A 56237-nucleotide genomic window follows, 5' to 3' on the forward strand; every position below is an offset into this window, starting at 1 on the left:
CCGACTGGCTGCGCCTGCAGCGGGATCTTTCGGTGCTGCCGCGCCGCGATAGCCTCCTGGTCGAGACCTTTCCACGCGGCTCAACCAATTTCATGGTCTGCTATCCCTTCGAGGGGCGGCTCGCGCACCAGACCCTGGGCATGTTGCTCACCCGCCGGCTCGAACGCATGCGGGCAAGGCCGCTGGGTTTTGTCGCCTCCGAATATGCCCTGGCCGTCTGGGGGCTGGGCGATCTTTCAGGGTTGATCCGCACCGGCCGGCTCTCGCTCGACGAACTCTTCGACGAGGACATGCTGGGCGACGATCTTGAATCCTGGCTCGATGAGTCGGCGCTGATGAAGCGCACATTCCGCAATTGCGCCATCATTGCCGGCCTCATCGAACGCCGCCATCCGGGCAAGGAAAAGTCCGGAAGGCAGATCACCATGAGCAGCGACATCATCTATGACGTGCTCTACCAGCACGAGCCCGATCATATCCTCATCGAGGCGACCCGCCGCGATGCCGCTCGCGGCCTCCTCGATATCGAGCGCCTCGGGCACATGCTCTCCCGCATCCGCCACCACATCGTCCACAAGCCGCTGCCGCAGGTCTCCCCGCTCGCCGTGCCCATCCTCCTTGATATCGGCAAGGAGCCGGTTTTTGGCGAGGCGCGGGAATCAGCTATGGCTGATGCGGCAGAGGAATTGCTCCGCGAAGCAACGGGAGGGTGATCACACGCTCCCTTTCGGTTTGGGTACGAAAAACTATATGAACAGCGTCGCCGTCCAGGCCGATCCCATTCCGGACACCGTCTTGCTTCGTTTCGCCGGTCACAATTTCGAGCCTTTGCCCTCGGGCGCGCTGTTCTGGCGCGCGCGCGAAACTCTGCTCGTCGCCGACCTGCATCTGGAAAAGATGGCGAGCTTTGCCCGTCGCGGACAGATGCTGCCGCCCTATGATACGGCGATGACGCTGACGCGGCTCGAAACCGACCTCAGGCGCACCGGCGCCAAGCGCCTCATCGCGCTGGGCGACAGTTTTCACCGTCCGGACTCGGCCGGCCTGCTGACACCGGCCGATCGCATGCGGCTCGATTCCATGACCGATGCGGTTGAATGCATCTGGCTATCAGGCAATCACGATCCGGTGCCCCATGCCATCGGTGGCACCTGCCTGCCGGAGCTGGAACTCGAAGGCCTGTTTCTGACCCACGAGCCCAAGAAGGGCCAGACCGGCCTTGTCGCGGGGCATCTGCATCCGGCCGCGCGGATCGCCATGGATGGCCGCACGACGCGAAAACCCTGCTTCGTGCACGACAGCCGGCTCCTGATTCTGCCGGCCTATGGCAGTTCGACCGGCGCGCTCAACATCCTGTCGCAGGCGTTTTTCGGCCTGTTTCACTGGCCGGCGCTGGAAGTGACCATGCTCGGAAGCGACCGTGCCTATCCCGTTCCGGTGAAGAGGTTGGTCGGGGGCTGAAGCTACTTATTCCTCTCCCCAATGGGGAGGAGAAAAGTACCTACCGTCTGAACATCACGCCGCCCAGCCAGCCGGTGAACAGCGCCAGGACGACGCAGGCCAAGCCATAGAGCAGCGGCGACTGCGTCGAAGCGAGAGCTAGGAAGCGCTCGAAGCCTATCTTGCGCACCGCGAAGCCGTCGGACTTGCGGGCGATGATTTCGCCATCCCTGAACAGATAAGTCTGGGCGATATAGGGGCCGGGGGGCGCATTGCTGGGCAGGATCAACTGCGCGGAATAGAACGTGTCCGAGTGAAAATTCACCCCGGTTTCCTGCACGCCGAACAGCCCTTCCTGCGACATCAGGCGGATCAGTTCGCGCCCGAAGGTCAGGGTCTGCCACCAGCCGGCCGGATTGGGCGAGATGGCATGGGATTCGGGCAGAATGAAATTGGTGGTCAGCGTGTTGACGTCGGTAATGTCATCGAGCCGTGCGCTGGAGAGGACGTGGAAATAGCTCGGAAAGCCCTGGAACTCGACCTGTTCGGTATTGAGCCAGATGCCGAAATTACGCGTCTTCTTGCGCGCCACGCGATCCTGCGTCGGGCCCATGACCACGATGACGGCGTGATAGGGGCCCTCCACATAGCGTTGCTCCGCGCCGGCATCCGGAGCGATCGTGCCGTAAAAGGTCATCCGCTCACCGTCGAAGCTCGAAGTGATCTGCACGGTGTCGGTCGAGATGCCGGAAATCAGCCGCTCGGCCGCCGCCGGGATCAGGCTGAAGAGCAGAATAACAAAAGCGACGACAATGCGGTTCATGGCGCTTACCCGCTCACCGCCATGGAGAAGACGTCGTTCGGGGTCAGCACGAGGGACAGACCGAAGCGGATGGCCACGGCCAGCACCAGCAGCGCCAAGAGGCCCCGCAACTGTTCGCCGCGCAGATGCTTGCCCGCCGCCGCGCCGAACTGGGCGCCGGCCACGCCACCCACCATCAGGCAGAAGGCGAGGAGAATGTCGACGCTCTGGCTCTGCACGGCATGGAGCACGGTCGTTGCAGCCATCATCGCCACCACCTGCGCCAGCGAGGTGCCGATGACCACCGACCCGGGCACGCGCAGCAGGTAGACCAGCGCGGGCACCATGATGAAGCCGCCGCCAATGCCGAGCAGCGAGCCGACAAAGCCGATGAAGAGACCGATGATCAGCACCGGCAACACGCTGATATAGAGCCGGCTCTTCTTGAAGCGCACGCGCAGCGGCAGGCCATGGATCCAGCTATGCTGGTTGGGCAGGCGCTCGCGCACCACGATGCCCTGCCGCCGCTTGAGTAGCGCCCGCACCGATTCCTGCAGCATCAGGATGCCGACCGAACCGAGCAGCACCAAAAAGCCCAGCGAGATGACGAGGTCGAGCTGTCCCACATCGCGCAGGAGGTCGAAAGCGGCCACGCCGCCAAAAGCCCCCAGCACGCCCGAAAGCACGAGATACATGGCCAGGTGCAGGTCGACGCCGCCGCGCCGGTAATGGCTGAGCGCGCCGGAAGTGGATGCGGCCACCACCTGACCGGTGACCGAGGCGACGGCCACGGCGGTCGGCACACCTGAAAAGATCAGCAGCGGGGTCAAAAGGAAGCCGCCGCCGACGCCGAACAGGCCCGACAAAAAGCCGACGGCCCCTCCGATCCCCACGAGAAAGAAGAGGTTCACGGAAAGCTCGGCGATCGGCAGATAGATCTGCAAGATCTTCAGGTCCCGTAAGAAACGTTGCAGGGGCCATCCTAAGGGATGGTCCGTCAACAATAGGTAAGGCACGCAAGTGCGGCAAAAGAATATGGCCCGGGCTTACGTCCGGGCCATGACGATGTCAAAGGTTGATGCCGAATGCCGGCCGGGGCCGGACCGACAAGAGTCGGCCGGGATCAGACCGGCTGGCTGCCCAAGACGGCGAGCAGGCGCGGATTGATCACACCCATCTCGCTCATGCCGGTGGCCCGCTCGAAGGCCTTGATGGCCTCCTGCGTCTTGGGTCCGGCGACGCCGTCGGGGGTCCCCACGTCGAAGCCGAGCTTGGTCAGGGCCTGCTGCACGCGCTTGATCACGTCGCCGCTGGCAATAGCCGCGCCGGGGTCGAAAGCGGGCGACCAGGTACCGATCGGCGCGAAGTTCGCCGCTAGGTCCACGGGCTGCAGCCTCCAGGCCGCCAGTTCGTCCTCAAGCCGGCTCACGGCTTCCGCCGACAGCGACTTGGCAATGTCGTCGCGTGCCTTGGCCGCGTCCTGGTCGCCATTGGCGGCCGCCAGCGAGAACCACTTGAAGGACTGCTCGAAATCCTGCTCGACCCCGAGCCCCCGGGCATAGAGCATGCCGAGGTTGAACTGGCTGTCGGTCATGCCGTGGGCGGCAGCGCGGGCAAACCATTCGGCGGCGAGGTCGAACTGCTGCTCGCCCATTTCCCCGCCGGCATAGAGCGCCGCGAGATTGTGCATGGCCATGCGGTTGCCGCTCTCGGCAGCGCGCTGATACCAGAGCCGGGCCTGTTCGAGGTCCTTTTCCACGCCCGAGCCCATTTCATAGAGGTTGCCCAGGCGATACTGCGCCGGCACGAAACCCTGCGAGGCGGAGCGCTCATACCAGCGGGCGGCTTCCACCAGGTCTTTCTCGATGGCCTGGCCTTCGGTGTAGATCGCCGCAACTTCGAACTGCGCCTGCACATTGCCGGCGGCTGCCGCTTCGCGCAGCTCCAGCGCGCCGACGGCCTCGGGCGGCAGGTCGAACGTCTCGGCGATAGCATCGGCACCGGGAACCGGCGCTGCGATCGAACCCGTCGTTTCCGGCGCGGCCTGCGCGTCGGTGGACGATGCGAGCGCAATTCGGCCGCCGGCCGTCTGCAAGGTGGGCGGCATGGGCGTTGCGGTCGCAAGCGTGGTCGACTGGCCAAAGCTCATCGGCTCGCCCGGGTTGATCGACCCCGTCGAGGTCACATCGACCATGTCGATGACGCGCGGCGGCACCACCGACGACTGGTCATCGGATGGCGGCGGATTGGTCGTCTCGGCGGGCACCGACGCCGAGGCGGCGGGCGGCGTGGCCGGGGTCATGCGTTGCATAACGAGGTTGAGCGCCAGCATGGAAACGGCCAGGAGGGTGGCGGCCAGCAGGAGCGGACGGCGATTGCGGGTGAGGAAACTCGGACGGGCGTCGTCGCTGCCTGGCAGGCGCGGCGCCACGGGTTCCGGCGCCACCGCAGGGGTGGGCTTTTCCGCCTTGCGCGGCCGGCGTTCGGCCTTAAGAGGGGCAGCCGGCTTGGAAGCAGGGGCGGCCTTGGACGGCTTTGCCTCGGGCGCTTCGGCTTCTGCGTCCTTCTTCGGGCGCACCCGGGAAAGCGCCCGCGCGATGATGGATGAATTGTCGGCGGCCTGGCTTTCTTCCTGCTTGGCCCGCTGCGCACGCCTTGCGGCAGCAACGAAAGTGCTGGTGCTCGAATGGGTCGGCGCCACTTCGGCCGGCGTCTCGGCGGCGCGGGGCGCAGGAGCAAACGGATCGCTGCCGCTATCGGCAAAGCTCGACAGCGGGCGCGGCGGGCGCTCGGCCTGGCCCGGATCGAAAACCGGCGCGGCAGGCTTTTCGACCGCTGGGCGGGCCGGCTGAACCGGTGCTGCCTTGCCATTGAGGGCCGTGCGCACCGGCGCCTTTTCGGGGAAGCCGGGATCGACCAGCGGCGCTTCATCGGCGGGATTGGCGGGCATGGCGTCGCGCTGCCCGTCGCTGAGGCCGGCCAGGATGGCGTCGAGGCGATTGCCTGCCGGTTCCTCGCCGCGCAGCGCCTGGGCAAACTGCCCGGCTGCGGCATCGGCGTTGCTGGCGGCGAGCCGGGCAGCAGCAGGGGCCGGCATCGGGGCGGGAGCCGCCTTGCCGGAAAGTGCAGCTTCAAGCCGGGTCAGGCGCTCGGCCGTATCCTTGCCCGCAGTGTTGAACAGCGCTGCCATGCGCTTTTCGAGCACGGCCATGTTTTCGTCGCTGAGCCCGTTTGCAGCAGGTGTCCGGATGGCTTCCGAGGTGCGGGTCGCGACGAGTTCGGCCAGTTGCTCATAGTCGGGCGTCTTGCCGGCCGACTTGATGAGCCCGGTCAGCCGATCCTCGATGCTCTTCAGACTTTCCGGTCCGAACATGGCCACGGGCGCCGGGGCCTTGCGGCTGAAGGCTTCGCTGGCACGTTCGGCCACGAGGTCGGCCAGCGTGTCGAAATCGGGCCGTTCTTCGGCGGCGTGATAAAGTCGCGCCAGGCCGTCGAGCTGGGCGCCGGCATCGTCCATGCGGGCCATCAGCAGCTTGAGCTGATCTTCCACGGCGCGGGTATCGACCGGCACGATGCGCTCGCTCAGCGCCTCGATCTGGTCTTCGAGCCGCGAGAAACGCGGCTCCATGCCGGCCATGACGGCATTGCGCAAGGCGCCCATTTCCGCCTTCAGCGCACCGAGCTCGGCATTGCCGCCATTGGCCGAATCCAGCCTGGCGACAAGGGCCTCCACCTGCTGGGCCAGTTCGCCCTGGTCACCGGAGCGGTTCTCGACGGCGCGGGTGAAGGCCGCCATTTCACTGGTCAGGCGCTCGAAATCACCGGCAGATAGGGCAACCGTGCGCTCGATAGCGTCGATGCGGTCATAGACATTGCGCACGCTGGCTTCGATGGTCTGCACCGCCGGCGCAATCACCGTGGCCGCGTCGGTTTTGCTCTCGGCATTGCGGCGCTGGTCGCGCGCGATCTCGCGCTCCATCTGCTGGGCCTGCAATTCTGCCAGCTTGCCCACCGTGGTCGACACGTCGTCGAGCCGGGCATTGAGTATGGAAAGGTCGTTGCGCGGCGCGTCTTCGATCATCGCGCCGAGGGCCGCGATCTGCGCTTCGAGACGCTTGACCTGTCCGGTTTCGCCCACTGCGCCCGCGAGCAGTTCCACAACCTGGGTGAGCTGCTCGACCTGGCTGGCGACTTCGCGCACATGGCCGGCATTGGAGCGCTGCGACTTGAGCTCGCCTTCGAGCCGTTCGAGGCGCTGGCTCATCCCGCCCACCAGAGCCCCGAGCTCCCGGATCTCCGGCATGTCGGTGGCGCGGCGCATGGGCTGTGGCATCTGTGCGCCCTGGCGGCTGCGGATTTCGGCAATCGCCGAGCTCAGCTCGTCGGTGACTTCGATCTCGGCTGCCGATGTGTCGCGTTCGGTGAACCGGTCGACGGCCCGCTTGACCGTCCGCAGCGCCTCGCGGCGACGATTGGCCGGCTCGGGCGCGCCGACCTGGTCGCGCAGGTGTCGCACGCGCTGGGCGAGCCCGTTCATGGCGGGTGCGGCCGGTTCGGCCTCGGCATAATGGCTTTCGACCTTGTCGAGCAGTGCGACCAGTTCGCCGCGCAGGGCCTGCCACTCACCGGCGCCGGGGTCGTGGGCCGGTTCTGCGTAGTTCGAGTGGCTGTAGGCGCGGGGCATGACAGGTCCTTCGTCGAAAGAGACGGACCCCTCGCGATTCAACACGAAGGTATGACGGCCACTCTTGGGAAAACATGGTAAAGAACCCGTTAAGCATTGTCGCAATATGCACGGGCAAGCGCCGGAATTCCGTGCAATTTCAACTCCGGCAAGGCCCTCTGTGACAGGTTTGATTCATGACGCGCCGTCGTATCATCATCGTTGACGATCACCCCCTGTTCCGGGCGGCCCTGAGGCAAACCCTGGCCGGCGGCGATGCCACGGTGAGCGTCGAGGAGGCGGGCGACCTGACCAGCCTCAGCGCCGCGCTCGATAGCGACCGTGATTGCGACCTCGTGCTGCTCGATCTCAACATGCCCGGCGTGCGCGGCTTTTCGGGCCTCCTGCTGCTGCGCGCTCAGTATCCCGACATTCCGGTCATGATCATTTCCGCCGTCGAGGACGGTACCGTGGTGCGCCGCGCATTCGAGCTGGGCGCCGCCGGTTACCTGCACAAATCCGTCGGACCGACGGAAATCCGCCGCGCCATCGAGACCGTGCTGTCCGGCGAGGTTTTCGTGCCACAAGGCACCACCCTGGGCGGGGATGACGATCACACGGCTTTGATGAAGCGGCTGGCGACCCTGACCCCGCAGCAGGTCCGCGTGCTGATGATGCTGAGCGACGGGCTGATGAACAAGCAGATCGCCTATGAGCTCAGCATTTCCGAAGCGACCGTCAAGGCGCATGTCTCGGCTATCCTGCAAAAGCTCGATGTCGACAGCCGCACCCAGGCGGTGATCGCCGCCGCGCGCATCGAGGAAGGGCAGTTCGAGGCCCTGTTTTCCACCGGCGGCGACAAGGTCTGATCCATGAAACCCGAAATCTCCATCATCACCGTCGGTGTCGACGATCTCGAACGCGCTTTTGCCTTTTACCGGGAGCTGTTCGACATCAGCGACGACCAGATCGGCGCCGGCGAAGATCACGTCGCCTTCTTCTTCGACGACAAGTTTTCCTTCGTTCTGTTCCCGCGCGAGCAGATCGCCCAGACCGCCGGCAAGCCGGAAAGCCTCGAAGGCACGCCCGGCTTCGTTCTCAGCCATCGCGCCGAAAGCCCCGAGGCGGTGGACGAAATCCTCGAACGTGTGCTGGTGGCCGGTGGCTCCGTCATCACCCCCGGCACCGAAAGCGAATGGGGCTATTCGGCCTATTTCGAGGATTCGGAAGGCAATGTCTGGGAACTGATGGCGCAGCCCAAGCAGAACTGACGTCCCCCACACGCTCCGCCCACTCGGGGCCGTGCTCGGGCTTGACCCGAGGACCAACTGCAACCGAGCAGTCGCCGCCAGTGGCCCTCGGCGACCCTAGAACCCACCACCCGTCTTGAAGCCGCCATGCTTGCGGGTACCGGACGAGCCGGTGCGCGGGCGCGAAAAGCCGCCTCCGCCGGATGATCCACCACCCCAGCCGCCGCCGAAACCGCCGCTCGACGGCTTGCTCTTGCGTCCGGACGAACCGATGCTGCTATCCGGCCAGTTGAAGCCGCCGCCACTCGGGCCCCATGGGCTGTTGGGGCTGTTCTGCCGTGTCGGCTTGTAGCCGGCGCCCCATTCGCTGCCGGGCGCCCAGTTCTGGCTCTTGCGCCACTGGTCCCAATAGCTCGCCGCCGAAATGCCGCCGCGCAGGAAATCGTTCAGCAGGTCGCCGACCAGACGGTCTTCACGAAAGCTCGAACCGGGATCGTCAAAGCGCTGCTTCTTGAATTCCCACTGAATGTCTTCGAGTTCACGCCGCCGCTCGGCCAGGGTCTTCAGCCGCTCCTGTTGCTCGCGGCTTTCTTCCTGTTCCTCGCGCATCCGCGCTCGCGCATCGTCGATCTGGGCGACGATGGTGTCGTCCTGGCCGGTGCGGGTCTGCCGGGCTTCCGCAAGCAAGGTCTGGATGTCCTCGCGCCCCAGGGCCGCCGCCAGGTCCGCGGCCGCCCCTTCAAAGGCCGGATCGCGCCCCTCGGCCAGGGCGCGCAACGAGGCCGCTGCGCCATCGCGCTGGTCTTCGATGGCGGTGATCTCGGCATCGAGCTTTTCGATTTCCGCTTGCGCCCGGGCGATAGCCTGGCGCAGCGGCTTGCCGCCGGCAGCGTCCACGGCGTCGGTTTCCATCGCCAGCAGCCGCTGCTCGGCCGCAGTCACATTGGCTTCCTGCAGCTCGGCATGCTCGCGCAGGCGCAGCGGGATTTCGTTGAGCATGGCATAGTTGGGCCGCGCCTTGGCAAAGCCCACGAGATTGGCCACCAGCCCATCGAGATAGCGCGTCAGATTGCCGGCCTTGTAGGCCGACGTGCCGTAGCCGGCATCCCAGAGATAGATGAACAGCGGGTCTTCGCGATAGGGCTTGTCCTTGTCGTCGCGGTCGGCTTCGGCCTGTTCGGTCTTGCGCCGCGATTGCTCGGCGATGCGGTCGAGTTCCTCGGTCTCGGCGCGCTGGGCGACAAAGGCCGGGTCCGTGGCCAGCCGCGCCGATTGCGTTTTGGTCAGGGCCTCGAGCTCTGCTTGCTGCTCGGCCAGCACTTTGAGTGCCGCGGCGCGTTGGTCCGCCAGTTCGGCGCGTTGCGTGTCTAGGGTGGCGATGGCCTCTTCGGCCTTGCTGACATCGCGGGCATGCGCCTTGAGCGTGTCGCGGGCCTTGGCCTCGGCGCCCGAAATGCGGCCGTCCAGTTCCTGCTGCAGGGCAGGGTCCAGCCGGAGGCGCGCCAGTTGCCGGAACAGTTCGGCCTCGTTCTCCCGCGTCTTGCTCAGCCGCTCGGCCGCACGGGCGACGCGCTTGGACACTTCGTCTTCTTCGCGGCGGATGTCGCGCATCGCGTCTTCAAGGCTGGCCAGGGCCTGTGGGCCACGTATGCTCATGGGCTTACCACTGGGTCACGGCGCCGCCCATGACGGGCACGGCGTATTGCACATCGAGAAAGCCGCTCGACTTGCGGCCCACGAGGTTGGACTGGATGATGCCATCGTCCTGCTTGTCGGCGGCGACGGAGTTATAGATGTCCTCCGAAACACGCACGCCCCACATCGAGACTGTTTCGGTCTGCCCGGTTTCCTCGTTGAGGATGGGCAGGGATACCGGCTCGCCATCGGGGTTCAGCGCTTCCACGACAATGTAATAATTGGTGGCGTCGGTATTGACCTCGGGGAAGGTCCAGAAGCCCGATTGCACGTCCTCGCGATTGACCACGCGCAGCGAATATTCCTGGCGCAGCGTGTCGCGCAGCGTGGTCAGCCGGGCGATGCTGTCCTCGGCGCCTTCGCGATTGCCCTCCGCGGCAAAGGCCTTGCCGCGGCTGGCCAGCGCTTCGGCCTGGGTGACCGCGACCTGCACCTTGGTCTCGTCGTAGATGGTCTGGAACAGCGCATCCATCTGCGCCGGCAGCGTCTCGGTCAATTCGATCCGGGCCTGCTCGACCTGCCCGCGCTGGATCGGCTGCCAGACACCGAAATAGCCCACGCCGACGACGGCCAGAGCCAGGAGCACGGCCGCCACCGGACGGCCCCAGACCTTGCGGCCGACATAGAGACGCGCCAGCGTCGTCCCCAGCCCGGGGGCAGGGGGCTCGTAGGTGAAGCGGCTTTCGGCCAGGGCCGCGACGCCTTCCTTGAGGATATGGTCGGGGACCTCGATGCCCTGCTGGTGATAGACGGAGCGCAGCTTTTCGATGAGCTGCTTCTCGCGCGCTGCTCCATCGAGCTCGCGCGTCACCAGGTCCTGCCGGTGACGGAGCGTGTCGACCACGTCCATCGCCAGCATGACTTCGTCGAGGGGGGCAGCGGCCTTGGCCGTCGCGTCACTCATGAAGGCCTTCAATCCCTTGCCCTAGTGATGTCAGGACCGGGTTTCGAGCAACAGGGCATTGCCCTCGGCCGCCAGGGTCGCCAGGCGCCGCTTGCCATCTTCCACCGCGTCACGGATTTCGGCCGAGTTCTTGGTCGAGGCCACGCGCATCTCATTGATGATGGTGCGGCTCTTTTCCTGGAAGTTGACGACCGAGTCGACGAGCTTCTTGACGGCATCGGCGCGCACGGTGGGGCCATAGCCGGCCCGGACAGCCTCTTCCTGCACCTTGTCGCCGATCTCGCTGAGGGTCTCGAGCGACTTCGACATGCCTTCCTTCATGGCGTTCAGCGTTTCGGTCGACTCGTGCAGGCCGAACATGCCGGTGAAAGAGGCGGAAAGGGCGGTGAGCACGGTCTCGTTGGTCGAGAAGAACGAGATGGACTGCTGGTAGACCCGCTCCTTGGCATTGGTGGTCTGCATCAGGCGCGCCATCACCACTTCCGAGGTGTTGTAGGAAATGGTCAGGTTGTCCGAGAGGTCCTTGGCGATCTGGTAGCGCTTTTCCTCGTTCTGCATTTCGCGCAGGCGCTCGTCGCGCGCCATTTCGAGACGGGCGCGATCGGCCGGCACGGTGCCGGAGAAGGCGGCCAGTTCGTCGGCGGCCTTCTGGAGGATGTTCTTCTTTTCATTGAGGCGCTGCTCGGCCGTCGCCAGCACTTCGAGCGCCATGACTTCGGACTGCTTCAGCGCGCCGCGGAAATCGCGATAGGCCTCGAGAATGGTATGCTCGCGGTCGATCTGGTCCTTGGTGTCGGCGGTGACCGAGAGGTAGGTGTCGCGGATCTTGTTGAAGCGGGTGGCGATGTCGCCGCGGCTCACCTTCATCCACACATTCGAGATGCGCTCGAACGTGTCGATCTTATTGTCCTGGAGCTGGTCGACCATGCCCTTGGCGTCGTCACGGATGGAGTCGAAGCCCTTGGTGATGTCCTCGTAGCGTTCGCCGATCTTCATGGCAGCGACCTGCTCGCGCACCACTTCGTTGAAGGCGCTTGCCTGGCTCAGGGTGCGGCCGATGAGAATGACACGGGTTTCGTCGAGTTCGGTGATTTGCTGCAGGAGCCCGGTGATCGGCGCCTCGCCCTGGTTTTCCGGCCAGATGCCGAGATCGCGGATGGCGTTGACCGCCTTGTCCAGATACTGCAACGGCTTTTCGGTCAGCACCGAAACGGTGGATGCGGGGGTCGCAGTGGTGGTCACTTGGTCGGTCATGCTGGGCTCCCTCATATACTGGGCCGATCTGGCGACGTGGCCGTCTGGCCCTAGATTGCGTCTGCGGCCCGGCCTGACAATTGCAACTGCACGCCCGGGCAACTATTTAGTCCATATTGGTGCGAAAAAGCCGCACGTAAAGAGTGGGACCTCCGCCATGTTTGCTCGCCCCTGCGGCACTGCCGACGATCCGTCCCAAGCGGGGCTTCGGGCCTGATGGAATTTGGTGGACGCTACCGTATTGGCGCCGATCGCATGGCGGTCTGGACGGCCCTCAACGATCCCGAAATGCTCAAGGCCGCCATACCCGGCTGCACCCATATTGCCTGGTCGGGCGAGAACACGCTTGATCTCGCCATAACGGTCAATCTCGGGGTGATGAAACCCGTCTTCAAAGGCGAGCTGCTGCTGTCCAATGTCGATGTGGCGCAGAGTTATACCCTTTCCGGCAAGGGCAAGGGCGGGCTACTGGGCCTTGCCGAGGGCAGCGCCGACATCACCCTTGCCGATGATGGCGAGGGTACCTTGCTGGCCTTCACGGCCAAGGGTGGCGCATCGGGCCAGATCATGAAGCTGGGCAAGGCCCTGGTCGGCAATTCCGCGCAGCGCATCATCGATGGCTTTTTCGAGCGCTTCGCAGGCGCCATGGGCGTGGAGATCACCCCGCTCGGTCCGGCCTGATCCACTGCATCTTCAGCTTTGCTTAACCACGCTGCCAAGGCGCGCAATCGCGCCATGATTCCGCCGCGTGCGATCCGCTACACAAGGGTCAGTTCAACGCAATTTGCATCAAATCCGATCATGACCTCCCAGTCCCGCGACAGCTTCGCCCTTTATCTCATCGCCGCCCTGGCAGTGATGGTGACCCTCTATGCCGATCTCGATCTGGGCGCGATGTTCGAGGCGCTGCTCGCCCGGTTCTGATGTCCGTATGGCGGGCCTCGGGTTGTCCCAAGCGAATTTTGACCAATCGGAAAAATTACGCGCCTGCCCTCTTGCGGCAGAGGCCATTGCACGATTTTATTCCCCGTTAGCGCACGCAGGATGACCAACGGGCTCTGGCCCGCTGCTGGTGCGAGACAGGGAGACGTAAACCAATGAAAATTTCGACCATTACCAAGGCTTTCGCCGGTGGTGTCGCACTGAGCGCCGTGCTGGCTGGTGCAGCCTTTGCTGACGGCGCCCTCGTTTATGATGGCGGCGGCAAGTTCGACAAGTCGTTCAACGAAGCCGCCTATACCGGCGCCGAGCGCTTCAAGGCCGAAGGCGGCGCCTACCAGGATCTGGAAATCTCGGGCGACGCCATGCGCGAGCAGGCCGTGCGCCAGTTCGCCTCGCGCGGCAACAACCCGATCGTGCTGCCGGGCTTCTCGTGGGAAACCGCGCTGCGCGCCGTGGCTCCGGAATTCCCCGATACCAAGTTCACCATCATCGACTCCGTGGTCGACCTGCCCAACGTGCAGTCGGTCGTCTTCAAGGAACACGAAGGCTCCTACCTCGTGGGCGTGCTGGCTGCCATGCAGTCGGAATCGGGCAAGATCGGCGTCGTCCCCGCCTTCAACTTTGACCTGCTCGAAGCCTTTGCCTGCGGCTATGCCCAGGGCGCCAAGTCGGTCAATCCGGATATCGAAGTCATCGAGACCTATGTCGGCACCGGCTTTGAAGCCTTCAACGACCCGGTCAAGGCCACCGAAGTTGCCCGTTCGCAGCTCGACCAGGGCGTGGACGTGATCTTCCAGGTCGCCGGTGGCGCTGGCGCCGGTGTGCTCCAGGCTGCTGCCGACGCCGGCAAGTTCTCCATCGGCGTGGACAGCAACCAGAACCACCTGCATCCCGGCTCGGTCCTGACCTCGATGCTCAAGCGCGTCGACGTCGCCACCTACAACGCCATGAAGGGCGTCGAGGACGGCACCTGGGCGCCTGGCGTGATCACCCTGGGCCTCGCCGAAGAAGGCGTTGGCGCAGCGTTCGACGAGAACAATGCCGATCTGATCACCCCGGAAATGCAGGCAGCGGTTGACAAGGCCACCGCCGACATCATCTCGGGTGCTGTCACCGTGCACGACTTCCGCACCGACAAGACCTGCGAAGCCCTCTGAGGCGTCACCAAAAGGGGTTGGACTGATGACAGGTCTTAACCCGACAAACGAGCAGCGGTCCTCCGGGACCGCTGCCTCTGCGCTCGCTATCGAGCTTGTCGGCATCAACAAGCATTTCGGCCCCGTTCACGCCAATCGTGACATCCACCTCGCGGTTCGGCGCGGCACGGTGCATGGCATCGTGGGGGAAAACGGCGCCGGCAAATCGACCTTGATGTCGATCCTTTACGGCTTCTACACTGCCGATAGCGGCGAAATCCGCGTCAACGGCGTGCCGCAGAAGATCACCGACAGCCGCCATGCCCTGGCGCTGGGCATCGGCATGGTGCACCAGCACTTCATGCTGGTCGACAATTTCACCGTGCTCGAAAACGTCGTGCTGGGCGCCGAGGACTCGGCGCTCCTGCGCCCGACGCTCAACCGCGCGCGCGATCATTTAAAGCAACTTGCCCGCGACTACGGCCTCGAAGTCGATCCCGATGCCATCATCGAGAACCTTTCGGTCGGCCAGCAGCAGCGCGTGGAAATTTTGAAGGCCCTCTATCGCGGCGCCGAGACCCTCATTCTCGACGAGCCCACCGGCGTGCTGACGCCAGCCGAGGCCGATCACCTGTTCCGCATCCTCGGCAAGCTGCGCGAGGAGGGCAAGACCATCATCCTCATCACGCACAAGCTGCGCGAGATCATGGCCATCACCGACGAAGTCTCGGTCATGCGCCAGGGGGCCATGGTCAAGACGCTGCAGACCAAGGATACCTCGCCCGGCGAACTCGCCGAGCTGATGGTGGGCCGCCGTGTGCTGCTGCGCGTCGAAAAGGGCCCGGCCAATCCCGGCAAGGTGCTGCTCGACGTCAAGAACCTCATCGTCACCGACGATTTCAAGGTGCCGCGCGTCAAGAATATCAGCTTCCAAGTCCGCGCCGGCGAGATCGTCGGCATTGCCGGCGTGGCTGGCAACGGCCAGTCGGAACTGCTCGAATCCATTGCCGGCATGCGCGACCAACTCGGCGGCACCATTTCGGTCAACGACAAGGTGCTCTCGCTCGAGGGTGACGACGGCGCCGCTCGCGCCCGCGCGGCCGGGCTTGCGCATGTGCCCGAGGACCGCTTGCGCATGGGCCTCGTCACCAATTTCATGGCCTGGGAAAACGCCATCCTGGGCTACCAGGGCAGCTATGGCGAAGGGCTCGGCCTCGATATCGGCAAGGCGCGCTCGACCGCCGAGGACTATCTCAAGAAGTTCGACGTCCGTCCGGCCAATCTCGATCTCAAGTCGTCCAATTTTTCCGGCGGCAACCAGCAGAAGATCGTCCTGGCGCGCGAAATGGAGCGCGATCCGGACGTGCTGATCGTCGGCCAGCCGACCCGCGGCGTCGATATCGGCGCCATCGAATTCATCCATAACCAAATCATCAAGATGCGCGATGCCGGCAAGGCCATCCTCCTCGTCTCGGTGGAGCTGGACGAAATCCGCTCGCTTTCAGACCGCATCCTCGTGCTGTTCGACGGGCACCTGGTGGGCGAGGCCGATCCGGCCACCGCCGACGAGACCGAACTCGGACTCCTGATGACCGGCTCGCACAGCGACCAAGTGATCACCGAGCCGGGCACCTTGCCCGCGCATGAGACGCCGATGCAGCAGACGCTGGTCGAGATGAGCCCCAAAGACAATTCCGGCAGGGATACCAACTGATGACCCCATTGCCACGCTGGGCCGACGTCGTCCTGCTGCCCCTGCTCAATGTCGTATTGGCCTTCCTCGTGGGTGGCCTCATCGTTCTCGCCGTCGGCCAGAACCCGCTGCAGGCCGTGGGCATCATGCTCTATGGCGCCTTCGGCTATGGGTCTGGCTTCGGCTATACGCTCTACTACACGACCGACTTCATCTTTGCCGGCCTGGCCGTGTCGCTCGCCTATCACGCCGGCCTCTTCAATATTGGCCCCGAGGGCCAGGCCTATGTCGCCGGCCTCGGCGTCATCCTCATTGGCCTCGCGCTCAACGGCATGCATTGGGCGCTGGTGTTTCCGCTGATGATCGTCGCCGGCGCGCTGTTCGGCGGGGCCTGGGCCTTTGTTCCGGGTTACCTGCAGGCCAAGCGCGGCAGCCACATCGTCATCACCACTATTCTGTTCAACTTCATTGCCACCGCCATGATGGGCTTCCTCATCAGCCGGGTTCTGAAGCCCGAGGGTGTCAATTCCGACGAAAGCGCCCCGCTCGAGGCCATTACCCGCGTGCCGCAACTGCGGACCTTCATCGAGCTCTTCAAGAACTCGCCGGTCAATCTCACCTTCTTCCTCGCCATCGCGGCCTTGTTCTTCGTCTACTGGCTGATCTGGCGCACCAAGTTCGGCTATGCCGTGCGCGCCCTCGGCCACAATCCGGTCGCCGCCAACTATGCCGGCATTTCCAACCAGAAGCTGATCATGATCGTCATGGCCATGTCCGGCATGCTGGCCGCCATGGTCGCGGTCAACAATGTCGGCGGCGTCCAGGGTCGCCTGATCCTCAACTTCGTCAACGGCGCCGGCTTCGTCGGCATCGCCGTGGCCTTCATGGGCAAGGGCCATCCGGTGGGCGTGGGCCTTTCGGCTCTGCTCTTCGGCATCCTCTACCAGGGCGGGCAGGAACTGGCCTTCCAGATGCCGGGCATCACCCGCGAAATGATCGTCACCATCCAGGCTCTGGTCATCCTCTTTACCGGAGCCATGGGCGACATGCTGCGCGCGCCGCTGTCGAGGCTGCTCACCCGACCTGATGCGACGACGGGAGCCAAGTGATGGAAAGCTATCTCGTCGACATCACCCTCATCCTCGACTCCACCGTACGCCTCGCCGTGCCGCTGATCCTCGCCTGCATGGCCGGGCTCTATTCGGAACGCGCCGGCATTGTCGATATCGGTCTCGAGGGCAAGCTTCTGGCCGGCGCCTTCGCCGCCGCCGCCATGTCGGCCGTCACCGGGTCCGCCTGGCTGGGCCTCCTCGCGGGCATTGCCGCCGCCATGATGTTTTCGGGCATTCATGGCCTGGCCTCGATCACCTTAAAGGGCAACCAGACCATTTCCGGCGTGGCCCTCAACTTCCTCGCTGCCGGCCTCACCACCTTCCTTGGCCAGTCCTGGTTCAAGCGCGGTGGCTATACGCCCCAGCTTTCCGGCGACCAGCGCTTCAATCCGATCACGCTGCCCTTTGCCAACGAGCTGCGCGAAGTACCGATCCTGGGGCAGATCTATTACGAGCTGATCTCGGGCCATAACATCATCACCTATTTCGCCTTCATCGTCGTGCCGGTGACCGCCTGGGTGCTGTTCCGTACCCGCTTCGGCCTCCGCCTCCGCGCCGTGGGCGAAAACCCCAAAGCCATCGACACTGCCGGCATTTCGGTGACGCGACTGCGCTTCCAGGCGCTGGTCATCACCGCCGTGCTGGTCGGCATTGGTGGCGCCTATCTCTCGATCGCCCAGTCGGCAGGCTTCAACAACAACATGTCGGCCGGGCGCGGCTATATCGCGCTGGCGGCGCTGATCTTTGCCAAGTGGCGGCCGGGTCCGGCGCTCCTGGTCTGCCTTATGTTCGGCTTCCTCGACGCAGTGCAGTTCCGCATTCAGGGCCAAAGTTTCCCGATCATCGGCGAAGTCCCGGTCCAGGCCATCCAGGCGCTGCCCTATGTGCTGACGGTGATCCTGCTCGCCGGCTTCATTGGCCGCGCCGTTGCCCCGAAGGCGGCAGGTATACCCTATACCAAGGAGCGCTAGGGCGCTGTTCTGCCCACCTTCCCCCTTGAGGAGAGGGTAGCGGCGCTAGGCCCTACGGGCCGTAGCAAAGCTGGGGAGGGGGTCGTTTGGGGTATCTCCTGGCGACCCCCACCCTCATTCCCTCCCCTCAAGGGGGAGGGATGCAAAGGAACCAAGACATGGTGCAAACAACCAACAATACCGACCAGGCCCTCTTCGAGGCCGCCGAAGCCATTCGCGCGCGGGCCTATGCCCCCTATTCGAAATTCCAGGTCGGCGCCGCCATTCTCGCCGATGACGGCAAGATCTATGCCGGCTGCAATGTCGAGAACGCCGCTTACCCGGTGGGCAATTGCGCCGAGCCCAGCGCCATCGCCGCCATGATCGCAGGCGGGGGCAAACGCATTCGCCGCATCTATGTCACCGGTCCCGGCGCCATGCCCGTCACCCCCTGCGGCGGCTGCCGCCAGCGCATCCGCGAATTCGCCGATCTCGACGTGGAAGTGATTTCCCACGGCGTCGACGGCCAACCCCTGGTGCAAACCCTGGGGCAATTGCTGCCGCATTCGTTTGGGCCGGAATTCTTGGGCAAATGAGCAAGCCCGCCAAAACCATCCGCAAGATTGCCGGCAGCGAGCCTATCGCGGCGGCGCTCGTGCTGGGCTCGGGCCTCTCCGCCATCGGCGAGTTGATGGAGGACAAGGTCCTCATTCCCTATGGGGAGCTCAAGGGCTTTCCCGGCGCCGGTGTCTCCGGCCATGGGCGCGATCTCATCATCGGCCAGATGGGCGGCAAGCGTATCGCCGTCTTGACCGGCCGCGAGCACTATTACGAACACGGCAATGCCCCCGCCATGCGCCCGGCGCTTGAGGCGATGGCCGAGCTCGGTGCCGAAACCCTGCTGCTGACCAACTCGGCCGGCTCCGTGGACACCCGCTTCCAGCCCGGCGACCTGATGCTGATATCAGATCACATCAACTATGCCGGCATGAACCCGCTGATCGGTGAACCGACCGACCGCCGCTTTGTGAACATGGTCAATTGCTACGACCTCGACCTCCGCGCCAAGGCGACGCGGCTGGCCGGGCAGTTCGACTATCAACTCGGGGAAGGGGTCTACCTCTGGTATTCCGGCCCGAGTTTCGAGACGGTCGCGGAAATCCAGATGGCCATGCGCCTGGGCGCCAATGCCGTGGGCATGTCGACGGCACCCGAGGTAATCCTCGGGCGTTTCCTCGACATGAAAGTCTGGGCCTGTTCGTCCATCACCAATATGGGCGCGGGTCTGTCGAGCGAAAATATCAGCCATGAGCATACCAAGCACATGGCCGTTCAGGGTGCGGAGAAGCTGAAAAAGCTCATTCCTGCGCTGGTGGAGGAGCTATGAGTCTCAAGGTCGTCGACAACACCACAGCCGAGCCGACGCATAAGCGCAATCCGGGCTATCCGCTCGATCTCGACTGGGTCGAGCGTGTGCGCATGAACCGCTCTGCGCTGGAACGCCGCGCCGGCTCGATCGGCGCGCGCCGCACGGTCAAGAAGGACTATCAATTGGCCTGGCTCCTGAAGGCGATCACCATGATCGACCTGACGACGCTCAATGCCGACGATACCGATGGCCGTGTCGAGCGCCTCTGCGCCAAGGCCCGCAACCCGATCCGCCGCGACATTCTCGACCAGTTCGGCATGGGCAATCGCCGCATCCTGCCCGGCGCCGTCTGTGTCTACCACACCTTTGTTGGCACTGCGGTGCGGGCACTCGAAGGCACCGGCATTCCGGTCGCTGCGGTCTCCACCGCCTTCCCCCACGGCCTTGCGCCGGTCGAAACCAAGATCGCCGAGATCGAGGCTTCGGTGAAGGACGGTGCGAAAGAGATCGACATCGTCATCGAGCGCGGCATGGTGCTGCGCGGCGACTGGCAGGCGCTCTACGACCAGGTCAAGGCTTTCCGCAAAGCCTGTGGCGACGCCCATATCAAGACCATCCTGGGCACCGGCGAACTCGCCACCCAGACCAATATCGCCAAGGCCTCGCTCGTCTGCATGCTGGCCGGCGCCGATTTCATCAAGACCTCAACCGGCAAGGAAAAGGTCAATGCCAATCTCGTGACGTCGCTGACCATGATCCGCATGATCCGCTGGTTCGCCGAGGAGACCGGCATCGAGATTGGCTACAAACCGGCCGGCGGCATCGCCACATCAGGCGACGCGCTCAAATACATGGCGTTGATGAAGGAAGAACTGGGCAACCAGTGGCTGCAACCGCACCTCTTCCGCTTCGGCGCGTCGAGCCTGCTGACCGATATCGAACGGCAGCTCGAACACGGCCTCACCGGCCATTACGCCGCCGATTACAGGCAACCGATGGTCTAGCGAGGGCTCCCCCTCATCCGGCGCTAGCGCGCCACCTTCTCCCCGATGGGGAGAAGAACAGTCGGCTCCACTCCAATGACGAGCACGGAGCCATTCCTCTCCCCATCGGGGAGAGGTGCCCGAAGGGCGGTGAGGGGGATGCTCGCCGCGACAACAGAATTCAGGCGCTCGCGAGGAGGCCACACATGAACAAGATCGCGCAAATCTTCGATAGCCTCGAATACGGTCCGGCCCCCGAGGCGCCCGATCAGGCCAATGCCTGGCTCGACAGCCACGGCCGGAAATTCGGCCATTTCATCGATGGCGCCTGGACCGAGCCCGGCAAGACCTTTGCCAGCGACAATCCCGCCAACGGACAAAAGCTCGCCGACATTACCGACGGCACCGCCGCCGATGTCGATGCCGCCGTGGCCGCCGCCCGCGCGGCCTTCCCGGCCTGGTCCGCCCTCCCGGGCTACCAGCGCGGCAAGTATCTCTATGCCATTGCCCGGGCCGTCCAGAAGCATGCGCGGCTCTTCGCCGTGCTCGAAAGCATGGACAATGGCAAGCCGATCCGCGAAAGCCGCGACGCCGACATTCCGCTGGTGGCGCGTCATTTCTACCACCATGCCGGCTGGGCCACGCATCTTTCCACCCAGTTTCCCGACCACGTCCCCTATGGCGTCTGCGGCCAGATCATTCCGTGGAATTTCCCACTGCTGATGCTGGCCTGGAAGATTGCCCCGGCTCTGGCTGCGGGCAATACGGTGGTGCTCAAGCCCGCCGAGTTTACCTCGCTGACGGCGCTGCTCTTCGCCGAGATCTGCGAGCGCATCGGCCTGCCCAAGGGCGTGGTCAACATCGTCACCGGCGAGGGCGACACCGGCGCCGCCATCGTCAACCACTCCGATGTCGACAAGATCGCCTTCACCGGCTCGACTGAAGTGGGCAAGATTATCCGAGCCGCTACCGCAGGCTCCGGCAAGGGCCTCAGCCTAGAGCTCGGCGGCAAGTCGCCCTATATCGTCTTCGAGGATGCGGACCTCGACTCTGCCGTCGAAGGCCTCGTCGAAGCCATCTGGTTCAACCAGGGCCAGGTCTGCTGCGCCGGCTCGCGCCTCCTCGTGCAGGAATCGATCGAAGAGCGCTTCCTGGCGAAGGTCCGTACCCGCATGGCCAAGCTGCGCGTCGGCGATCCGCTCGACAAGTCCGTCGATATCGGCGCGCTGGTCGCCCCGGTACAGGTCGAGCGCATCCGCGACCTGATGAAGCGCGGCGTCGCCGAAGGCGCTCATGTCTATGAGCCCGATGGCACGCTGCCGGCCAATGGCTGTTTCCTCAAGCCCGCTCTGGTCACCAATGTCTCGCCGGCTAATACGCTGGTCTCGGAGGAAATTTTCGGGCCGGTTCTGGTCGCCATGAGCTTCCGCACGCCCGAAGAAGCGGTGGCCCTGGCCAACAATTCCAAATATGGCCTCGCCGCCACGCTCTGGAGCGAGAACATCAATCTCGCCCTCGATATCGCACCAAAGCTCAAGGCCGGCGTAGTCTGGATCAACGGCACCAACAACTTTGACGCCGCCGTCGGTTTCGGTGGCTACAAGGAGAGCGGCTTCGGTCGCGAGGGCGGCCGCGAAGGCATGAGCGTCTACCTCAAGCCAAGCTGGGAAAAGACGCTGAAGGCGGCTGCCCCCAGGGCAGCCCCTGCGATGGCGGGGGCATCGAGTAACCCGCTCGACAGCGACAGCCTCGACCAGACTGCAAAAATGTATATCGGCGGCAAGCAGGCTCGCCCCGATAGTGGCTACAACCGCCCGGTGCTCGCGGCCCATGGCGCGTCGGTCGGCGAAGTCGGCGAGGGCAATCGCAAGGACATCCGCAATGCCGTCGAAGCCGCCCGCTCAGCGCTCGGCTGGGGCACGACTGCGGCCCATTCCCGCGCGCAGATCCTCTATTTCCTCGCCGAAAACCTCGATTATCGCCGCGACGAATTCGCCGCCCGCATCGCGGCGCAGACCGGCGAAGATGGCGCGGCCGAAGTGCAGGCGTCCATCGAGCGGCTCTTCGCCTTTGCCGGCTGGGCCGACAAATACGATGGCGCCATCCACAATCCGCCGCAGCGCATGGTGGCAGCCGCCATGGTTGAGCCACTGGGTGTGCTTGGCATTGTCGCGCCGCAGTCGCGACCGCTGCTGGGCTCCGTGGCGCTGCTCGCCCCGGCCATCGCCATGGGCAATACCGTGGTTTTGGTTCCCTCGGATCGCAGCCCGCTTTCCCTGACCGATTTCTACCAGGTGCTCGAAACCTCGGACATGCCCTCGGGCGTGGTCAACATCGTCACCGGCGACAGCGTTAGCTTGGCCAAGACCCTGGCCGAGCACGATGGCGTCGATGGCATGTGGTTCATGGGCTCGGCCGAAGGCTCCGCCATGGTAGAAAAAGTCTCTGTGGGCAACTTGAAGCAGACCTGGACCTCGCGCGGTCTCGACTACGACCTCGCCGATCCGCGCTTCGCCGGGACCTATTTCCTGGGCAAGGCAACGCAGGTGAAAAACGTCTGGATCCCCTACGGGGCTTAGCCTCTCGACACCCCCAGATGTCATCCCGGCGTAGGCCGGGATCCATCCTGAGACGTCTACGCATCTCATGATGGACCCCGGCCTACGCCGGGGTGACAGCGTGGAGGTGGAAGGGTCTGGAAACAAGAAGAGACGAAGCATGGTCTTCCTCCCGCAAGAAGTCATCCTGAAGAAGCGCAATGGCGAGGCGCTCGCTCGGGAAGATATTGCCCGCTTCATCGCCGGCTTTGCCAATGGCTCGGTGTCTCACGCCCAGGCCGCTGCCTTTGCCATGGCGGTGTATTTCCAGGACATGTCGATGGACGAGCGCGTGGCGCTGACCCTGGCCATGCGGGACAGTGGCACCGTGCTCGACTGGTCCGATCTTGATGGCCCGGTGGCCGACAAGCATTCCACAGGCGGCGTGGGCGACAATGTCAGCCTCATGCTGGCGCCGATCCTTGCGGCGCTGGGCGTCTACGTGCCGATGATTTCCGGCCGTGGCCTTGGCCATACCGGCGGCACGCTCGACAAGTTCGATTCCATTCCCGGCTACCAGACCCAGCCGGACAACGCCCTCTTCCGCAAGGTGGTGCGGGAAGCCGGCTGCGCCATTATCGGCCAGACATCCGACCTCGCCCCGGCCGACAAGACGCTTTACGCCATCCGTGATGTCACCGGCACGGTGGAATCCATCGCGCTGATCACCGCTTCCATTCTTTCGAAAAAGCTCGCGGCCGGGCTCGGCGCGTTGATCCTCGACGTGAAGACCGGCACCGGCGCCTTCATGCCGACTCTCGAACAGTCGCGGGCATTGGCCGAAAGCCTTGTCACCGTCGCCAATGGCGCGGGCCTCAAGACTGGCGCGCTGATCACCGACATGAACGAGCCGCTGGCCTCTGCTGCCGGCAACGGCCTCGAAGTGCGCAATGCCGTCGATTTTCTCACCGGCGCGCATCAGGACGCACGCCTCCGTGAGGTGACGCTCGCTCTCTGCGCCGAAATCGTGCTCATGACGGGCAGAGCCGCAACCCTGGATGAAGCGCGGGGCCGGGTGGATGACGCCCTCGACAGTGGCCGCGCCACCGAGCACTTTTCCAGGATGGTCACGGCGCTTGGCGGACCGGCCGATTTCGTCGACAACATGAATGCTCACCTCGCGCCTGCGCCCGTCATTCGCGATGTGTATGCCGAGGGGCAGGGGACTATTTCGGCCATCGATACCCGCGGCGTGGGCATGGCTGTTGTCGCCTTGGGCGGCGGTCGCGCCACGCCCAGCGATGTCATTGACCACCGCGTCGGCTTCGACCGGCTCGCCCCGCTGGGCGCGACAGCCGATGCGCAGACGCCCATCGCCCGTATCCACGCCGCCGATGAAGCGAGTGCCGAGGATGCCGAAAGGCGGCTCCGCGCCGCCTACGGGCTGGGCGGGACTGCGCCGAGCAATCCGCTGATTGCCGGACGCATTGAACCGACCTGACATTCCTCAACCGGGTCATTCCCGCGGAAGTGGGAACCCCTGTTTATGGGATCCGATCGAAAACGGAGGTCCCTGCTTTCGCGGGGATGACACCGGGACAAGAATAGAAACGGCGTAAGGCCGTCTGAATATGAGGAAGAAAGCCATGCCCCGCGCCATAGTCTGCCTGCTCGACAGCGTCGGTATCGGCGGCGCGCCTGACGCCGCAACCTATGGCGATGTCGGCTCCAACACGGTCGGGCACATTGCCGAATGGGCCGCCGCCGGCAAGGCGGATCGCCAGGGCCTGCGGGCCGGTCCGCTCCATGTGCCCAACATGGATGCCATGGGCCTCGGCGCGGCGGTGCAACTCTCGACTGGCATCCTGCCGCCAAATCTCTCGGCGACGTCAAAGGGCGGGCGCTTCGGAATTGGCCGCGAGATCTCGAAGGGCAAGGACACGCCGTCGGGCCATTGGGAAATCGCCGGCGTTCCGGTGCCCTTCGATTGGGGCTATTTTCCACAGCAACAGCCGGCGTTTCCCCCGGACCTGATTGCCGAATTCCTCCGCCGCACCGGCCTGCCGGGCATCCTCGGCGACAAGCATGCCTCGGGCACCGACATCATCGCCGAACTCGGCGAAGAGCATATCCGGTCAGGCAAGCCCATTTGCTACACTTCCGTCGACTCGGTGTTCCAGATCGCCGCGCACGAGACCCATTTCGGCCTCGATAGGCTCTACGAAATCTGCCGCATCGCCTTTGAACTGACCGAGCCGCTCAAGATCGGCCGGGTGATCGCCCGGCCCTTTGTCGGCGAGACGCACGAGACCTTCAAGCGCACCGGCAACCGTCGCGATTTCGCGATCTCTCCGCCCGAACCGACCCTGCTCGATCGCAATGCGGGGGCCGGCAACCAGGTTTTTGCCATTGGCAAGATTTCCGACATCTATGCCGGCTCCGGCGTCACCCACAAACTCACGGGCACCGGCATTCCGCAGCTCTTCGACCGGACGCTCGAAGCCATGGAAATGGCCGCCGACCGTGCCTTCATCATGACCAATTTTGTCGATTTTGACTCTGAATACGGCCACCGCCGCGACGTGCCTGGCTATGCTGCGGCGCTCGAACTCTTCGACAGCCGCCTGCCTGAGATCATCGCCGCGATGCGCCACGACGACCTTCTGGTGTTGACCGCCGACCATGGCAATGATCCGACCTGGCCGGGCACCGACCATACCCGCGAACAGGTGCCGATCCTGGTCTTTTCCCCAGCCCTGCCCAAGGGAGAGATTGGCATTCGCCCGACCTTGGCTGATATAGGTGAAAGCATAGCCGCCTGGCTGGGCCTTGCGCCCGGCCGTCACGGCACGTCGTTCCTGTAGTTCAAGCTGAGGTCATGAAGATGAGCAGAGTCGAAGGCAATGTGACGGTCATCGATCACCCCCTGATCCAGCACAAGCTGACCATCATGCGGAACAAGGAGACCTCGATTGCCGGTTTCCGGCGGCTCCTGCGCGAGATCGCGCACCTCATGTGTTACGAAGTCACCCGCGATCTCGAACTGGAAATGATCCCCATCGAGACGCCGATGTCGGAGATGCAGAGCCCGGCCATCAAGGGCAAGAAGCTGGTCTTTGCCTCGATCCTGCGCGCCGGCAATGGCCTGCTCGACGGTATGCTGGATCTCGTGCCGGCCGCCCGCGTCGCCCATATCGGCATCTATCGCGACCACGAGACGCTGGAGCCGGTCGAATACTATTTCAAGGCGCCGTCCAACCTCGAAGATCGCCTCATCATCGTCGTCGATCCGATGCTGGCCACCGGCAATTCGGCCACGGCCGCAATGGAAAAGCTCAAGGAGCGCGGCGCCAACAATATCCGTTTCCTGTGCCTCCTCGCCGCGCCCGAGGGCATCAAGCATTTTTCCGAAGCCCATCCGGACGTGCCGATCTTCACCGCCTCGATCGACAGCCACCTCAACGAGAAGGGCTATATCGTGCCCGGCCTCGGCGATGCCGGCGACCGCATGTACGGCACGCGATAACATTCTTTTCCTCTCCCCCTCGGGGAGAGGTGGCTCGGCGCAGCCGAGTCGGTGAGGGGGTATCTCAACGACCAGGGCTCGCTACGGCCGCTCCCCTCATCCGGCGCTTCGCGCCACCTTCTCCCCCATGGGGAGAAGAACCGGGCGGAACTGCGAAAGGGAATAAAATGGCAAGACTTGCCCATTCGATGATCCGCGTCCTCGACGAGGAGCGTTCCGTCGATTTCTATCGCCGCGCTTTCGGCCTCGAAGTTGTCAACCGGCTCGAATTTGCCGATTTCACGCTGGTTTACGTGGCCCATGAGCTCGATGGTTTCGAGCTGGAGCTGACCATCAATCACGGGCGTACCGATCCCTATGACCTCGGCGACGGTTATGGACACCTGGCTGTCGTTGTCGACAACCTGCAGGCCGAGTTCGACCGCTTCACTGCCGAGGGTTTTGCCGTCGGCAAGCTGGTGGATTTCAAGAACGGCAATGTCCCGGTCGCGCGCTTTTTCTTCGCCACCGATCCCGACGGCTACAAGATCGAAGTCATCCAGCGCGGCGGCCGGTTCCAGTAGTCAGGGTGCCCCCCACCTGACCTCCCCCTTAGACAGGGGGAGGGACGTTGCAGTTGATTTGGCTCGATGGTGCCACACCTGAGATCGGTTCCTCCCCCTTCAGGGGGAGGTTAGGTGGGGGGGCTTTTTGGCCGTTACTTCGCCTTGAGCGGCAGGCCCAGCGCGATCAGGTCGGCGCGCAGATGCACCGGATCCTTGAAGTGGATGCCCTTCATGCCGAAGCGGCGGGCGGCCACGATATTGGGCTCACTGTCGTCGATGAAGACGCAAGCGTCCGGCGCCAGGCCATAGCGCTCGCAGAAGACGCGGTAGAACCGCGGATCGGGCTTCACCAGCCCTTCGAGACCCGAAACGATCACCCCGTCGAACTTCTCGAGGAACGGCCATTCCCCCAGCCGCGTCATCCACTTTTCCCAGGAGAAATTGGTGATGGCGAAGGTCGGAATGTCCTGATCGATCAGCTCGTTGTGGATGTCGATCGTGCCCTGGATGAAGGGGCCGAAAGTCTCCGTCCAGCGTTCGTCGAAGGCCTTGATTTCGCGCCAGTATTTGGGGAAGCGGGTGACCAGCTTGGCCACGCCCTCGGCATAGATTTCGCCGGCGTCGAATTCGAGATTCCAGTCGCTGGTGCAGATGGTCTGGTGGAACCACAGCGCATCTTCTTCCGTCTCGAACAGCTTGCGGAAGAGATACATCGGGTTCCAGTCGACGAAGACGCCGCCGAGATCAAAGACGGGGATGATGGTGTCGTGTTCGTGCATGCTCGTCTCCGGCCAGTCGGGGAAGGATGGCCGGCTTCTGCCATGGTCGCCGCTGTCGGGCAAGCCGGCTAGGGCGCGGCGATGTCCCCACCAAAACGGGGCATGAAGAAGCTCGATCGATGGAGATCGACGGGCATTTCGAAGATCACGCCGAGCAGCGGCGTATAGGTGGCGGATGCCTCGGCCGCGATCACCGTCCGCTCCCGGGCAATGGCGATCATCTCTGCCGGCAACGGATAGGGATTTCCGACCGTATAGGGCGTCGTGCTCGAATAGTCCCCGTCCTCGAATTGCCGGGTCCATACCACCGTAGCGACGCCATCTGCATCCACGGCGACAGCCGTCACCACCTGGCGCACGTCGGCGGAAGAATAAGGCGTCATGATGCCGCTGGCGGCGCGGAAATAGTCCTGCAATTGCGTGGCGGTGACCCTTTCCTCCATGCGAGCCACGAGGTCGCCTACGGCGCCGGCCACCGACTGCACCTTGCGGTCCATGGTAATCAGGATGCTCGCTTCCAGCGTACCGACATAGACCAGCAGCATGATCGGCAGGATCAACGCGAACTCGACGGCGGCAACACCGCTTTCGCCTCGACGCAGGCGGCGCGCCAAAAGGGCCAGCTTTGCGCGCCTCCCGGTCACGAGAAGGGCTCGTTCTGGAATACGGCGACCGACCCCATCAGCCGACGGCCATCGGCCATGTTGGAAAGTCCAAGCGGGCCTAGCTGGATGACGATGGGATAGCGGTAATAGACCTGCACCAGGACGACCGACCTGCCGGTCCCCGGCGCAAAGCTTTCGGATTCGGTCCAGTCGCAAGGGGCGGTGCAGGGCTGCGGTAGCGGTGGCTCGACAGTGGCGGACTCGAAGTTTGTCACCACGTTCACGCGCACATGCAGGCCGTCGCAATCGGGCAGGAGCCGATAGAGCCGGTTGCAGACATCGGTGCGGAACTGTTCGAGCGTCGTGCCGGCGGCCTGGGCCTGTCCGGTGCGAATGGCGCGGGACGCGTCATGGACGGCGCTTTCGAGCACCTGCGAGGCGAGAAACACCAGCGAGGTCTGCATGATCGCGCCGATAATGCCGAAGAAAGGAAGGGCGAGCAGGCCGAATTCGATGGCAGTCACGCCATCCTCGTTGCGCCGCAGCCGCCGCAATTGGCGGAGCAGGAATGTCCCAAAATTGCCGCTCAAAGTCGCGGTCCCCGCAGGTTTTCAGCGGGCAAGCCTATGTGGAGACCCTAACCCAAAGGTTAGTTTCGTGGCGCAAGCTGTAGCGGTCGCCGGGACTGGTTAAGGTCTGCTTAACGGGTGTCGATCAGTTCGCGGCCGACTGCACCAGTTGTGAGGAGGCCAGGGTCTGGCCCGAGAAGCCGGCATCGTCACCCATCATCACCACCGGCTGGCAGGTCGGCGCGCAGGACAGGGTCGTCCGGTTCTGGCCCTGGTAGACGGTCATGATCCCGGCGGCCATCTGGACGACTTCCACCAGGGTATCGGCCACCGGCTCGCCACGGCTGTCGAGCACGATCAGGTTGGTCTGGCCATAGCTCTTGCCGGTGAGGATCAGCGTTTGCGGGTCCTGAATGGTCACGTCGGCAATACCGGGATTACCGACGATGACGGTGGCAGCCGGGGCGCTGATGCGCAGCACCCGCGCCATGTTCACATTGACGGTGATCGGGGCGCCGTCCTGGGCTTGCAGCGGCATCGGCGCGACAAAGCTTGCGGCGATCATCAGGGCAATGGCGGCAAGGCGGAACATGGCGAAATCCGATACTGGTACTCTGTGCCGCCAGCATCACGCGGAATGGTAAATACTTGGCAAACGTCCACGTGCTTCGGAGGGTTTCGTCGTTGTCGGCGGCGGCGAAATATTAACAGGCTATTCATCCGGGGTCGGTGGCAGGCTGCCAATGTTACTTGCCGCTGCCCTATTCAGTTCTACCGGCGCGCTCCGATGGATAAACTTTTAACGACTGCCCCAACTCTTTGAACATCATGAAAAATGCAGATGCCGCAAGTCCAGGCAGGCTCTTGGCGATTAACGCTATTTCAACCTGTGGGGGCTAGCGTCTGGCCATGTTCGATCTGTGACGTGGTCCGACACTGCAGTCACTTATGAACGTGTAAAAAGGAGCCTGGGAATGAACATTTTCGCACGTTTCGCGCAGGACGAGTCGGGCGCGACTGCAATCGAGTACGGCCTGATCGCCGCGCTTATCTCTGTTGGTATCATCCTGGCTGCAACCGCTCTCGGTGACAGCCTCGGTAACCTCTTCAACTACATCGCCGGCGAACTCGGCGGGGCCATCCCGACCGAAGCCGAATAAGACAAGCGCCGGCCAAAAGCCGCGCCAGTTTTGAATGAAGGGGAAGGCTCCGGCCTTCCCCTTTTTCTTTGAGCTTTCTTAACAGGGTTGCGGCACGCTTGTGTCTCTACCCATCGAGGTCATCGCCCATGTCCACCCTAGCCCTGCTGATCTTTCCTGCGGCCATGGCCTTTGCGGCATCCTCGGACCTTCTGACCATGCGCATTTCCAACCGGCTGGTCCTGTTCCTTGCGGCGAGCTTCTGCGTGGTGGCGCTGGCGGTCGAGATGCCGCTGCAGCAATTCGCTCTGCATGTCGCCTGCGCCTTTGTGGTTCTGGTGGTCGGTTTCACTTTCTTTGCGTTGCGCTGGATCGGCGGTGGCGATGCCAAGCTTGCGGCGGCGACGACGCTGTGGCTCGGCTTCGGCCTCACCCTGCCTTATCTTGCCTATACTGCCTTGCTCGGCGGCGCCCTGACGCTGATCGTGCTTGCCCTGCGGCGCCTGCCGCTGGTGCCAATGATTGCGCGCTTCCGCTGGCTCGAGCGCCTGCACGACGAAAAGCAGGGCGTGCCCTATGGCGTCGCCATGGCGGTGGCCGGCCTTTTGACCTATTCCCACACCGCGATCTACGCGCGCCTCGTCTCCTGATCTCTGTCCTTGTCCGCTTTCCAGCACCCCGGCTTGGCTGCGGGTGCTTTATTGCGTTCCGGTCATCTGTTTTGCAAAAAGCAAGCATTCATAACTTGTTAACGCCTTTTGCAAAGTCCTGATTAACCAAACCTTGACCCTTTGGTTTCATAGTTCAGCCGGTGGAACTGGGCCTTTATTGCCCTCAACCGGAGTAGGTCATGAGACCGGCGCGTATTATCCTGTTGTTGGTTGCCCTCGTGGCCGGAACCCTTGCTGCCTTTCTGGTGACCCGTGGCGGACGGGCGCCCGCGCCCACCGTCGTCACCCAGGTCGTCGAGGAAGCCAAGACGCAGATCCTCGTGGCCAAGGCGCCGATTGGCGTCGGCGAACGCCTCAGCGCCGAGCGCGTGGAGTGGCAGGACTGGCCCGAAGGCGCGTTGCGCGCCGAATATGTGACCGTGGCTGCCATGCCCGATGCGCCCGAGCAGCTTACCGGCGCCGTGGCGCGCTTCGAATTCTTCCCCGGTGAGCCGATCCGCGAAGCCAAGCTGGTGCGCGCCGACCAGGGCTATCTCTCGGCCGTGCTCTCCTCGGGCAAGCGCGGCGTCTCCGTGACCGTCACCGCGGCCTCGAGCGCCGGCGGCTTTGTCGTTCCCAACGATCATGTCGACGTGCTGCTCACCACCTCCTCGGCTATGGGGCAGCGCTCGGAAGTCATTCTTTCCAATGTGCGGGTGTTAGCCATCGGCAAGCGCCTGGGTGAACTCGGCGTCACCGGCGGTGACGAGACCGGCACCCAGCCCAGCCCGACGCCCACCACCTTCGACAATGCGACGATCGCCACACTCGAACTCGATCCGGCCCAGGCCGAAACGCTCGTCAATGCCTCGACCCGCGGCCAGCTCAGCCTGACCCTGCGCTCGGTCGCCGATTTCAATCGCGCCGATAGCGGCCCGGCCGCCACCAACCAGGCGGTCCGCCTCATTCGCTACGGCAAGGAACAGAGCGTCCTGGCCGGCAGCAGCGCCGCCGGCACCGACTACAGCGCCGATGCCACCATGCCCGACACCAACTCATACCCTGTGGCGACCGAAATGCCCCAGGTCCTGCCGCAATAGGGGCGAGAGACGATGGAAATGATCAAGACCAAGTCCCCGCTTATGACCCGCACGCTGCTGGCTGCGGGCATGGCCGCCCTGATGCTCGGCACGGTTGGCACCGTCCCGGCTTTCGCCGAGGCGCAGATCACCATTGCCGGCAATGCCTATGGCGCGGTGCGCAAGGTCGATCTCGAGCTCAACAAGTCGATGATCGTCGATCTTCCCGCCGGCGTCTCCGAAGTCATCGTTTCCCAGCCCGACGTTGCGGCGGCGATCATGCGCAGCCGCACCCGTGCCATCGTGCAGGGCGTCACCGGCGGCGACACCAATATCTTTTTCCTCGATGACAACGGCCGCACCATTCAGGTGCTCGACATGCGCGTCATCGAGCAGCCGTCCCAGGTCGGCAATGCGCTCGAGGACGCCCTGGCGCGTGTCATTCCCGGCTCCCGCATCAGCGTCGAATCGGTGACCCTTGGCGAGGACACCAATCGCGTCGTGCTGACGGGCACTGTGCAGTCTGCCGAGGATCGCGATCGCGCCATTTCCGTGGCCACCCAGTTCGCTGGTGGTCCGGAAAACGTCGCCAGCATCATCGATGTCGCCGGCGCTCAGCAGGTCATGCTCCAGGTCACCGTGTCAGAGGTCAAGCGCGACGTCGCTCGCCAGTTCGGCATCAATTTTGGTGCGCTGCTCAACGTGGGCACTTTGAACCTGTTCGAGTTCACCAACCGGCTGTTGACCGATCAATTCCCGACCGATGGCCTCGATGTGGGCTTCACCGACGGCTCCAACTACACGGTGGCCGCCGCTGTGCGCGCACTGGAAGGCCGCGGCGCCCTGCGCGTCCTGGCTCAGCCCAACCTCACCGCCATCTCGGGCGAAGAGGCCAAGTTCCTGGCCGGCGGCGAACTGCCCTACTACACTTGGGATGACGAGGAGGACACCCGCACGGTGACGTTCAAGCCCTATGGCGTCGAGCTGTCCTTTGTGCCCACGGTCAAGTCCAACGGCGCGATCGGCCTCAAGGTCGACACCTCGGTGTCCGAACCCCAGGCCGACGCTTCCATCACCAAGCGTCAGGCGTCGACCACGGTCGAAGTGGCCAGCGGCATGACCCTCGCCATCGGCGGCCTGCTGCAGGAAACCTCGCGCCAGGACATCGAGCAGTTCCCCGTGCTCGGCGACATCCCGATCTTGGGTGCGCTGTTCCGCTCGCGCGATTATCGCACCGAGCAGACCGAACTGGTCATCCTCGTCACGCCCTATCTGGTGGCGCCCAGCCCGGCCAACACCATTCCCGTGCCCACCGACACTTCCCGCATGGCAAGCGACGCCGAAGGCATTTTCCTCGGCCGCCTGGAGAACATGTATGGGGTCGGCGCCACCGGCGAATTCCGGGGCGGTTTTTCCGGCTCGGTCGGTTTCGTCCTCGATTGATCGCGGATCAGGAGTAGTCGTTCATGAGTTTCCTCACCCCTGAAAAGCCCCCGCAGGTCGAAGAACCCGCCGCCGAGATCGCGTCTGGCGCCCGGCTTGTGCCGCGCATCACCATCCAGGCCTTCTGCGAGCATTCCCAGACGGCACAATTGGTGGAAAGCGCTCTGCACGACCGGCGCATGTCCAAGGTGGCGCTGACCACCCACAATGGCGGCATCGAAGGCGCGGTCGAGACCTACAAGTCCAACCCGACGCCCAACCTCATTATCGTCGAAACGACGCTGACGCCCGATGCCATTCCCGAAAGTCTCGCGCGCCTGGCCGAGGTCTGCGATGCTTCGACCCGCGTCATCGTGCTCGGCCACGTCAACGACGTGCTGCTGTATCGCGAGCTGATCCGCTCGGGCATTTCCGAATATGTGGTGCTGCCGGCCACCTCGGCCGAGATCGTCACCGCCATTACCGAGCTCTATGCGGCCGAAGGCGCGGCGCCCATCGGCCGCACCGTCGGCTTCATTTCCGCCAAGGGTGGCGCGGGCAGTTCCACCATTGCCCACAATGTCTCCTGGGCCATTGCTACCGGTCTCCGGCAGGATTGCCTTATCGTCGATATGGACCTCGCCTTCGGCACCGCCGGGCTCAACTTCAACCAGCCGCCCCATGGTCTCGCCGATGCGGTGCTGGCCAACCAGAAGGTCGATCAAACCATGCTGGACCGGCTGATGAGCAAGGCGGCCAACCACATCAACCTGCTGACCGCGCCCGCCACCCTCGACCGCACCTGGGATTTCGAGGAGCGGGAATTCGAGCAGGTGATCGAGATCTGTCAGAAGAGCGTGCCGGTCATCGTGCTCGACATTCCGCACGCCTGGAATGCCTGGACGCGCCAGACCCTGGCCTCCATCGACGACGTGGTCATCGTCGCCGAGCCGGACCTCGCCAACCTGCGCAATGCCAAGAACCTGGCCGATGCCATCAAGACGCTGAGGCCCACCGACAATGCGCCCAAGCTGGTCATCAACAAGCAGGGCGTGCCGCGCCGTCCAGAAATCGGGGCAGCCGAGTTCGCCTCGTCCGTGGAATGCAGCCTCATTGGCCAGATTGGCTTTGACGCGGCGCTTTTCGGCACGGCCGCCAACAATGGCCAGATGATTGCCGAGGTTTCCTCGGGCAGCAAGGTCATCGAGACTTTCTCGGCCATCGGCATGCAGGTCACCGGCCGCCAGGTCACCCACGGCGCCAGCAAGGGAGCGAGCCTGCTCAAGCTCCCGTCGCTGTTCAGGAAGCGGGCTTAGCCGCAGGCGCAGGGACCATACAGGGACGAACGAGATGTTTGGCAAGCGCACCACATTCGGCGGCAATACACCGGGACTGAGCGAGGCTCCGCGCCCGATCGCCAGCCCGCCCCCGGTCGCCGTTCCCGCGCCGCAGCGTCGCGCCAGCGATGGCGACGCCATGGCAGCGCGCATGCGCACCACCGACGAAGTTCTCGATGTGCGCGCCCCCGCCGATGCGCAGCGCGCCAAGGAATATTTCCAGACCAAGTCGGCCATCTTCAATGCGCTGATCGACTCCATCGACCTCAGCCAGCTCGCGACCATGGAGACGCAGGCGGCGCGCGAGGAAATCCGCGACATCGTCGCCGAGATCATCGCGCTCAAATCCATTGTCATGTCGATTTCCGAACAGGAAGACCTGCTCGAGGATATCTGCAACGACGTGCTCGGCTATGGCCCGCTCGAGCCGCTCCTGGCGCGTGACGACATCGCCGACATCATGGTGAACGGCTCCCAGAAGTGCTACATCGAAGTCGGCGGCAAGGTGCGCCTGACCAATGTGCGCTTCCGCGACGATGCGCATCTGATGAATGTCTGCCAGCGCATCGTTTCCCAGGTCGGCCGTCGCGTCGACGAAGGCTCGCCGATCTGTGACGCCCGCCTCCCCGACGGCTCCCGCGTCAACGTCATCGCGCCGCCCCTGGCGATCGACGGCGCCGCCCTCACCATCCGTAAGTTCAAGAAGGACAAGCTGACCCTCCAGCAGCTCGTCAAATACAACTCCATCTCGCCCGAAGGCGCAGAAGTGCTGCGCATCCTCGGTCGCGTCCGCGCCAATGTTCTGATCTCGGGTGGTACCGGCTCGGGCAAGACCACGCTGCTCAACTGCCTCACCGCCTTCATCGAGAAGGACGAGCGGGTCATCACCTGCGAGGACTCGGCCGAACTCCAGCTCCAGCAGCCCCACGTCGTGCGTCTCGAAACCCGCCCGCCCAACCTCGAGGGCGAGGGCGAGATCACCATGCGCGATCTCATCAAGAACTGCCTGCGTATGCGTCCCGAACGCATCATCGTCGGCGAAGTCCGCGGCCCGGAGAGTTTCGACCTTCTCCAGGCCATGAATACGGGCCACGACGGTTCCATGGGCACGCTGCACGCCAACTCGCCGCGCGAGGCCCTGTCGCGTCTTGAATCCATGATCACGATGGGTGGCTATGCGCTCCCCAGCCGCACCATCCGCGAAATGATCGTCTCGTCCATCGACGTCATCGTCCAGGCCGCCCGTCTGCGCGATGGTTCGCGCCGCATCACCCACATTTCCGAAGTGCTGGGCATGGAAGGCGACGTCATCGTTACCCAGGACGTCTTCGTCTATGACATCCTGGGCGAAGACGCCAACGGCATGCTGATCGGCCGTCACCGCTCCACCGGCATCACCAAGCCGCAATTCACCGAGCGCGCCCGCTATTTCAACGAGGAAGCCAACCTCGTCGAAGCGCTGGAAAAGGCCAATACCGAGCAGCACGAGATCCTGGGGCGCTGAGCATGACCACGCTGTTGCTTCTCGTCCTCTTCGCCGTGACCATCGGGGCGGCAGGCTTTGCCCTCGTGCCATCGGCGCTGGGCAACAAGCGCGCGCAGGCCCGCATGAAGGCCTTCCAGGGCGATATCCGCGCAAATCGCAGCAATGCCGATGCCAGCCGCGTCCGCGAGACCCGCCGCAAGAGCGTCCAGCAGGCGCTGAAATCGCAGGCCGACGAGCTCAATGCCAGGAAACGCTTGACGCTGGAAAACCTGATCTTCCAGGCCGGCATGACCATCAGCAAGGGTACTTTCATCCGCAACAGCGTCATCTTCGGCGCCGTGCTGTTCGTCATCCTGTTCCTGGCTCAGGTGCCGTTCTACTTTGCCGGCATCTTCGCCGTCGCTGGCGCCTACCTGCTGCCGCGCATGTATGTCTCGCAAAAGCGCAAGCGCTATCAGGACAAGTTCCTAGAGGAACTGCCTAACGCCATCGAAGCCATCGTGCGCGGCGTCAAGACCGGTCTGCCGCTCAACGACTCGATGCGGGTCGTCGCCAAGGATACCAAGGAGCCGGTCCGCTCGGAATTCGCCCGTGTGCTCGATCAGCAGAGTTTTGGCTTCTCCATGCAGGAGGCGGTGCAGATCCTGCTCGAGCGGGTGCCGCTGCCGGAAGTGAATTTCTTTGTCGTCGTCATTTCGGTGCAGCAGCAGTCCGGCGGCAATCTTTCCGAAGCTTTGGGCAACCTCGCGCGCGTGCTGCGCAACCGCAAGAAGATGAAGCAGAAGGTCAAGGCCATGTCGTCGGAAGCCAAGGCGTCCGCCGGCATCATCGGCTCGCTGCCCATCGTCGTAGCCATTCTCGTGTCGCTGGTTTCGCCTAGCTATCTCGTGCCGCTCTTTGCCACGCCGATCGGCAATGTCTGCCTCGGCATCGGTATCCTCATGTTGGCCGCGGGTATTTTCGTCATGCACCGCATGGTGCAGTTCGAAATCTGATCGTCCTCGGGAGGCAGTGCCATGAACATCGTCGAACTGCTGACCCAGAGAGACTTCCTCATCGCGGTGCTGGCTGCTGTATCGGCCGCGGCCGTGGTCTTCACCTTCGGCTCCTCGCTCATCGTCAAGCAGGAGATGAAGGGGCGCATCAAGCGCGTTGCGCTGGAGCGCGACAAGATGCGCGTCGAGGAAATGGCGCGCCTGCGCGGTGGTAACGCGTCCGTGGATGGCCGCGCCTCGATCCGCCGCGGCACCGAAGCCAAGTCCTACATGAAGCGGGCTGTCGAACGCTTCGATCTCAAGAAGGCGTTCCAGGACGACACCACCGTCGACAAGCTGGCCATGGCGGGCCTGCGCGGGCAGGGGGAGCTGACCAAGTTCCTGTTCCAGCGCCTCGCCTATCCGGTGGTCATCTTCCTCGTTGCCGCACTCTACCTGCTGGTGCTCGCCCCCGGTGACAGGCCGGTCTATATCAACCTCGTCTATGCCATCGGTGCTGGCCTGCTCGGCGCCTACCTGCCGGTCATCCTGCTCAAGAACAAGACGCAGAAGCGCCAGGCCTCCATTCGCCGCTCCTGGCCCGATTGCCTCGATCTGCTGCTGCTCTGCGTGGAAGCCGGCATGTCCATGGAACACGCCTTCAAGCGTGTCGCCAAGGAGATCGGCGCCCAGTCGGTAGAGCTGGCCGAAGAGCTGACCCTCACCACGGCTGAACTGTCCTTCCTTGAAGATCGTACCCGCGCCTACGAAAATCTCGGGCGCCGCACCGGTCTCGATAACGTCAAGTCGGTGATGACCGCGCTGATCCAGGCCGATCGCTACGGCACGTCGGTCGGCCAGGCGTTGCGCGTCATGGCCGAGGAAGGCCGCGAGGCGCGCATGATGGAAGCCGAGAAGAAGGCCGCCGCCCTGCCGCCCAAGCTCACCGTGCCGCTGATCGTTTTCTTCCTGCCGGTGCTGTTCATCGTCATCCTCTCGCCGGCCATGATCCAGGTCTTCACCGGCTCGGTCGCCCGGACCATGGGCGGAAGCTGAGGCTTTCAGCGCCCGCAGGCGGGTGAAGCGGCGAACAAACGTCGCCGCTTCCCCGGAGTTAGTTCGCGGCGCCTTGTCCGAAATCGAGGTTTGTCGGGCGCGGCAGTACGGGCCCCTTGCCGCTGCTGGTGGGAACGCTGCCATCGACTTCGTCGAGGCTGAACTTACGCGACCAGCATTTGCCCGTTCCCTTGAGGAAGAAGCCATAGTGAAGGCTCAGCGCTTCCCCGGGAATATCGAACACTACCGACCGTTGGCTCCATCCCTGCGTTCCGACCAACGGCCCGTCGGGTCGGTGCAGTTCGAGATTGTTGAACAGCAGCGTTCCCTTGGCGCCGTCGATCCGGAACCAGATGGTCGCGCCGGTGCCGGCGTCTTCCGTGCGCAATTCACCGGCAATCCGGATGCGCTTACCTTTGAATGGCTCCGCGTCCACGCTCTGCATGACAGTGCAGAAGTCGTCGCCGCGCACGTCGTGCAACAGCTCGGGTCTGGTGGCGATCAGCACGGACGAACCATTCTGGTGATCGAGGCGCGTCTCGTAAAGGTGCGGGCTCTTACCGGCCTTGAACCAGCCGCTGGGCAGCGTTTCATCATTTAAAGCCGCACGATCAATCCTTGCGCTGAGCATGTTCCAGTTGGCCAGGCCGAACTGGCGGGAGACCAGTTCGAGGCTATCGCTGTGGCTGACGTCGATGCTTCTTTCGGCGAGAGCCTGGCGCAGCAGCTTCGCCATGAGCTTGGCGTCCATGTAGCTATGCATGGGTTCGATCCTTCTCTCGGGCAGCAGAAAAGATCAGTGCTCGCATTGCTGACAGCCTGCCCAGGATTTGCAGGGTCAAACCAGATCGAAGTGCATTCACCTTCCCATTTGGGCGCGAGCGGCTGGCTGCACAGGCCACCACCAAGGGTAGGCCGCTGACCGCGAATGTCAACTCACGGGTCGCGCTTCGCCCATTTCCACCTGCTGGGCGGCTCAGCCCTGCTCGATCATGTCCCAGCGGTTCTTCTGGGAAAGCATGCCCTGCACATAGGCCATGTTGGCGGCGACCTGGTCGGGCGGCAGTTCGGCTGCGTAAAGGGCTTCGGCTTCCGCGAACCGGCCCTGGAGGCCGATGACCAGCGCCAGGTTCTGCCGCGTCTTGGTGGTGGCGCCACGCATGGCGGCGGCACGGCGCAGATGGTTCTCCGCTGCCGGCAGTTCATTGGTCATGGCGTAGGAAAGGCCCAGATTGGTCTCGATCGATGCCTCGCCCGGCGCGATGACGGAGGCCTGCACATAGACCTTGCGGGCCTGGTCGTGGCGACCCATCTGGTCGAGCGTGGCGCCCATGACCAGCAGCGCATTCCAGTCCGGCGCGTCGGGGCGGATGACATTCTGCAGCACCTGCAGGGATTGCTCGAAGCGGCCCGAAGCGGTCAGGGTCCTCGCATATTCAACCGTGATCGCCACGTCGTTGGGATGGCGCGACATCGCCTGTTCCATGGCCGCAGTGGCTTGCTGTGGCTGTCCGGCGGCGCGCAGAGCGGCGGCATAATGAATGGCCACGGCACGGTCGCCGGGATTGCGGCGATAGCGCTCGGTCAGCTCGCCAAGGCCCGCCGTGCTCTGGCCGATGCTCCCGGTCGTGGTCATGTCCATGTGGCCGCGATTGGATGCGCAGGCCGACAGGATCATCGCGGCGACGCCCGCCAGCAGCAGGGGACGGAGGGACTTGGCGATCTGGTAGCTCTTCGACACGGCGCACTCCCGGCCCGCAACAGGCCGTCCAACATGGCTCGATCAATAGATCATTAACCCTAACACCGGGTTAAGCGGCGCCTTCGGGACGTTGCCCAGCCCGGAGCCAATCGCTAGAAGAAGCGGCCATTCAACGGAGACGCTTCATGTCCACTTCGCCCGCCATTCCGCTTTATCTGGTTCCCGAAGGCGGGCTGGACGATGCCCCCATCGCCGATGCGGGCAAGGCCTGGGCGCGCGCCAACGGCTTTTCCGGTCAGCGCGGCAAGCTCGTGTCGCTTCCCGGCGCGGATGGCGAAGTGGCAGGCGTGCTGTTCGGCACCGGCAAGCCGGCCGGCCGCTCGCCTTTCGTCGTGGGCCTCGCCGGCGCCGCACTGCCGGCCGCCAACTACACCCTGGCCGGGGAGGTTGGCGACGCCACACTGGCATCCATTGGCTTCCAGCTCGGCGCCTACCGCTTCGATCGCTATCGCGATAGCCAGCCCGCCCCAACCCTGACGCTGTCCGAGGATGCCGACGCCGACGAAGTCGATCGCCAGGTCGAGGCGGCGCTTTTGGCGCGCGATCTCATCAACACCCCCGCCAATGACCTCGGCCCCGAGGCCCTGGAGGCCTCGGTGCGCGACTTTGCCCGCCGCCACGGCATGACCATCGCGGTGACGCTGGGCGATGATCTCATCGGTGCCAATTTTCCGATGATCCACGCCGTGGGTCGCGCCGCAGCCCAGGCTCCGCGTCTCATCGACCTGACATGGGGCGACCCCAGCCACCCCAAGGTGTCGCTGGTCGGCAAGGGTGTCACCTTCGATACCGGCGGCCTCGACATCAAGTCCGCTGCCGGCATGCTGATGATGAAGAAGGACATGGGCGGCGCCGCCAACGTGCTGGGGCTCGCCCATACCATCATGTCGGCGAAACTGCCGGTGCGGCTGCGCGTGCTGCTGCCGGTGGTCGAGAACGCCATTGCCGGCAATTCCTTCCGTCCGGGCGACGTGCTGCGCTCACGCGCCGGTCTTACGGTCGAAATCGGCAATACCGATGCCGAGGGACGCCTCATCCTGGCCGATGCACTGACGCTGGCCGACGAGGAAAGCCCCGAAATCCTGCTCGACATGGCCACCCTCACCGGCGCGGCCCGCGTCGCGCTCGGCCCCGACCTGCCGGCGCTCTATTCGACCGACGATGGCGTCACGGCCGGCCTCGTGGCCGCCGGCGCGGCGGCCGAAGACCCGCTCTGGCCCATGCCGCTCTGGCACAATTACGATGCCCAGATGGCGTCCAAGATCGCCGATGTGAACAATGCCGGTTCGGGCGGCTATGCCGGCTCGGTCACCGCCGCCCTGTTCCTCCGGCGTTTCGTCCGGAATGCCGGCGCCTGGGTGCATCTCGATATTTTCGGCTGGGCCCCCGAGGCGCGCCCCGGTCGTCCCGTCGGCGCCACCGATCAAGGCATTCGCGCCGTCTACGGCATGCTGCGTCAGCGCTATCAGCGCTGAGCGTCAGCCCTCGGGAACGGGGTCCACGCCCACGGCCTGCTCGACGACCTCGGGCAGCGCCTCTCCGCCCTTGGGGAACAGCAGCGGCGCCATGGCGAAGCCGATGATCACCAGCGCCACCATGCCGATACCGGCCCACTTCTTGTGCTTCTCGATGAATTCGCCGGCCACCGGACCGAAGAAATAAAAGAGGCCGCAGGGCACGAAATACCGCAGGCCGCGGCCGATCAGCCCGTAGATGACGAAAGTCCAGAGATCGAGCCCGGCCACGCCCGAGGTGATGGTGATGACCTTGTAGGGAATAGGCGACAGCGCCCCGACCAGGATCATCAGCGGACCGTTGTCCACAAAGCTCTGGCGCAGTGATTGGAAGCCGTCGGCGGCACCATAGAAATTGATGATGGCCATGCCGATCGTGTCGAACAGGAAGTAGCCGATCGCATAGCCGGCCAGGCCCCCCGCCACCGACGAAATCGTGCAGATCGCCGCCAGGCGCCAGGCCCGCATCCGATCGGCGATGATCATCGGCGCCAGCATGATTTCCGGAAAGACCGGAATGATCATGGCTTCGAGGAAACACAGGGCCGCCAGGATCGGCTCGGCAAAGCGATGCTTGGTGGCAAGCTTCAGCCGATCATAGAAGCTGAGCTTGGCGGGGGCGGCGGTCGTCTCGGTCATGCGGTCTCGCAGTTGGATTCGGCTTATGGTTCGACACAAACTGGCGTCGCACCAATGAATTTTCCGTCAGTAGCCCCGGCTCCGGTCGACCACGTTGGGCAGCGGCTCGCCCGCCTCATGCGCGCGCAGAATGGTCGAGAAATAGCGCACGCCGCTTGCCTCGTTGGAAATCGCGGCGATGTGCGGGGTGATGTAGCAGTTCTTGGCGTCCCAGAGCGGGCTGTCCTGGGGCAGGGGCTCGACCTCGAACACGTCGAGGCTGGCTGCGCCCAGAGTGCCGTCCGTGAGCGCCGCGACGATATCGGCTTCCCGCTGATGGCCGCCACGCGCCGCATTGACGATCACCGGCCCGCCCTCCAGCCGGTCGCGACACAGCTTGGCGAAGGTCTCGCGGTTGAGGATGCCCGCCGTATCCGGCGTCAGCGGCAGTAGATTGACGAGAATGTCGGTGCCGCCGAGGAAGGCGTCGAATTCCGCGTCGCCGGCAAAGCCCTCGACGCCTTCGATAGCCTTGGGCGTGCGGCTCCAACTCCGGAGATCAAAGCCGAGCGGCTTGAGGCGCCTGGCGGCATCCTGCCCGAGCACGCCCATGCCCATGATGCCCACCGTGGTTTCGCCGGCGGCGGGCGGGTAGAACTGGCTCCAGCGGCGCGCCTGCTGGTCGTCACGGAAGCGGCTGAACTGGCGGTGATGCATGGTGACATGGGCCACCACATAATCGCTCATGCGCTGGCTCAGATCTTCGTCGACAAAGCGCACGATCGGCGCTTGAGGCAGGCGCGGATGCTTGAGCAGCGCATCGACACCGGCGCCCAGCGACAGCACCGCCTTGAGATTGTCGAGCCCGTCAAAGGCATCCGGTTTAGGCTTCCAGACGAAAATATACCGGATCTCGGCCGGGTCGAAGTCATCGCCGCGCCGCACCACGGGGTAGGGCGCCAGCGCTTCGGCAAACGCGCTTGCCCAGCTGGCTTCATCGACATCGGACAGGTGCAGGAGCAGCATGCTGATTGATCCTCAAGAAAAGAGCCGCGCTTTTGGCGCGGCTCACAAACTTCTTCGGGGTGACCGCAAGCCTTACTGGCTGTTGGTCGGGGCGGGCTGGGCGCCAGTGGTGTTGGTCGCCGGTGTCGCCGGATTGTTGCCACCCGAGAGGGGGGCGGCTGGCGTGGTTTCCTGCACCGGGGTGCCTTCCACATTGGTGTCGGTCTGCGTCTCGGTCGGGGTTTCCACGGCACCTGCAGGGGCAGCAGGTTCGGTGGTCTCGCTGCCGCCGCCGGCAGGCGTCGTGAGTTCGTCCGAGATCGTATCGTCCGGGGAGGCCTCGCCAGCGGGCGCAGCTTCGCCTTCGGCAGCCGGTTCTTCGGCAGCGGGCGCGGCCTCAGGCTCGGGGAACGGCACGGGCGAAGCGGAAAGGGTCTGCAGGTAGGCCAGGATATCGGCGCGCTCTTCTGGCGAGCGGACGCCCGCAAAGCCCATCTTGGTGCCCGGGGCATAAGCCTTGGGATTTTCGAGGAACGCGTCGAGGTCTTCGTAGGTCCAGATGCGGCCTTCGCCGTGATACTGGATCAGGATGTCCGAATAAGCAAAGCCCTCGAGGTGCGCTTCGGCATTGCCGACGATGCCATAAAGGTTCGGGCCCTGCTTGTTGGCCTCGCCCTCGCCGAAGGTATGGCAGGACTGGCACTTGCGCACGGCAGAGGCGCCGCGTTCGGCGCTGGCGCTGGCCAGCAGAACCCCGAGCGGAACGGCCGGAGCTTCCTCGGCAGCAGCACCGCCTTCGGCCACTTCGGGCTCGGGCAGGGCATAGCCGGGGCCACGATTCTCGATCGGGTGGTAGATGGCTTCGGCCAGGAAGCCCACACCCATGACGAACAACAGGGTGCCGAGCACGGCGCCGATGATCTTGTTTAGCTCAAACGAATCCATTTGGTCTCTCTGCCGGTCCATCCCCGTGGACATTTAATCGAACCGGCCCAACTTTAGATCCCCGGAAAAGGGGAATCCGCCTCAACCGGCCGGTGCGACGCGCGCGGAACATAGTATCAAGACACCTTGAGGTGCAACAGGTCAAACCAGCGCACCGCTGAATCGCCGCTCTGATCCACCTGTCATGCGTCGGCAGGCTGCCTTGCATCAGATTGACACCGTCTCCTGCCCGCGCCACAACCCGCCAGCCTTTGTCTCCAGAGAAGTCCCATGACCAAGAAAATCGCTTTCCAGGGTGAACCCGGCGCCTTCAGCCACGCGGCGTCCGCCAATGTCTTCCCAGGCGAGGAATTTCTGGGCTGCGTCACCTTCGAGGAGACGCTCAATGCCGTGCAGACCGGCAAGGCGGATTTCGCCGTGGTGCCGGTCGAAAACTCGCTCTACGGGCGCATCACCGACATTCACCACCTGCTGCCCGAAAGCGGCCTGCATATCATCGGCGAGACCTATCTGCGCGTCGAGATGACGCTTCTTGGTGTTCCGGGCGCTACCTTCGAGGATATCAAGGCGGTCCAGTCGCTGTCAGTGGCGCTCGGCCAGTGCCGCAAGTTCATCGCCAGCCACGGCCTGCGGACCATCAATGCCGTCGACACCGCCGGTTCGGCCCGTGAGATCGCCGCAAAGGCCGACAAGTCGGTGGCGGCCATCGCCTCGCGTTTCGCCGGGGAAATCTACGGCCTCAACGTCCTGGCGGAAAACATCGAGGATGCCGACCACAACACCACGCGCTTCCTCGTGCTCTCGCCCAGCGAAAAGCTGGCCCCCAATACGGGCAAGGTGAAGACGACATTCGTCTTCCGCGTGCGCAACGTGCCGGCGGCGCTCTACAAGGCCATGGGCGGCTTCGCCACCAATGGCGTTAACATGACCAAGCTCGAGAGCTACATGGTGGGCGGCGCTTTCACGGCCACCCAGTTTTATGCCGATATCGAGGGGCACCCCGATGACGTGGGCGTTCAGCACGCCTTCGACGAGCTGAAGTTCTTCACCGACTATTTCAAGATCCTGGGCGTTTATCCCGCCGCCGATTGATCCTGGGCGCGGCGGGCCTATTGGCCCGCCATGTCCTCGATCGGCACTGAAATGCGGCAGACCAGCCCTTCGGGTGCAAAGTCCACTTCGGCGCCGCCGGCCGGAGCATATTGCAGACTGCGGGCAATGACCGTCTGGCCAAAACCCTTGCGCGTTGGCGGCGTCACCACCGGTCCGCCGCTCTCCTGCCACTCGATCACGAAGCGATCCGGCTGGGCTGCTGTCTCGACATATTCGCGAACCGAAACCTTGCCGCCCGGCACCGACAGCGCGCCATATTTGGTGGCATTGGTGGCCAGCTCGTGCAGCACGAGGCCCAGCGCGATGGCCGCCCGCGGGCTGAGCGAATGCCCCAGATCGTGCACGACCAGCCGACCCGACACGCCGCTCGTATAGGGCGCCAGTTCGCTCAGCACGACATCCTCGATGGTGAGGTTGGTCCAGGAATTCTCCGCAAGCAGGTTATGCGTCGCCGCCAGGGCCTGGATGCGGCCGGTAAAAGCCTTCTGGAACCCTTCCAGCGTATCTTCGTGATGCAGGGTGCGGCTGGCGATGGATTGCACCAGCGCCAGCGTGTTCTTCACGCGGTGGTCCAGTTCGCGCATCATCAGCAACTGCTGCTTCTCGGCGGCCTTGCGCTGCGACAGGTCGACCATGGTGACGACGCAGCCGCTGATGGCGTCATTGCCGATCTGCAGCGGCGCCGCGCTGACCAGGTAGTCCTTGGCCTTAGGCGCGTTGGGCGCATGGGCCTCGACGCCCTGGACAGGCGTGCCCTGCACGGCCATCTGCACGATGTCTTCCGACTGCATCAGGCCTGTCGCATTGGGAAACACCAGCGGCACGGCCTGCGCGAAGGTCAGGCCCAGCGGATCGCCGTCGAACACGGCATGCGAGGCCGTATTGGCGTGGGTGATGACGCCATTGCGGTCGCAGACCAGCACCGCTTCATTGGCCGAGGCAATGACCGCGCGGGCGGCGCGCTCATTCTGCTCGGCAGCCTGGGCGCGCACCTGCTCGGTGACGTCGGTAAAGGTCACGGCCACCCCGAGCGTCGTCGAGAGGCGCAGCGGCGTGGCGGCCAGCACGTAGTGGACCCGCTCGCCGTTGCGATCGAACTCCACCTCTGTGGATACCGGGCCAACAAGCGGCGGCACCAGCAGCCGCTGGATGGCTTCCGCCACCGGCGCCTGCGCCACGTCGGAGAACAGCGTCCCCTGCACCGAATTCTGCGTGACGCCGAGCACGGCGTTCATGTTGGCATTGGCGTAGAGGATGCGACCCGTCTGGTCGACGGCCACGGCCCCCACATTCATCACTTCCATGAAGGCGTGGTAGGCATCGGCACCACCACCGATGTCGAACACCTGCGGATTGCTGAGCTCACCCACCACCAGCGCGTCCACATCGCCCTGGTGAATCGCCCTTATCGTGTCTTCGGCTTCCGAAAGACGGCGGCGAAGCTCGGCAATCTCATCGAGGCTCATTCGCCTTGCACCTTGAGGCTGACCAGCACTTTTTCGACATCGGACAGGTCACCGATGATCTTGCGGATCGGCACGGGCAGTTCACGCACCAGCGTCGGAATGGCGACGATGCTGTGCTCCTTGGCCAGCTTGGGGTTCTGGCGCAGGTCGATCACTTCGATCTCGTACTGGCCCGGCATATGCTGTTCGGTGATCGACTTGAGATTGGCAATGGCCGCCAGGGATTTCGGCGTCTGCCCCGCCACGTAGAGGGTCAGCTTCTTGGGATGGGTTAGTTCGCTCATTTCAATCTCTGTTGCCGCCGCCACGACGGCTGGCTTCCATGTCGGCGGCATCGACCGCCGACTGACGTTGATACTCGACTTCCGCCGTCGCGGCAGCCGTCAATTCGGCCTCGTCCGCGTCCAGTTCTGCCTTGAGGGCCTCGATCTGTGCCATGGCCTTGCGGCGGCGGGCTTCGACCTGCTTCCTGCGGCGCTCGACTTCCCCGGCGCGCTCGACTTCCGTCCGGCGCGCCCGTGCTTCCTCGAAGCGTCGTGCCGATCCGGTCAGCGCACCGGTTTCGCCCAGATAGGGCGGCAGCAGATCGATGCCGTTCTTGCTCATCACGAATTCCCGCACCTGGTTTGAGTGCTGGGTGCCGCGCGCCTTGAGCAGATAAAGTTCACGGTTGAATTCGCCGCCGCTTTCCCGGTTGAGCATCAGCACCCAGCCATCCATCAGCGACGAGAGGCCCGCATCTGTCTCCACATTGCCGTCCTGGCTGTGCATGAGGTGGGTGAACACGGCAGTAACGCCGCGGTTCTTGAGAAAGTCCACCATGCGCAGCAGCATGGCCTGCACTTCCAGCCGGTCGCCACTTTCCATGAAGGCCGAGATCGGATCGAGCACAACCACGCGCGGATCGAATTTCTGCACTTCGCGCAGCATGATCGCCAGGTGCATCTCGAGACTGTAGAAGGTCGGCCGCGCCGAAATGAAGCGCACGAGGCTGCCCTTGATGAACGGCTCGAGATCCATGCCGATCGAGCGCATGTTGCGCACGATCTGCTCCTGCGATTCCTCGAAGGAAAAGTAGATCGACCGCTCGCCGCGCTCGGCAGCGGCATAGACGAAGCTGGCCGAAAGCGACGACTTGCCTGAGCCGGCGACGCCCGAAATCAGGATCGACGAGCCGCGATGGAAACCACCGCCAACGAGCATGGCGTCGAGATCCGGCACGCCCGAGGCAATTCGATCCTCGAACACCTTGTGGTTGAGGCCGAGGGAACTGACCGGCAGCACCGAAAAACCGTCGCGGTCGATCAGGAACGGATATTCGTTGGTCCCGTGCGCCGTACCGCGATATTTCACGATCCGCATGCGGCGGGTGGAAATCTGGTTGTGCACACGGTGATCGAGCAGGATCACGCAGTCGGAGACATATTCCTCGAGACCCTGGCGCGTCAGCGAGCCGTCGCCGCGCTCGGCGGTGATGACCGTGGTCATCCCCTTGTCCTTGAGCCAGTCGAACAGCCGCCGGATTTCGGCGCGCAGCACGGCCTGGTTGGTGAAGGCCGAAAACAGGCTCTCGATCGTATCGAGCACGACGCGCTTTGCGCCAATGGCGTCGATCGCCAGTTCGAGACGCAGAAACAACCCTTCCAGATCGAAGTCGCCGATCTCGGCTACCTCGGATGGGTTGATGGCGATATGCTCCATGGAAATCTTGTCGGCGGCGATCAGTCCTTCCACGTCGAAGCCGAGCGAGGCCACATTCGCCGCAATATCGTCCGGCCGCTCCTCGAACGTGACGAAGACGCCCGGCTCGTCATAGTCGCGGGCGCCGTGCACCAGGAATGTCGTGGCAAAGAGCGTCTTGCCGCATCCGGCCGAACCACAGACCAGTGTCGGCCGGCCTGTCGGGAGCCCCCCGAGGGTCAGCTCGTCGAACCCTTCTATGCCCGTGAGGGATTTGGCTATGCCGTGCGACGTGTCCATTCCGGTTCCAACGCTCTTGAACTGCTTCAACACCAGGTATGCGGGCCGCGGCCCAAAGGAGGCCTATCCTCCGGCGATGCCTGTCTTGCCGAATTGTCTTATGTCAGGCTCCGGGACTAAGCCAGACCGCATTTGGTGCAAGCGTGCGGGGGATTGATCTGCGTTAACGGCAGGCGGCATCACCCGCTCGCCCTGCAGCGAGAGGCCCGGCAGATTCCGGTTTTGGCTTGGCCCACGGTTACGGATCAGATTGCCCCCTATCGCCGCACAACGGCCATCCGGCAAAAGAGTTCAATATGGGGATGCAATATTGTGCTGGCGCTGGTCGGTCCGCCATTTCCGTTGACAGCCAGACCGCCCCCGCTATGGTCCGCGCACCGTTTTCTGCCGTCCAGGACCTGTCCATGTCGCATACCCAGCTCGCCCAGATCATCGACACTGCTTTCGAGAACCGCGCCGAGATCAATTTCGGCACGCAGGGCGAAGTGCGTGATGCCGTCAACGAGGCGCTGAACCTGCTCGATGCCGGCAAGGCCCGCGTCGCCGAGAAGGTCGATGGCAAGTGGCAGGTCAATCAGTGGCTCAAGCGCGCCGTGCTGCTCTCCTTCCGCCTCAACGACAATGTCGCCATGGCTGGCGGGCCGCAGCAGTCAACCTGGTGGGACAAGGTGCCGACCAAGTTTGAGGGCTGGGGCGAGAATACCTGGCGCGCTGCCGGCTTCCGCGCCGTGCCCGGGGCCATCGTGCGCAAGTCCGCCTTCGTGGGCAAGGGCGCCATCCTGATGCCCAGCTTCGTCAACCTGGGCGCCTATGTCGATGAGAACACTATGGTCGACACCTGGGTGACGGTCGGCTCCTGCGCCCAGATCGGCAAGAACGTTCACCTCTCGGGCGGCGTCGGCATTGGCGGGGTGCTCGAGCCACTGCAGGCCGGTCCCACCATCATCGAGGACAACTGCTTTATCGGCGCGCGTTCCGAAATCGTCGAGGGCGTGGTCGTGGGCGAAGGCTCGGTCGTTTCCATGGGCGTCTTCATCGGTGCCTCCACCAAGGTGGTGAACCGCCAGACCGGCGAAATCCACATGGGCTATGTGCCGCCCTATTCGGTCGTGGTCTCGGGTTCGCTACCGGGCAAGCCGCTGCCCGATGGCAATCGCGGTCCGAACCTTTATTGCGCGGTTATCGTCAAGACTGTCGACGCCCAGACCCGTTCCAAGACCGGCATCAACGAACTGCTCCGCGACTGAACCTCAATACTCCTGCTGCTGGTGGGAAATGCGGCGGCAATTTACTCTCTGTCGGGCCGGAGATGATTCCGGTCCAACAAGGGGGATTAAATGGATAAGTTGGTTTCTCTTCTCACCACGACCGAGGGTCGCATCGGCCGCCAGCAGTGGTGGATCGGCATTGTTTCGCTGATCGTCATCGCGCTGGTGGCCAATATTGTTTTCGGCATCATCAGCTTCGGCAATGTCGTCGTCGTCGCCTGGCTCAATGTGCTTTTGAGCGTGGTCTTTCTCTGGCCCGGCTACTGCATCGGCATCAAGCGCCGCCGCGATCGCAACAATGACGGCACCGATCTCAAGATCTTTCTCGCCATCTCGGTCGTGCTCAACCTGCTCTCGGCCACCGGGATCGGTGTGACCTGGACGGATATGGGCGGCGTCATGATGCCCGTGCCGGCCATGTGGCTGAGCCTGCTCAACCTCGCCTTCGGCATCTTCGCCATCTACATGCTGGTCCAGCTTGGTTTCCTCAAGGGCACGACCGGCACCAATACCTATGGCGCTGATCCGCTCAACGCCGCCGCCTGACCGAAAACTGGAGCCGTCTTGACCATCGACCCGCAATCCCTGCTCGAACGCCTCATTGCCTGTCCCTCGGTGACCCCCGAGGAAGCCGGGGCGCTTGATCTGCTGCAAGCCGAACTGGAAAGCCTCGGCTTTGCGGTGACCAGGCTGCGCTTCGAGGGCGACGGCTCCTATCCGGTCGACAACCTCTTTGCCACGCGCGGGCAGGGCGGTCGCCGCTTGCTCTTTGCCGGCCATACCGATGTGGTGCCGCCCGGCGAGGTGGCGCACTGGACCAGCGATCCCTTCACGCCGCGCATTGAAGATGGCCGGATCTACGGCCGCGGCGCCGCCGACATGAAGTCCGGCATCGCGGCCTTCGTCGCGGCTTGCTCGGCTGTTTCGCCCGAAGCGGGCACCATCCATCTCGCCATCACCAATGACGAGGAAGCCGACGCCATCAACGGCACCGAAAAGCTGGTTCGCTGGATGGCCGACAATGGCCACGGCTTCGATTTCGCCATTGTCGGCGAGCCGAGCTCCACCGACGTTCTGGGCGACAGCATCAAGATCGGCCGGCGCGGCTCCTTCTCCGGCAAGGTCACGGTGACCGGCACGCAGGGCCACGTTGCCTATCCGCATAAGGCCAACAACCCGCTGCCACTGCTGGCCGCCATCGCCACGGCCCTTTCGTCCGAACAGCTCGACGGGGGCACGGCGCATTTCCCGGCCTCCAACCTCGAACTGACGACCATCGATGTGGGCAATCCGGTCGGCAACGTCATTCCCATGAGCGGCACGCTCCGCTTCAACATCCGCTACAACGACCTCTGGACGCCGGAGACCCTCGAAACGTGGATCATGGACCGGTTGATGCTCGCCAAGATGCACAATACCGATCCGACACGGCAGGGGTGCCGCGTCGATTTCGAGGTCTCTGGCGTGCCCTCGCGGTCATTCCTGTCGCCCCTGGGGCGCGACATCGAGACGCTCTCCGCCGTCATCGCCGAGCGCAATGGCCGGGCCCCCGAATATTCCACCGGCGGCGGCACATCCGACGCGCGCTTCATCGCCCAGTATGGGCCGGTGGTCGAATGCGGCCTTGTCGGTCCGTCCATGCACAAGACCGACGAGCATATCGCCCTCAGCGACCTCTCCGGCCTGACTGAGATTTACGCCGCCTTCATGCGCCGCTTCTTTGCGGAGCCGGGCGCATGACGATTTTCAAGGCATTGCAGCAGGCGATCCAGGGCTGGATCATGATCGTGCGGGGCGAGGCCGGCTGGCAGGATCGCTTTCGTCTCACCATGCCCGGCCTCGCGACCGCTCTGGTGCTGTTCTACCTCTTCGCCTTTCTCGGCGTTGTCCTGGCGTCGCTCAGCTTCGGCGTGCCCACGCTGGCGGAACTGATCGCCACCATGGGCCTGCAATCACTGTTCCTCGTGGCGCTGCTGATCGGCATCTTCGGCACCCGCGCCGCCGTCAAGGACCGGGGCGCGATCCTGCCGCTGCTGGTGCCCGGCGTTTATGCACTCACCTTCTATCTCATCCTCGGGGCGCTGCTTTCGCTCGTGGCCGGTTTTCTGCTGCCGCTGCTGTGGCTGGGGCTGCTTGTCCTGCTGTTCCGGCTCGGCCGCATGGCGGGGGGCTGGAGCATCGGCGTTTCGGCAGCCTTCGCAGTCTTGACCATCCTTCTTCTTGTCGGCACGCCGATCGCGCTCTACATGATGCCAGCGCCTATTCCTGCTGCCTGAGACGAGATAGTTCCTTGCCCCAGACCCTGCCGACATTTTTCGAGGAAGCCCGCGACGCCGCCCGTGGCGCCTGGGCTCTGGTCCTGGGCCGGCAGGACGCGCCGCGCTACTTCGATTTTTCGACGCGCGGGGTGATCGGCAGCCTCATCGCCCTTGTCCTGGCGGTTGGCGTCAGCGTCTTCGGGCCGCAATTGCTCGGCGTGCCCTCACCGGTCGGTGCGGCGGCCATGATGACCCTGCTGTCGGTGCTGCTGTTCGCCATCCAGATCGGGGCCGCCTATCTGGTGCTGAACCTTCTGGGCCGCCTCGACGGGTTCCTGCCCTATCTCGTGGCCGACAACTGGGTCAATTTCTACGTGTCACTCATCGGCGCCGTTAGCATCGTGCTGCTGGGTGGCAGCGATGTCATGCTGGTCGCGGTGGGCCTGCTCAGCATCATCGTCGAAATCAACATCGCCCGCCGCATCGTCACCCTAGCGCCCATGCAGATCGCCATCTTCATTGTCGCGCAGGTGGCCGCGCAACTGATCGGCCTCCTCGTCCTCGGTGGCGTCATCCTTCAGGCGATGGGCCCGCTGCCTCCGGGATAGTCGACGCCCGTGAGATAGAGCCCGCTCGCAGGCGCCATCGGCCCGCACCGCCGCCGGTCGGCGGCATCCAGCGCTGCCCGGAAGTCTGCCGGGCTCCATTTGCCTTCACCCACGAGCTTCAGCGATCCGACCATCGAGCGCACCTGATGGTGGAGGAAGCTGCGGGCGCTGGCGGTGATCGACACCACTTCGTCATCGCCCGTGACATCGAACGCGTCCAGCGTGCGAATGGGCGAATTGGCCTGGCATTCCGCCGAGCGGAAGGTGGAAAAATCGTGCTGTCCGAGAATAAGCTGCGCCGCCTCGTGCATCCGCGCGGCGTCGAGCGGCACCGGCACGTGCCACACCTGGTTGCGCTCGATGGCGGCGGGGGCGCGACGGTTGAGGATGCGGTATTCGTAGTGTCGGGCCGTGGCCGAGAACCGCGCCTCGAAGTCCGTGCCCACCGTCTCGCAGGCGATGATCACGACGGGGTCGGGCTTGAGATGGTAGTTCAGCGCCTCGCGGATGCGGAACGGGTCCCAGTCCTTGCCGAGGTCGAAATGCGCCACCTGGCCCAGCGCATGCACGCCCGCATCGGTGCGCCCGGCGGCCTGCGTGGTCACCGTCTCCCCCGAGAAGCGCGCAATGGCTTCCTCCAGCGCCTGCTGCACGCTCATCCGATCCGCCTGCCGCTGCCAGCCGCAAAACGGGGTTCCGTCATATTCGATCGTGAGCTTGAAGCGGGCCATTAGCTGACGGTGGCGGGCAGCGTCCCGGCGCCGCGCAGGAAGGTGGCGGCGTCCATCGCACCCTTGCCCTCGCGCTGCACCTGGATGAGGCGCACCGCGCCTGTGCCGCAGGCAATGGTCAGCCCGTCGCCCAGCAACGCGCCCGGCGCGCCACTGCCGCTGACCAGGTTGGATCGCAGAGCCTTGATACGCACCGGCTTGCCCGCCAGTTCCAGTTCGAACCAGGCGCCTGGAAACGGCGACAGGCCGCGGATGCGATTATGCACCGCCTCGGCGCTCTGCGAGAAATCGATCCGCGCCTCAGCCTTGTCGATTTTCGCCGCATAGGTCTCGCCCTCTGCCGGCTGCGGCGTGAAGTCAAGGCTGCCGCGCTCCAGCGCCGCCAGCGCCCGGCCCATCAGGTCGGCGCCCAGCCGCATCATCTGGTCGTGCAGTTCGCCGGCGGTCATGTCAGGGCCGATGGGAATGATCTCCGTCGGTCCCATCGCGCCAGTATCGAGGCCTTCGTCCATCTGCATCACCACGATGCCGGTCTGGCGGTCGCCTGCCATGATGGCGCGCTGGATGGGCGCGGCCCCGCGCCAACGCGGCAACAACGAACCATGGAGGTTGAGGCAGCCATAGTCGGGCGCGTCGAGGATTGGCCTGGGGAGGATGAGGCCATAGGCCACGACCACTGCCACCTCGGCGCCCAGCGAGGCGAACTGCGCCTGCTCGGCCTCGCCCTTGAGCGAGCGCGGGGTGAATACGGGAATGCCGAAGGCCTCTGCCGTCTCGTGCACGGGGCTCTTGCGCTCGGCCTGGCCCCGGCCCGCGGGCTTGGGTGCGCGCGTATAAACGGCCACGACCTCGTGCCCCGCCGAAACGATCTCGGTCAGCGTTGGAACGGAAAAATCGGGCGTACCCATGAAGACGACGCGCATTTAGGGCTACCTCTTATTCCTCTCCCCATCGGGGAGAGGGTGGATCGCCCGAAGGGCGAGACGGGTGAGGGGGATTTCTCCGCCGCTCCCCTCATCCGGCGCTGCGCGCCGCCTTCTCCCAATGGGGAGAAGAATTACCGCGCCGCCAGCTTGGCCTGCTTGTCGAACTTCTTGATGACGCGATCGCGCTTCAGGCGGCTGAGATAGTCGATATAGAGCACGCCATCGAGGTGATCGAGTTCGTGCTGGATGCAGACCGCCAGCTTGCCTTCGGCTTCCTTGACCACTTCCTTGCCGTCGAGATCGGTATACTTCACCGTCACGTCGTTGGGCCGCTCGACCTCGTAATAGAGTTCGGGGATGGAAAGGCAGCCTTCCTCGGTCACCTGCATCTGTTCGCCGAAATGGGTGATTTCGGGATTGATCATCACCAGCGGGGCAGGGGGCTCGCCCTCGCCGGCCAGGTCCATCACCACGATGCGCTTCAACACGCCGATCTGCGGCGCGGCGAGGCCAATGCCCGGCGCGTCATACATGGTGTCCAGCATGTCCTTGGCCAGCGTCTTGATCTCCGCGTCGACCTCGATGATCGGGTCGGCAACAGCCCGGAGACGGGCATCGGGAATGACGAGAATCGGGCGGATGGCCATGGCAGAAAGTCCGGCGGAGAAAGGATTGCCCCCGATATGGCCATTTCCGGCTCCGCGGTCAACAGCGCAGCGGTCAATCCAGCCGCGCCGCGGAACATTTTGCGAACAAAAGAATCGCGCTAGACTGGGTTCATGCGCGATCTCGAAACTATCCTCTTCGCCCTGGGCGATTGGCCCGTCACATCGGCCACGGCACTCGTTGCCGGCGGGGCGGCTGTGCTGCTCCTGCTCATCATTTGGCTGCTGGTGTCGGCCCGCGCCAGCGCGGCCCGGGCCGATGCGGCAGCGCGTGAAGCTGCCGAGGGTTTGAAGGCCAGCGTCCTCGAACAGGTGGCCAGCCGCGATGCCCGCATTCGCGATCTCGAGGCGCAGGTCGAGCGCGAGCGTGATCGGGCCACTGATCTGCTCGATGCCGAACGCGACAGATCGAGCGGCCTCCAGGCCGAGCTGGCCGCCATGCGCACCCGGCTCGATGAACAGCAGCGCCAGAACGAAGCCAATTTGCAGCGCTTCACCGAGGCGCGGCAGCAGATGACCGACGAGTTCAAGTCCATTGCAGGCGACGTGCTGCGCTCGCACAGCGAAACATTCACCAAGCAGAACCGCGAACAGGTCGATACGCTCCTCAAACCCCTGCAGGACAAGATCGTCGAGTTCCACAAGAACCTCGTGGAAGATCGCTCGGCCATGGGCGAGCGCATCCGTATGCTGGCCGAAAGCAACCTCCAGATCACCACCGAGGCGCAGAACCTCACTCGGGCACTGAAGGGCAATTCGCAGACCCAGGGTGCCTGGGGCGAAATGATCCTTTCGACCATTCTCGAACAGTCGGGCCTGCGCGAGGGCGAGCAGTATTTCACCCAGCAGAGCCATATCGGCGAGGACAACCAGCGCGTCCGCACCGATGTGGAAATCCTCATGCCCAATGGCGACCGCCTGGTGATCGACTCCAAGGTTTCGCTGACCGCCTTCGAGGCCTTCGTCAACAGCGAGGAGCTCGACCGCGACCAGCACCTGCGCGCCCACATTACCTCGGTACGCGGCCATATCACCACGCTGGGCGACAAGACCTATCACCGCGCGGCCAAGTCCAGCCTCGACTACGTGATGATGTTCGTCCCCATCGAAAGCGCCCTGGCCACCGCCATTCAGCACGACGCCAAGCTTGTCGAATTCGGCATGGGCAAGGGAGTCATGCTGACGACCCCGACGACGCTGATGACTGTGCTGCGCACCGTCCGCAATGTCTGGGACATCGAAAAGCGCCACCAAAATGCCGAGGAAATCGCCGAGCGCGCCGGCGCTCTCTATGAAAAGGTCGCCGGGTTCCTCGGCACCATGGACAAGGTCGGCAACAGCCTTGAGCGCGCCCAGCAGGATTTCGCCAAGGCCAGGGACCAGCTCTCCACCGGCCGCGGCAATGTCATCCGGCAGGTCGAAATGCTGCGCGAACTGGGCGCCAAATCGTCAAAGCCCCTGCCGGCCGGCTGGGATGGCGG

The 56237-nt window shown here is 64.1% G+C and carries 54 protein-coding genes and 1 pseudogene (2 of these 55 running past the window's edge); 34 read left to right on the plus strand and 21 right to left on the minus strand.

Annotated elements, in window-relative coordinates:
• Together JEQ47_RS07805 and pdeM are read left to right on the plus strand one after the other, a co-directional pair.
• On the plus strand, window positions 1-713 hold the 3' end of the coding sequence (locus tag JEQ47_RS07805) for a ligase-associated DNA damage response DEXH box helicase (RefSeq protein WP_198875858.1). It extends 1771 nt beyond the left edge of the window; only the last 713 of its 2484 coding nucleotides appear in the window; its start codon lies off the left edge, out of view; it ends in the stop codon at window positions 711-713.
• 37 nt (window positions 714-750) lie between these two features.
• The gene (gene pdeM, locus JEQ47_RS07810; RefSeq protein WP_198875859.1) at window positions 751-1461 is read left to right on the plus strand and encodes a ligase-associated DNA damage response endonuclease PdeM; all 711 of its coding nucleotides are present in this window, start codon (window positions 751-753) and stop codon (window positions 1459-1461) included.
• 40 nt (window positions 1462-1501) lie between these two features.
• Here the strand turns inward: pdeM and JEQ47_RS07815 are convergent, their stop codons facing one another.
• From JEQ47_RS07815 to JEQ47_RS07825, 3 genes are all read right to left on the minus strand, one after another.
• A complete protein-coding gene (locus JEQ47_RS07815) occupies window positions 1502-2263 on the minus strand; it encodes a TIGR02186 family protein (RefSeq protein WP_198875860.1) in 762 nt (253 codons plus the stop codon).
• A 5-nt stretch (window positions 2264-2268) separates the two neighbouring features.
• Entirely contained in the window at window positions 2269-3186 is a 918-nt protein-coding gene (locus JEQ47_RS07820) for a sulfite exporter TauE/SafE family protein (RefSeq protein WP_198875861.1), read from the minus strand.
• A 179-nt stretch (window positions 3187-3365) separates the two neighbouring features.
• On the minus strand, window positions 3366-6926 hold the full coding sequence (locus tag JEQ47_RS07825; protein WP_198875862.1) for an SEL1-like repeat protein: 3561 nt from the start codon (window positions 6924-6926) through the stop codon (window positions 3366-3368).
• Window positions 6927-7102: 176 nt separating this feature from the next.
• Between JEQ47_RS07825 and JEQ47_RS07830 the strand changes: the two genes are divergently transcribed.
• On the plus strand, window positions 7103-7774 hold the full coding sequence (locus tag JEQ47_RS07830; RefSeq protein WP_198875863.1) for a response regulator: 672 nt from the start codon (window positions 7103-7105) through the stop codon (window positions 7772-7774).
• Window positions 7775-7777: 3 nt separating this feature from the next.
• Window positions 7778-8176: a VOC family protein gene (locus tag JEQ47_RS07835; protein ID WP_198875864.1), complete on the plus strand. Its 399-nt coding sequence runs from the start codon at window positions 7778-7780 to the stop codon at window positions 8174-8176.
• A 96-nt stretch (window positions 8177-8272) separates the two neighbouring features.
• Here JEQ47_RS07835 and JEQ47_RS07840 read toward each other — a convergent pair whose 3' ends face one another.
• From JEQ47_RS07840 to JEQ47_RS07850, 3 genes are read right to left on the minus strand one after another with little or no spacing between them, the layout of a single operon-like run.
• Window positions 8273-9811, minus strand: coding sequence for a coiled-coil domain-containing protein (locus JEQ47_RS07840; RefSeq protein ID WP_198875865.1), 1539 nt, complete (start codon window positions 9809-9811; stop codon window positions 8273-8275).
• A 4-nt stretch (window positions 9812-9815) separates the two neighbouring features.
• On the minus strand, window positions 9816-10754 hold the full coding sequence (locus JEQ47_RS07845) for a DUF6384 family protein (protein WP_198875866.1): 939 nt from the start codon (window positions 10752-10754) through the stop codon (window positions 9816-9818).
• 30 nt (window positions 10755-10784) lie between these two features.
• Window positions 10785-12008: a cell surface protein gene (locus JEQ47_RS07850; protein ID WP_198875867.1), complete on the minus strand. Its 1224-nt coding sequence runs from the start codon at window positions 12006-12008 to the stop codon at window positions 10785-10787.
• 216 nt (window positions 12009-12224) lie between these two features.
• Between JEQ47_RS07850 and JEQ47_RS07855 the strand changes: the two genes are divergently transcribed.
• From JEQ47_RS07855 to JEQ47_RS07915, 14 genes and pseudogenes are all read left to right on the plus strand, one after another.
• Window positions 12225-12689: an SRPBCC family protein gene (locus JEQ47_RS07855; RefSeq protein WP_198875868.1), complete on the plus strand. Its 465-nt coding sequence runs from the start codon at window positions 12225-12227 to the stop codon at window positions 12687-12689.
• Between the two features lie 120 nt (window positions 12690-12809).
• Entirely contained in the window at window positions 12810-12932 is a 123-nt protein-coding gene (locus JEQ47_RS20935) for a hypothetical protein (protein ID WP_268905724.1), read from the plus strand.
• A gap of 173 nt (window positions 12933-13105) precedes the next feature.
• Window positions 13106-14107 carry a BMP family lipoprotein gene (locus tag JEQ47_RS07860; RefSeq protein WP_198875869.1) on the plus strand — a complete coding sequence of 334 codons (1002 nt, stop codon included), beginning with the start codon at window positions 13106-13108 and terminating at the stop codon, window positions 14105-14107.
• A 25-nt stretch (window positions 14108-14132) separates the two neighbouring features.
• A pseudogene (locus tag JEQ47_RS07865) lies at window positions 14133-15683 on the plus strand (ABC transporter ATP-binding protein); the annotation flags it as partial.
• Window positions 15684-15799: 116 nt separating this feature from the next.
• Window positions 15800-16888, plus strand: coding sequence for an ABC transporter permease (locus tag JEQ47_RS07870; RefSeq protein WP_198875871.1), 1089 nt, complete (start codon window positions 15800-15802; stop codon window positions 16886-16888).
• Window positions 16888-17862, plus strand: coding sequence for an ABC transporter permease (locus JEQ47_RS07875; protein ID WP_198875872.1), 975 nt, complete (start codon window positions 16888-16890; stop codon window positions 17860-17862). Before JEQ47_RS07870 ends, JEQ47_RS07875 begins: the two co-directional genes overlap by 1 nt.
• 158 nt (window positions 17863-18020) lie before the next feature.
• Complete coding sequence (locus JEQ47_RS07880; RefSeq protein ID WP_198875873.1) at window positions 18021-18437, plus strand: cytidine deaminase; 417 nt, start codon at window positions 18021-18023, stop codon at window positions 18435-18437.
• Window positions 18434-19228 carry a purine-nucleoside phosphorylase gene (locus tag JEQ47_RS07885; protein ID WP_198875874.1) on the plus strand — a complete coding sequence of 265 codons (795 nt, stop codon included), beginning with the start codon at window positions 18434-18436 and terminating at the stop codon, window positions 19226-19228. Before JEQ47_RS07880 ends, JEQ47_RS07885 begins: the two co-directional genes overlap by 4 nt.
• Window positions 19225-20214 carry a deoxyribose-phosphate aldolase gene (deoC, locus tag JEQ47_RS07890; protein ID WP_198875875.1) on the plus strand — a complete coding sequence of 330 codons (990 nt, stop codon included), beginning with the start codon at window positions 19225-19227 and terminating at the stop codon, window positions 20212-20214. The genes JEQ47_RS07885 and deoC overlap by 4 nt, the downstream gene beginning before the upstream one ends.
• Before the next feature lie 185 nt (window positions 20215-20399).
• Window positions 20400-22772 (plus strand): aldehyde dehydrogenase family protein, encoded by a 2373-nt coding sequence (locus JEQ47_RS07895; protein ID WP_198875876.1) that lies wholly within the window; start codon window positions 20400-20402, stop codon window positions 22770-22772.
• 139 nt (window positions 22773-22911) lie between these two features.
• The gene (gene deoA / locus JEQ47_RS07900) at window positions 22912-24231 is read left to right on the plus strand and encodes a thymidine phosphorylase (protein ID WP_198875877.1); all 1320 of its coding nucleotides are present in this window, start codon (window positions 22912-22914) and stop codon (window positions 24229-24231) included.
• A 145-nt stretch (window positions 24232-24376) separates the two neighbouring features.
• Window positions 24377-25594: a phosphopentomutase gene (locus JEQ47_RS07905; RefSeq protein ID WP_198875878.1), complete on the plus strand. Its 1218-nt coding sequence runs from the start codon at window positions 24377-24379 to the stop codon at window positions 25592-25594.
• Window positions 25595-25614: 20 nt separating this feature from the next.
• Window positions 25615-26256, plus strand: coding sequence for a uracil phosphoribosyltransferase (gene upp, locus JEQ47_RS07910; protein WP_198875879.1), 642 nt, complete (start codon window positions 25615-25617; stop codon window positions 26254-26256).
• Between the two features lie 167 nt (window positions 26257-26423).
• The gene (locus JEQ47_RS07915) at window positions 26424-26819 is read left to right on the plus strand and encodes a VOC family protein (RefSeq protein ID WP_198875880.1); all 396 of its coding nucleotides are present in this window, start codon (window positions 26424-26426) and stop codon (window positions 26817-26819) included.
• 134 nt (window positions 26820-26953) lie between these two features.
• On the opposite strand, the gene JEQ47_RS07920 is transcribed toward JEQ47_RS07915, so the two are convergent.
• From JEQ47_RS07920 to JEQ47_RS07935, 4 genes are all read right to left on the minus strand, one after another.
• Window positions 26954-27580 (minus strand): HAD family hydrolase, encoded by a 627-nt coding sequence (locus tag JEQ47_RS07920; protein WP_198875881.1) that lies wholly within the window; start codon window positions 27578-27580, stop codon window positions 26954-26956.
• Between the two features lie 68 nt (window positions 27581-27648).
• Window positions 27649-28224 (minus strand): TadE/TadG family type IV pilus assembly protein, encoded by a 576-nt coding sequence (locus tag JEQ47_RS07925; RefSeq protein WP_198875882.1) that lies wholly within the window; start codon window positions 28222-28224, stop codon window positions 27649-27651.
• The gene (locus JEQ47_RS07930; RefSeq protein ID WP_198875883.1) at window positions 28221-28775 is read right to left on the minus strand and encodes a TadE/TadG family type IV pilus assembly protein; all 555 of its coding nucleotides are present in this window, start codon (window positions 28773-28775) and stop codon (window positions 28221-28223) included. The genes JEQ47_RS07925 and JEQ47_RS07930 overlap by 4 nt, the downstream gene beginning before the upstream one ends.
• Window positions 28776-28899: 124 nt before the next feature.
• Complete coding sequence (locus JEQ47_RS07935) at window positions 28900-29346, minus strand: pilus assembly protein N-terminal domain-containing protein (protein ID WP_198875884.1); 447 nt, start codon at window positions 29344-29346, stop codon at window positions 28900-28902.
• 382 nt (window positions 29347-29728) lie between these two features.
• On the opposite strand from JEQ47_RS07935, the gene JEQ47_RS07940 reads away from it, so the two are divergent.
• The 8 genes from JEQ47_RS07940 to JEQ47_RS07975 all read left to right on the plus strand — a co-directional run bounded on the left by JEQ47_RS07940 (window position 29729) and on the right by JEQ47_RS07975 (window position 37897).
• The gene (locus JEQ47_RS07940) at window positions 29729-29914 is read left to right on the plus strand and encodes a Flp family type IVb pilin (protein ID WP_198875885.1); all 186 of its coding nucleotides are present in this window, start codon (window positions 29729-29731) and stop codon (window positions 29912-29914) included.
• Window positions 29915-30042: 128 nt separating this feature from the next.
• A complete protein-coding gene (locus JEQ47_RS07945) occupies window positions 30043-30543 on the plus strand; it encodes an A24 family peptidase (RefSeq protein WP_198875886.1) in 501 nt (166 codons plus the stop codon).
• 200 nt (window positions 30544-30743) lie between these two features.
• A complete protein-coding gene (gene cpaB, locus JEQ47_RS07950; RefSeq protein WP_198875887.1) occupies window positions 30744-31643 on the plus strand; it encodes a Flp pilus assembly protein CpaB in 900 nt (299 codons plus the stop codon).
• Window positions 31644-31661: 18 nt separating this feature from the next.
• Window positions 31662-33065, plus strand: coding sequence for a type II and III secretion system protein family protein (locus JEQ47_RS07955; protein ID WP_198875888.1), 1404 nt, complete (start codon window positions 31662-31664; stop codon window positions 33063-33065).
• Between the two features lie 23 nt (window positions 33066-33088).
• On the plus strand, window positions 33089-34360 hold the full coding sequence (locus tag JEQ47_RS07960) for a CpaE/TadZ family protein (protein WP_198875889.1): 1272 nt from the start codon (window positions 33089-33091) through the stop codon (window positions 34358-34360).
• A 34-nt stretch (window positions 34361-34394) separates the two neighbouring features.
• Entirely contained in the window at window positions 34395-35885 is a 1491-nt protein-coding gene (locus tag JEQ47_RS07965; RefSeq protein ID WP_211201582.1) for a TadA family conjugal transfer-associated ATPase, read from the plus strand.
• A gap of 2 nt (window positions 35886-35887) precedes the next feature.
• The gene (locus JEQ47_RS07970; RefSeq protein ID WP_198875890.1) at window positions 35888-36862 is read left to right on the plus strand and encodes a type II secretion system F family protein; all 975 of its coding nucleotides are present in this window, start codon (window positions 35888-35890) and stop codon (window positions 36860-36862) included.
• A 21-nt stretch (window positions 36863-36883) separates the two neighbouring features.
• Window positions 36884-37897: a type II secretion system F family protein gene (locus JEQ47_RS07975; protein WP_198875891.1), complete on the plus strand. Its 1014-nt coding sequence runs from the start codon at window positions 36884-36886 to the stop codon at window positions 37895-37897.
• Between the two features lie 58 nt (window positions 37898-37955).
• On the opposite strand, the gene JEQ47_RS21160 is transcribed toward JEQ47_RS07975, so the two are convergent.
• Together JEQ47_RS21160 and JEQ47_RS07985 are read right to left on the minus strand one after the other, a co-directional pair.
• On the minus strand, window positions 37956-38660 hold the full coding sequence (locus JEQ47_RS21160; protein ID WP_198875892.1) for a glyoxalase superfamily protein: 705 nt from the start codon (window positions 38658-38660) through the stop codon (window positions 37956-37958).
• A 213-nt stretch (window positions 38661-38873) separates the two neighbouring features.
• Window positions 38874-39638 carry a tetratricopeptide repeat protein gene (locus JEQ47_RS07985; protein ID WP_198875893.1) on the minus strand — a complete coding sequence of 255 codons (765 nt, stop codon included), beginning with the start codon at window positions 39636-39638 and terminating at the stop codon, window positions 38874-38876.
• A 146-nt stretch (window positions 39639-39784) separates the two neighbouring features.
• Here JEQ47_RS07985 and JEQ47_RS07990 point away from each other — a divergent pair, with 146 nt between their 5' ends.
• Window positions 39785-41134: a leucyl aminopeptidase family protein gene (locus tag JEQ47_RS07990; RefSeq protein WP_198875894.1), complete on the plus strand. Its 1350-nt coding sequence runs from the start codon at window positions 39785-39787 to the stop codon at window positions 41132-41134.
• Window positions 41135-41137: 3 nt separating this feature from the next.
• Here JEQ47_RS07990 and JEQ47_RS07995 read toward each other — a convergent pair whose 3' ends face one another.
• The 3 genes from JEQ47_RS07995 to JEQ47_RS08005 form a co-directional block, all read right to left on the minus strand.
• The gene (locus JEQ47_RS07995) at window positions 41138-41812 is read right to left on the minus strand and encodes a YqaA family protein (protein ID WP_198875895.1); all 675 of its coding nucleotides are present in this window, start codon (window positions 41810-41812) and stop codon (window positions 41138-41140) included.
• 66 nt (window positions 41813-41878) lie between these two features.
• The gene (locus JEQ47_RS08000; RefSeq protein WP_198875896.1) at window positions 41879-42817 is read right to left on the minus strand and encodes a 2-hydroxyacid dehydrogenase; all 939 of its coding nucleotides are present in this window, start codon (window positions 42815-42817) and stop codon (window positions 41879-41881) included.
• 72 nt (window positions 42818-42889) lie between these two features.
• The gene (locus tag JEQ47_RS08005) at window positions 42890-43741 is read right to left on the minus strand and encodes a c-type cytochrome (RefSeq protein ID WP_198875897.1); all 852 of its coding nucleotides are present in this window, start codon (window positions 43739-43741) and stop codon (window positions 42890-42892) included.
• 270 nt (window positions 43742-44011) lie between these two features.
• On the opposite strand from JEQ47_RS08005, the gene JEQ47_RS08010 reads away from it, so the two are divergent.
• Complete coding sequence (locus JEQ47_RS08010) at window positions 44012-44833, plus strand: prephenate dehydratase (RefSeq protein WP_198875898.1); 822 nt, start codon at window positions 44012-44014, stop codon at window positions 44831-44833.
• A gap of 17 nt (window positions 44834-44850) precedes the next feature.
• Here JEQ47_RS08010 and JEQ47_RS08015 read toward each other — a convergent pair whose 3' ends face one another.
• From JEQ47_RS08015 to kaiC, 3 genes are read right to left on the minus strand one after another with little or no spacing between them, the layout of a single operon-like run.
• Entirely contained in the window at window positions 44851-46320 is a 1470-nt protein-coding gene (locus JEQ47_RS08015; protein WP_198875899.1) for a sensor histidine kinase, read from the minus strand.
• Window positions 46317-46604, minus strand: coding sequence for a circadian clock KaiB family protein (locus JEQ47_RS08020; RefSeq protein ID WP_198875900.1), 288 nt, complete (start codon window positions 46602-46604; stop codon window positions 46317-46319). Before JEQ47_RS08020 ends, JEQ47_RS08015 begins: the two co-directional genes overlap by 4 nt.
• Before the next feature lies 1 nt (window position 46605).
• Window positions 46606-48300 carry a circadian clock protein KaiC gene (kaiC, locus tag JEQ47_RS08025; protein ID WP_198875901.1) on the minus strand — a complete coding sequence of 565 codons (1695 nt, stop codon included), beginning with the start codon at window positions 48298-48300 and terminating at the stop codon, window positions 46606-46608.
• A 404-nt stretch (window positions 48301-48704) separates the two neighbouring features.
• Here kaiC and dapD point away from each other — a divergent pair, with 404 nt between their 5' ends.
• The 5 genes from dapD to JEQ47_RS08050 all read left to right on the plus strand — a co-directional run bounded on the left by dapD (window position 48705) and on the right by JEQ47_RS08050 (window position 52434).
• Window positions 48705-49547, plus strand: coding sequence for a 2,3,4,5-tetrahydropyridine-2,6-dicarboxylate N-succinyltransferase (dapD, locus tag JEQ47_RS08030; RefSeq protein WP_198875902.1), 843 nt, complete (start codon window positions 48705-48707; stop codon window positions 49545-49547).
• A 90-nt stretch (window positions 49548-49637) separates the two neighbouring features.
• On the plus strand, window positions 49638-50114 hold the full coding sequence (locus JEQ47_RS08035) for a DUF805 domain-containing protein (protein WP_198875903.1): 477 nt from the start codon (window positions 49638-49640) through the stop codon (window positions 50112-50114).
• An 18-nt stretch (window positions 50115-50132) separates the two neighbouring features.
• A complete protein-coding gene (dapE, locus tag JEQ47_RS08040) occupies window positions 50133-51308 on the plus strand; it encodes a succinyl-diaminopimelate desuccinylase (RefSeq protein ID WP_198875904.1) in 1176 nt (391 codons plus the stop codon).
• Entirely contained in the window at window positions 51305-51844 is a 540-nt protein-coding gene (locus tag JEQ47_RS08045; protein ID WP_198875905.1) for a hypothetical protein, read from the plus strand. Before dapE ends, JEQ47_RS08045 begins: the two co-directional genes overlap by 4 nt.
• A gap of 14 nt (window positions 51845-51858) precedes the next feature.
• On the plus strand, window positions 51859-52434 hold the full coding sequence (locus JEQ47_RS08050) for a hypothetical protein (protein ID WP_198875906.1): 576 nt from the start codon (window positions 51859-51861) through the stop codon (window positions 52432-52434).
• On the opposite strand, the gene truA is transcribed toward JEQ47_RS08050, so the two are convergent.
• From truA to def, 3 genes are all read right to left on the minus strand, one after another.
• Window positions 52404-53165: a tRNA pseudouridine(38-40) synthase TruA gene (gene truA, locus JEQ47_RS08055; protein ID WP_198875907.1), complete on the minus strand. Its 762-nt coding sequence runs from the start codon at window positions 53163-53165 to the stop codon at window positions 52404-52406. The two genes, JEQ47_RS08050 and truA, sit on opposite strands and share 31 nt — an antisense overlap.
• Window positions 53165-54088 carry a methionyl-tRNA formyltransferase gene (fmt, locus tag JEQ47_RS08060; RefSeq protein ID WP_198875908.1) on the minus strand — a complete coding sequence of 308 codons (924 nt, stop codon included), beginning with the start codon at window positions 54086-54088 and terminating at the stop codon, window positions 53165-53167. Before fmt ends, truA begins: the two co-directional genes overlap by 1 nt.
• 134 nt (window positions 54089-54222) lie before the next feature.
• Window positions 54223-54738: a peptide deformylase gene (def, locus tag JEQ47_RS08065; protein ID WP_198875909.1), complete on the minus strand. Its 516-nt coding sequence runs from the start codon at window positions 54736-54738 to the stop codon at window positions 54223-54225.
• A gap of 132 nt (window positions 54739-54870) precedes the next feature.
• On the opposite strand from def, the gene JEQ47_RS08070 reads away from it, so the two are divergent.
• Window positions 54871-56237, plus strand: partial view of a DNA recombination protein RmuC gene (locus JEQ47_RS08070; protein ID WP_198875910.1) — the 5' portion only. The gene runs 61 nt beyond the window's last position; 1367 of the gene's 1428 nt are visible here — the first part of the coding sequence; it begins with the start codon at window positions 54871-54873; its stop codon lies beyond the right edge, outside the window.

The organism is Devosia sediminis (genome assembly GCF_016411825.1).
Taxonomy (GTDB): domain Bacteria; phylum Pseudomonadota; class Alphaproteobacteria; order Rhizobiales; family Devosiaceae; genus Devosia; species Devosia sediminis.

Excerpts from the sequence above, each read along its gene's own strand:
- pdeM (WP_198875859.1), top strand. The coding sequence starts at position 751 with ATGAACAGCGTCGCCGTCCAGGCCGATCCCATTCCGGACACCGTCTTG.
- JEQ47_RS07815 (WP_198875860.1), bottom strand. The coding sequence starts at position 2,263 with ATGAACCGCATTGTCGTCGCTTTTGTTATTCTGCTCTTCAGCCTGATC.
- JEQ47_RS07825 (WP_198875862.1), bottom strand. The coding sequence starts at position 6,926 with ATGCCCCGCGCCTACAGCCACTCGAACTACGCAGAACCGGCCCACGAC.
- JEQ47_RS07830 (WP_198875863.1), top strand. The coding sequence starts at position 7,103 with ATGACGCGCCGTCGTATCATCATCGTTGACGATCACCCCCTGTTCCGG.
- JEQ47_RS07835 (WP_198875864.1), top strand. The coding sequence starts at position 7,778 with ATGAAACCCGAAATCTCCATCATCACCGTCGGTGTCGACGATCTCGAA.
- JEQ47_RS07840 (WP_198875865.1), bottom strand. The coding sequence starts at position 9,811 with ATGAGCATACGTGGCCCACAGGCCCTGGCCAGCCTTGAAGACGCGATG.
- JEQ47_RS07845 (WP_198875866.1), bottom strand. The coding sequence starts at position 10,754 with ATGAGTGACGCGACGGCCAAGGCCGCTGCCCCCCTCGACGAAGTCATG.
- JEQ47_RS07850 (WP_198875867.1), bottom strand. The coding sequence starts at position 12,008 with ATGACCGACCAAGTGACCACCACTGCGACCCCCGCATCCACCGTTTCG.
- JEQ47_RS07855 (WP_198875868.1), top strand. The coding sequence starts at position 12,225 with ATGGAATTTGGTGGACGCTACCGTATTGGCGCCGATCGCATGGCGGTC.
- JEQ47_RS20935 (WP_268905724.1), top strand. The coding sequence starts at position 12,810 with ATGACCTCCCAGTCCCGCGACAGCTTCGCCCTTTATCTCATCGCCGCC.
- JEQ47_RS07860 (WP_198875869.1), top strand. The coding sequence starts at position 13,106 with ATGAAAATTTCGACCATTACCAAGGCTTTCGCCGGTGGTGTCGCACTG.
- JEQ47_RS07870 (WP_198875871.1), top strand. The coding sequence starts at position 15,800 with ATGACCCCATTGCCACGCTGGGCCGACGTCGTCCTGCTGCCCCTGCTC.
- JEQ47_RS07875 (WP_198875872.1), top strand. The coding sequence starts at position 16,888 with ATGGAAAGCTATCTCGTCGACATCACCCTCATCCTCGACTCCACCGTA.
- JEQ47_RS07880 (WP_198875873.1), top strand. The coding sequence starts at position 18,021 with ATGGTGCAAACAACCAACAATACCGACCAGGCCCTCTTCGAGGCCGCC.
- JEQ47_RS07885 (WP_198875874.1), top strand. The coding sequence starts at position 18,434 with ATGAGCAAGCCCGCCAAAACCATCCGCAAGATTGCCGGCAGCGAGCCT.
- deoC (WP_198875875.1), top strand. The coding sequence starts at position 19,225 with ATGAGTCTCAAGGTCGTCGACAACACCACAGCCGAGCCGACGCATAAG.
- JEQ47_RS07895 (WP_198875876.1), top strand. The coding sequence starts at position 20,400 with ATGAACAAGATCGCGCAAATCTTCGATAGCCTCGAATACGGTCCGGCC.
- deoA (WP_198875877.1), top strand. The coding sequence starts at position 22,912 with ATGGTCTTCCTCCCGCAAGAAGTCATCCTGAAGAAGCGCAATGGCGAG.
- JEQ47_RS07905 (WP_198875878.1), top strand. The coding sequence starts at position 24,377 with ATGCCCCGCGCCATAGTCTGCCTGCTCGACAGCGTCGGTATCGGCGGC.
- upp (WP_198875879.1), top strand. The coding sequence starts at position 25,615 with ATGAGCAGAGTCGAAGGCAATGTGACGGTCATCGATCACCCCCTGATC.
- JEQ47_RS07915 (WP_198875880.1), top strand. The coding sequence starts at position 26,424 with ATGGCAAGACTTGCCCATTCGATGATCCGCGTCCTCGACGAGGAGCGT.
- JEQ47_RS07920 (WP_198875881.1), bottom strand. The coding sequence starts at position 27,580 with ATGCACGAACACGACACCATCATCCCCGTCTTTGATCTCGGCGGCGTC.
- JEQ47_RS07935 (WP_198875884.1), bottom strand. The coding sequence starts at position 29,346 with ATGTTCCGCCTTGCCGCCATTGCCCTGATGATCGCCGCAAGCTTTGTC.
- JEQ47_RS07940 (WP_198875885.1), top strand. The coding sequence starts at position 29,729 with ATGAACATTTTCGCACGTTTCGCGCAGGACGAGTCGGGCGCGACTGCA.
- JEQ47_RS07945 (WP_198875886.1), top strand. The coding sequence starts at position 30,043 with ATGTCCACCCTAGCCCTGCTGATCTTTCCTGCGGCCATGGCCTTTGCG.
- cpaB (WP_198875887.1), top strand. The coding sequence starts at position 30,744 with ATGAGACCGGCGCGTATTATCCTGTTGTTGGTTGCCCTCGTGGCCGGA.
- JEQ47_RS07955 (WP_198875888.1), top strand. The coding sequence starts at position 31,662 with ATGATCAAGACCAAGTCCCCGCTTATGACCCGCACGCTGCTGGCTGCG.
- JEQ47_RS07960 (WP_198875889.1), top strand. The coding sequence starts at position 33,089 with ATGAGTTTCCTCACCCCTGAAAAGCCCCCGCAGGTCGAAGAACCCGCC.
- JEQ47_RS07965 (WP_211201582.1), top strand. The coding sequence starts at position 34,395 with ATGTTTGGCAAGCGCACCACATTCGGCGGCAATACACCGGGACTGAGC.
- JEQ47_RS07970 (WP_198875890.1), top strand. The coding sequence starts at position 35,888 with ATGACCACGCTGTTGCTTCTCGTCCTCTTCGCCGTGACCATCGGGGCG.
- JEQ47_RS07975 (WP_198875891.1), top strand. The coding sequence starts at position 36,884 with ATGAACATCGTCGAACTGCTGACCCAGAGAGACTTCCTCATCGCGGTG.
- JEQ47_RS21160 (WP_198875892.1), bottom strand. The coding sequence starts at position 38,660 with ATGCATAGCTACATGGACGCCAAGCTCATGGCGAAGCTGCTGCGCCAG.
- JEQ47_RS07990 (WP_198875894.1), top strand. The coding sequence starts at position 39,785 with ATGTCCACTTCGCCCGCCATTCCGCTTTATCTGGTTCCCGAAGGCGGG.
- JEQ47_RS07995 (WP_198875895.1), bottom strand. The coding sequence starts at position 41,812 with ATGACCGAGACGACCGCCGCCCCCGCCAAGCTCAGCTTCTATGATCGG.
- JEQ47_RS08000 (WP_198875896.1), bottom strand. The coding sequence starts at position 42,817 with ATGCTGCTCCTGCACCTGTCCGATGTCGATGAAGCCAGCTGGGCAAGC.
- JEQ47_RS08005 (WP_198875897.1), bottom strand. The coding sequence starts at position 43,741 with ATGGATTCGTTTGAGCTAAACAAGATCATCGGCGCCGTGCTCGGCACC.
- JEQ47_RS08010 (WP_198875898.1), top strand. The coding sequence starts at position 44,012 with ATGACCAAGAAAATCGCTTTCCAGGGTGAACCCGGCGCCTTCAGCCAC.
- JEQ47_RS08015 (WP_198875899.1), bottom strand. The coding sequence starts at position 46,320 with ATGAGCCTCGATGAGATTGCCGAGCTTCGCCGCCGTCTTTCGGAAGCC.
- JEQ47_RS08020 (WP_198875900.1), bottom strand. The coding sequence starts at position 46,604 with ATGAGCGAACTAACCCATCCCAAGAAGCTGACCCTCTACGTGGCGGGG.
- kaiC (WP_198875901.1), bottom strand. The coding sequence starts at position 48,300 with ATGGACACGTCGCACGGCATAGCCAAATCCCTCACGGGCATAGAAGGG.
- dapD (WP_198875902.1), top strand. The coding sequence starts at position 48,705 with ATGTCGCATACCCAGCTCGCCCAGATCATCGACACTGCTTTCGAGAAC.
- JEQ47_RS08035 (WP_198875903.1), top strand. The coding sequence starts at position 49,638 with ATGGATAAGTTGGTTTCTCTTCTCACCACGACCGAGGGTCGCATCGGC.
- JEQ47_RS08045 (WP_198875905.1), top strand. The coding sequence starts at position 51,305 with ATGACGATTTTCAAGGCATTGCAGCAGGCGATCCAGGGCTGGATCATG.
- truA (WP_198875907.1), bottom strand. The coding sequence starts at position 53,165 with ATGGCCCGCTTCAAGCTCACGATCGAATATGACGGAACCCCGTTTTGC.
- fmt (WP_198875908.1), bottom strand. The coding sequence starts at position 54,088 with ATGCGCGTCGTCTTCATGGGTACGCCCGATTTTTCCGTTCCAACGCTG.
- def (WP_198875909.1), bottom strand. The coding sequence starts at position 54,738 with ATGGCCATCCGCCCGATTCTCGTCATTCCCGATGCCCGTCTCCGGGCT.